Here is a 57,671-nt window from a genome sequence, read left to right as displayed (position 1 = left end):
ACGACGTGGCTGCGGCCTTCGCGCGGTTTGCGGCGTTTCGCCGACCGCGGGCGAGGGCCCTGGTACGGGAGTCGAAAGTGGTCGGACAGCTGGTCAATCTGCGGCCGGCCTTGCTCAGCGGTCTGGTCGGGCGGGCGACGGTGCTGGTGCCGGAGGCGTTGATGACTCGGCACCTCGCGACCGTGGCTGCGCGTTCGGCGTTCGTATTGCCCAGCGACCGGGATGGGGCGTCGGTATGACCGTCAGCCTCGGGCCATTGGTGGTCGACGCGGTCGAGCCGGCGGCCGTGGAGAAGTTCTGGGCCGCCGCGCTGGGCTCGTCTGCTCAGCGCGCACTGCTGTCGTTTCGCCCGCAGACGCGAGACAAGGTGGTGAAGAACCGCGTGCATCTGGACGTCTATGTCCGCGCGATCGAACCGCTGCTGGACCTCGGCGCAACGGTCTTGGCGGAATACCTTCCCGAGCGGGCCACGCTTGCCGATGTCGAGGGCAATGAGTTCTGCGCGTTTCTCGACCCGCAGTCGAGCAGCGAGCCGCCGGCCCACGCTTTTGCGGTGTGTACCGACAGCGACCGGCCCGAGGAGCTCGCGGCCTGGTGGGCTGACCGCGTCGGTGCCGAGGTCCGCGACGGACCCGACGGCACACCGCGCTGGCTGTACGGGTCAGCCGGCTGGGAGAGCCTGATCTGGAAGTTCGTCCGGGTGCACGACGAACGCGTGGTGCCGAACCGCTGGCAATGGACAGTGCAGGGCGATCTGGGCGTGCTCGTCGACCCCCAGGGCAACGAATTCGGTGTCAGGCCCCCACTGCGCCCAGCGGGTTGAGCAGGGCGGTGCACATCTGCCGCGGGTTGATGAAGCCGAGCAGCCCGCTGGTGGGCATCGCGGCGCAGCCGGTCGTCACCGTGGGTGCCGTCGGCGTGCTCGGCGCACCCCAGACGGCGGGGCTGGCGCCCTGGGTGCCGCACTTGGGCCACGCCTTGAGGCCCTGCGTGCGCAGGACGTTCTCAGCGACGCGGATCTGCTCGGCACGCGACGCGGTGGCGGGGTTTCCCACGCCGCCATTTGAGGACCAGGTGGCCTGCTTGAACTGCAGGCCGCCGTAGGCGCCGTTGCCGGAGTTGGTAGCCCAATTGCCGCCCGATTCGCACTGGGCGATGGCGTCCCAATTCACGCTGTCGGCGTTGGCCGTGCCCGTCGAGAGCGCCATTGGGATGACGCCGAGAGCTCCGGCGATGGCGGCGGCCAACAGGCCTTTGGTGAATGCCTTACGAATGTTCATCACTGCGGTCCTTCCCCGACCGTCTGAAACAAGGCCCGCGGTGGAGCAGTTGCGCGTTCTCCGCTGCGGCTATCTGATGTTTCGGGTGATCAACATCACGCGTTACGCAAGTGTCAAAAGTTTTAACCGTTACTTATCTGGTGTAAGGGGCTTCTGAGAAAGAAGAGGCGGCGCCGGGCAAAAGCCCAGCGCCGCCTCTGTCGTCCTAGTGACTAGCCGCGCCTGCCGCACACAGGCCACGCCTTGATGCCCTGCGTGCGCAGGACGTTCTCGGCCACGCGGATCTGCTCCTCGCGACTGGCGTGCTGCGGGGATCCCTGCCCGCCGTTCGCATGCCAGGTGCCCATCGTGAACTGCAGGCCGCCGTAGTAGCCGTTACCCGTCGCGGTCGACCAGTTGCCGCCCGACTCGCAGGCTGCGACGGCGTCCCAGTTGACCCCGCTGTCCGCATTGGCGGTGCCGGTCACCAGTCCGAGCGATGCTGCCATCGGTGCCACAACGAGCGCACCGGTGATGGTGGCCAGACCAAACGTCTTGCGGATGTTTTTCACTGCTTTCCTTTCGCCAAGCGCGCGCCATCGCCACCCGCGCGGAGACGCGGGCGTGGTTGCCTGTACACAGGCGAGGGGGTTGGGCCGCACCGTCTCGGTCAGGTGCGGCAGCGGGAGGCATGAAGTGCCTCACCGGGCAACAGGCCCGGCGGCTGTCGAAAGCGGAAAACCGCCTTCTCGTAGGTGTCAGCCCCGACTCACACGCAGGTTCTTGGTTTTGAAATTATTTGCTCCGTTGGGAGCTGAAGGGACCGTACAAAGCCGAGGCCGCAAAGTCATATCAGCCCGTGGGCGTGTCGCAGTTAGATCACGAGAAGATCACGGCCGAACCTGAGAAACGTCTGTGCAGGTCAGCTCCGGGTTTGACGCGACAGCGGAATGGGTAGCTCCGGCGTGTCGACGTGATTCAAATCACGATCATTTTGTGAGCTGAGACACCTGATTTGAAGCGGGAATATGCGCCGAAAACGGCGTTGCGCCTGTGGAAATCGCTGGATAGGGCACCGAACAGGTCGTCTTCTGACATCAGTTCGCTGATCGAGTCCACATCGAGCCAGCCGCGGTGTGCTCGAAAAACCCTGTCGGCGTTGCTTTTTCGTCACCCAGCGGACCCGGACGTGTGAGGGTCCGTTCGGGCCGCTCGCCGGTGGCGACAACCTTTAGGAACCCAATAGCATTGCTGTGCAACAGCCTTCGAGTGCGCAAAGCCTCTCATTGACTCTGTCCACGGACATTATGGCGGCGCGGACCTACCCGCGTGGCCGCCCTGCACAATCCGGCCAGTCCCTGGGCGTCATTAGCACCGCAGCACGACTGGACGGTGGCGAGCAGCCAAACATTCCATAACATGCCGAAATTCGGGGCAAAGTCATCCACGCGCTCGCCAATATCCCTGCCGGGCAACCGGTTTCACGTACATCCGGGACATCGGCGGCCGGGCCTGCCGCAGAGCGCGGTCAGCGATAGTCGCCATTTAATATCCGCAGAAATATGGGCGAATTCGTGCCGCGAAATTGAATTGGTTGAATGCGCAAATTAACAGAGCAAGATGATTGAATTTGCTAGGCAATTTGAGGCGGGCGCACGGCGCTGAGGTCGGCTGCCGTGTTGACGTTGGTCAGCGACGGCTGCTCGGGCATCACGATCCGTTGCGTGTCGACCCTGTCGACCAGCGCACGCATGCTGCGCTCCCCCGCGACGATCAGGTCATCGACGCGGTCGGCAAGCGCCGTTCGGTAGATCCCGGCCAGGTAGTGGTCGCGGCCATCCCACGGCAGCACGACGTCGGCGCCGAGTCGCACGGCAGGGCCCGCGAGCTCGTCGATCAACTCGACCTCGAGCAGCGGCATGTCCACCGCACACACGAATGCCAACTCCAGCCCTGCGTCGGCCGCCGCGCGCAGCCCTCGCCCGGTCGCGAGCAGGGGCCCCTCGCCGCGAGCCTCGTCGCGCAGCACCTGGGCCTCCACTTTGGGCAGCGGTTGGCCCGGCGCGGCGATGACGAATACCGGTGCACACCGGGGGCTCACGATCGACATCGTGCGCTCCAGCAGCGTGCTGCCTTGATACGGAAGGTTGGCCTTGTCGCGGCCCATCCGGCGGGATGCCCCGCCGGCCAAGATGACTGCTGCAAGCGGCACGGGGGGCGTCACGTCAACAGAGGTTAGTCGACGGTCCAGGTGTCCTTGCCGCGAAGCAGCGCTTGCAGTGCGGCCGTGTCGTGCGGCTTGGCCTCACGGGCCGTGGCGACCTGGTTGCGTGCGGCATCGTCGTAGGTCGGCTTGCTGACCTGACGGAAGATGCCCATCACCATGTGCTCGAGGTTCTGCTCCGAGAGCCGGGACAGCGCGAAGGCATACGCCGGATCCTCGATGGTGGCGTTGTGGACGACGATCTCGTCGGCCGACACGTCGGCGGTCTTGGCCACCTCGAGCCCGTAGCCGGACTTCACCACGCAGTACGCACCGTCGGCTCCGAACGTGATCGGCTCGCCGTGGTTGAGGTTGATGATGCGTTCCTCGGCGCCTTCTTTACGCAGCGGGTCGAACGAGCCGTCGTTGAAGATCGGGCAGTCCTGCAGGATCTCGACGATTGCGGCGCCGCGGTGCGCGGCCGCGGCACGCAACACCTCCGACAGTCCCTTGCGGTCGGAGTCGAGCGCACGGCCGACGAACGTGGCGTCGGCGCCGAGCGCCAGCGACACCGGATTGAACGGATAGTCCAGCGAGCCCATCGGGGTGGACTTGGTGATCTTGCCGACCTCGGAGGTCGGCGAGTACTGCCCCTTGGTCAGGCCGTAGATCCGGTTGTTGAACAGCAGGATCGTGATGTTGATGTTGCGGCGCAGCGCGTGGATCAGATGGTTGCCGCCGATCGACAGCGCATCGCCGTCACCGGTGACGACCCAGACCGACAGGTCGGGGCGGGCCAGCGCCAAGCCGGTCGCGATGGTCGGGGCGCGGCCGTGGATCGAGTGGAAGCCGTAGGTCTCCAGGTAGTACGGGAAGCGGCTGGAGCAACCGATGCCGCTGACGAACGCGATGTTCTCGCGGCGCAGCCCGAGCTCGGGCAGGAAGTTGCGGATGGTGTTGAGGATGACGTAGTCACCGCAGCCGGGGCACCAGCGCACCTCCTGGTCGCTGGTGAAGTCCTTGGCCTTCTGCGGCTCGTCGGTGGTGGGCACCCCGCTCAGCTTCGAGAGTGGGGTGACGCCTAGGTCCGATCCGATCAGGTCTGTCATGCGTTAGCTCCCACACCGTCTACGTCAATAGTGGCCGCGGCCAACCGCGCGAACTTGGCCTTGTCGATTTCCTTGTCGCCCAACGTTCCATCCAACGCGGCGTCGATGATGCCTTCGACCTCGTCGGCCAGGAACGCCATGCCTTCCACCTTGGTCACCGACTGAACGTCGACCAGGAACTTGCCGCGCAGCAGCAGCGCGAGCTGTCCGAGGTTCATCTCCGGCAGCACGACCTTGGGGTAGCGCCGCAGCACCTCACCGATGTTGGCAGGCAATGGGTTGAGGTTGCGCAGCTGCGCATGGGCGACCTTGATGCCGTTGCGTCGCGCACGCCTGCAGGCCTCGCCGATCGGGCCGTAGCTGCTGCCCCAGCCGAGCATCAGCAGTTCGGCGTCACCGGTCGGATCGTCGACCTCGAGGTCCGGCACCTTGATGCCGTCGATCTTGGCCTGACGCAGCCGCACCATCAGGTCGTGGTTCTTGGGCTCGTATGAGATGTTGCCCGAACCGTTGGCCGCCTCGAGGCCGCCGATGCGGTGCTCGAGACCCGGCGTGCCCGGGACGGCGAACTGCCGCGCCAGCGTTTCGGGATCGCGGGCGTACGGCTGGAACGGCTCGCCGGATTTCGCGAAGGTGTGCTTGATCGGCTGGTAGGTGCTGACGTCCGGAATCGCCCACGGCTCAGAGCCGTTCGCGATCGCGCCGTCGGAAAGGATGACCACCGGCGTGTGATAGGTGACCGCGATGCGGGCAGCCTCGACGGCGACGTCGAAGCAATCCGACGGGGACCGGGGTGCGATCACCGCGACCGGCGACTCGCCGTTGCGCCCGTACAGCACCTGCAGCAGGTCGGCCTGCTCGGTCTTGGTGGGCAGGCCGGTCGACGGTCCGCCGCGCTGTACGTCGACGACGATCAGCGGCAGCTCGGTCATCACAGCCAGACCCATCGCCTCGGACTTCAGCGAGATGCCGGGGCCCGACGTGGTGGTGATGCCCAGCGCCCCGCCGTAGGACGCGCCGATGGCCGCGCCGATGCCTGCAATCTCGTCCTCTGCCTGGAATGTCAGGACGTTGAAATTCTTGTGCTTGGACAGCTCGTGGAGGATGTCGGAGGCCGGCGTGATCGGGTAACTGCCGAGGACTACCTGGATGCCTGCGAGTTGGCCCGCGGTGATGAGGCCGTACGCCAGCGCGGTGTTGCCCGAAATCTGCCGGTACTCACCGGCTTTGAGCTTGGCCGGCGACACCTCGTAGGTGGTGCCGAACGCCTCGGTGGTCTCGCCGTAGTTCCAGCCTGCCTTCAGCGCCAGCACGTTGGCCTCGGCGATGTCGGGCTTGCGGGCGAACTTCTCGCGGATGAACGCCTCGCTGTGCTCCAACTCGCGGCCGTACATCCACGACAGCAACCCCAGCGCGAACATGTTCTTGGCGCGCTGACCGTCCTTCTTGGATGCGCCGATCTGCTCGACGGCGCCCAGCGTCAGCGTGGTCATCGCGACGGGCTGCACCACATAGTCGGAAAGCTCGTCGGTCTCGAGGGGGTTGGACTCGTAGCCGACCTTGGCGAGGTTGCGCTTGGTGAACTCGTCGGAGTTGGCAATGATCAGGCCGCCGCGGGGCAGATCGGACACGTTGGCCTTCAGCGCCGCGGGGTTCATCGCGACGAGCACATCCGGGCGGTCACCCGCGGTCAGGATGTCGTAGTCGGCGATCTGGATCTGGAACGACGAGACGCCCGGCAGAGTGCCCTGGGGCGCACGGATCTCGGCGGGGTAGTTCGGTTGCGTCGCAAGGTCATTGCCGAACAGCGCGGCTTCAGAGGTGAACCGGTCACCGGTGAGCTGCATGCCGTCGCCGGAGTCACCGGCAAAACGAATGACGACCTTTTCGAGCTTCTGCCGAGGGCCTAATGTGCCGGGACTGACCGCATTGTCGTTGGCCCCCACTGCGCCCTGCCTTCCGATGCTGTCCGGCGAAGTCCTCCGAGTCGCGGTCAGGCCGACGCGCCGTCGGTGGACATTCACCAAATTTTTGATGTCACTGCCAGTACCGATTATTGCACTTCTCTTAGGCAGCCCTTTACCCGACGCGCAGGCGACGTGCGAATGACCTGAGATCGAACGCAATGCTCAGCGCATATGTCGGCGACTTACGCGAGACATTATTGTGTTTTCCGTCACGTTTCGGAGAACGCCATTCTCTTAAAATTGGTTACCCATCAGTAGCCACTCGCTAGCACTAGCCCGGCACGTTGTATGGGGTGATCACCTGGATCGGGACCGGCCGCGACGGCTCGACCGGCAAAGCTCCGCGCTCCTGCAGGATCAGCCGCATCGCCAGCCGCGCGTCGGCGCGCAGATCGTTGTGCAGCACGACGGAGATGCGGCCTTCGCGCAGCAGTCGCCGGTTGTCTGCGTCGAGATCGTGGGCGATGAAAACCCTGCAGTCGCGGCCCAATGCTTCGAACGCCGCGACCGTCGCGGTGTTGCCACCGCCGACCGAGTAGACCGCCTCCACCTTGGGGTGCCGCTCCAGCGCCTCGAGCACCAGGCGCTCGTTGGTCGCATCGATACCGTCGCTGTCGCTGACCTCCACGATTGCCCGGCCGGATGCCCGTAAAGCCGAGCGGAATCCCACCTCACGCTCCCCCTCGCCCCGGAACACCGTTCGCGACAGCGTGATGAGCACATCTGAAGGGGCCGAGCCGAGCCACTGGTTCATCAGGTAGGCGGCCGTCACCCCCGCGCCGTGGTTGTCGATGCCGACATAGGCACAGCGAGAACTGGCCGGCACATCGGTCGTGTAGGTCACGACGGGCACACCGCCGTCGACGAGGCGATCGATCGCCTCAGCCACTTCGGGCTCATCCTGCGCTTTGAGCACCACGCCGTGGCTACCCTTCAGCCGACCGAGCGCTTCGGCCATCTGCGCCGTCGACCCCGACTCCCACAGATGAAAACGGGCACGCACCATCGCCGGTGCGAATGCGGGCAGTTCGGCCTCGACCGCGGCGCGAAAGGCATCCGAGAACCGGTGCGGCGTCTGCATCACCACGTCGATCAGGTAGCGACGGCCGTTGAGCCGTAACTGCGCGCGCTGCTTGTCCAAGTCGGCGATCGCCTGCAGGACCTCTGCCTTGGTGTTCTCCCGCACCCCGGGCCGTTCGTTGAGGACGCGGTCGACCGTCGCTTCGCTCAGCCCGCTCTGTTGAGCGATCTCGCGGACCTTGTAGCGGTGCGGCAAGGCGTTCCTTCCTCGGTGCAATCGGTGAGGGGTTTCTGATGGCTTTCTGATGCTGAAGCCAGGGTGTCACACGCCGGCGTGGGAGGCGGCCTTTCGTCGCTGCACGTCCCTCTCGCGGGCCAATTTGTCGGGCACACCCCCTATTTCTCGTCGCCTGTTTTGCTGCCAACGCTCCGGACTGTGGCCGTTGACATAGCAAAGAACATCGCATTCGCAGCAACCGTGGCGAGCGGCGCCCTGGGTAGCCGACGGCCCCGCATCACTGCAGTAGTTGCAACCGAAATATTCGAGTAGGGAACTACTCGCGCCAATCTGCCTGCACCAACCGAAGCTCTGAAATGTCCAGTAAAAGACGGGTAAGGCGTGCGACCTGCCCACCACGAAGGGGGTCTTAATGTCCAGTCGAAGCAAGCGAGGTCCCGGCGACCGCCAGTCGCCAAAGACTGCTCGCACTTTCGCGACGGCGGCGATCGGCGGGGCAGGCATCGTCCTTGCCGCTCCCGCGGCGGCGTTGATTTTCTCGTCCGGCGTAGCGCATGCCGCGCCGGCGGCCGAACCATTTGGCCAGGTATGCGGGGGCACAAGCCTCTTCGGCTGCGATGCAATCGGCGCATCCAGCCTGCTCACTTCGTCGCTTGCACCCAACCTTTCTGATCCGTTTGGCGCGTCGGATGCCTTCCTCGACCTCGCCGGTCAGATCCCGGGCCTCAACATCTTCATAGGCAACGGCGCCGACGGCACCGCCGCACATCCCAACGGCTTCAACGGCGGACTGTTCGCAGGTAGCGGCGGAGACGGCTACAGCCCTACTACGCCCGGAGTAAACGGGGGCAACGGCGGCAACAGCGGACTGTTCCTTGGCAACGGCGGTAACGGCGGCAACGGTGCCAACGGCAACGCCAGCGTCGCGGGCGGCAATGGCGGCAACGGCGGCAAAGGCTCGATGTTCATCGGAAACGGCGGCTCGGGCGGGAACGGCGGCCAGGGTGGCGCCGGCATCAACGGCGTCAACCCGGCGACGTTGAACACGGCTGCCAACGGCACCAACGGCGTCGATGGCGTGTCGGCGGCAACCAACGGCCACTCGGGTGTCGGCCTGCAGAACGGCGGCACGGGCGGCGTCGGCGGCAACGGGCAGAACTTCGGCCTCGGCGGCAACGGCGGCGCAGGCGGCGGTGACGGCGGCAACGGCGGCAACGGCGGCACCGGCGCTGTAGGCACTACAGCTCACCTCGCCGGTGGCGGCGGCAACGGCGGCAGCGCTGTTGCCAACGGCGGCAACGGCGGCAACGGCGGCATGGGCGGAAGCGATCCGACTAACCTGCCCGACAGCGCAGGCGGGAAGGGCGGAAACGGCGGCAACGGCGCAGTCGGAGTCAGCGGTACGAGCGGCACTGCAGGCGGCAACGGTGGCAGCGGCGGCAGCGGCGGCGCCTTCGGTGTTGGCGGCAGTGGCGGCGCGGGCGGCACCGGCGGCGATGGCGGCGACGCCGCCAACGGCGGCAGTGGCGGCGCCGGCGGCACCGGCGGCTCAACCCTGAAGAATGCCGGCGGCACTGGCGGCAACGGCGGCTCCGGCGCCGCGGGCGGCACGGGCGGCACGGGCGGCAACGGCGGCAACGGCGGGGCAGCAGGCACCGGTGGTGCCGGCAGCGGCACGGCAGGCGCGGCCGGCGACGGTGGCAGCGGCGGCTCGGGCGGATCCGGCGGATCAGGCGGTGGGGCAGGCGCGGGCGGCTTCGGTGAAACCACCGGGGCAGCCGGCAGCGTCGGCACCGGTGGAGTCGGAGGCCATGGCGGCGCCGGAGGCAAGGGCGGCACCGACGGCAGCGGCGCAGCCGGCGCGACCGGCGGCAGCGGCAGCGGCGGCACTGGTAACTCCGGCCAGTCCGGCGGTTCTGGCGGCGGTGGTGGCGCAGGCGGCGCAGGCGGCAGCGCCTAAACCGCTACGCGGGTTCAACCTCGGGGGCGTCGGTACCTACCGGCGCCCCCGAGCGCGCGCGCAGCAGGCGCCGAAGCTGTGATGGCTTTTTGATGGATTTTTGGCGTTGAATGCGGTCGCCGTCACAGCAAGACTATTCGGCATGACCGCAGCTGCTCGCGCTACGCACTGCGCGTGGATCGATGAGGTCGACTTGCGCCTCGACGACTTCCGCGCACAGGTGTTGCGCATTACCGATCGCGCCGAGTACCCGATGGCGACCGATGTGCGAAGCAATGTGCCCGTCTACTCGGCGAGCACCGTCGCCAACACAGACCGCCGCGCACTGCAAGCGGAACTGATTCGGGCGCTTGCTGACGGGCCAGGCGTGGTGGTCTTCGAGGGTGCGTTCCACGCGGAAGTGGTCGATCGGGCCAGCGACGCGTTCTTCGCGATCATCGAAGCGCAGCGCGCGGTGGGCACCGCGGCCGGTGACCACTTCGGCAAGCCCGGCGCCAACGACAGGATCTGGAACGCTGCGCAGAAGCTCGCGCTGCACGACCCGCATGTGTTCGCCGACTACTACGCCAACGACGCACTCGCTGTGGTCTGCCAGGCGTGGCTGGGTCCGCGGTATCAGGTCACCTCGCAGGTGAACGTCGTCAATCCCGGTGGGCAACAACAGGTTCCGCACCGGGACTATCACCTCGGCTTCGTACCCGACGAGCACCTGACTGCCTACCCCGCCCATTTACATCGCACCTCGCCGGTGCTGACCTTGCAGGGCGCAGTCGCGCACTGCGATATGCCGGTCGAGAGCGGTCCGACGATGTTACTGCCGTTCTCACAGCAGTTCGAGGGCGGCTATCTGGCCTTCAACCGACCCGAATTCGTCGAGTTCTTCGCCGAGCATCACGTCCAGCTGCCACTGGCCAAAGGCGACGCGGTGTTTTTCAATCCCGCGCTGTATCACGGTGCAGGATCGAATGTTTCGAGCCACCTTCGCCGGATGGCGAATCTGTTGCAGATCTCCTCACCGTTCGGTCGCGCGATGGAAGCGCTGGACCGCACCGCGATGGTGCGTGCGGTGTACCCCGCGCTGCTCGCGATGAAGGCTGCGGGCCGCCCGCAGCGCGAGCTGCTCAATGCGGTGGTGGCCACCGCCGAGGGCTACGCGTTTCCCACCAATCTGGACAGCGACCAGCCGATCGGCAGCCTGGCGCCACCCAGTCAGGTCGACACAGTGCTTTCGGCGTTGGCCGACGACCTCACCGCAGAACAACTCGATGTCGCGCTGCGCGACCAGGATGATCGGAGAATGCCATGACCACCCTCGGAATAATCGGACTGGGCCGCATCGGCGCCTTCCACACCGAGACGTTGTCCGGCCTAGAGGGCGTCGACGGCCTCGTCGTCGCCGACGAGCGCGCCGATGTGGTCGCCGCCGTCGCCGCCAAACATGGTGCCAAACCGGCGGATTCGGTTGAGGAGCTGCTGTCCTCAGGCATCGACGGTGTCGTGGTGTCTGCGGCCACGCCCGCGCATGCGGAGCTGACGCTGGCCGCCGTGCACCGCGGTCTGCCGACCTTCTGCGAGAAGCCGATCGCCGCCACCGCAGCCGAGAGTGCTCGCGTCGCCGACGTGATCGCCCGGTCCGGTGTGCCGGTTCAGGTCGGCTACCAGAGGCGGTTCGACGCGGCGTTCGCCGCCGCCAAGCGCGCAGTCGACGACGGCTCACTGGGTCTGCTGCACACCGTGCGCAGCACGACGATGGATCCCGCTCCCCCACCGATGGAATACATCGCGGGTTCGGGTGGCATCTTCCGCGACTGCGCGGTACACGATTTCGATGTGTTGCGCTGGATCACCGGCCAGCAGGCTGTCGAGGTATACGCGACGGGCAGCGTGCAGGGCGACCCCCGGTTCACCGAATACGGCGACGTCGACACGGCCGCCGTCGTGGTGAGGTTCGATCAGGGCACGCTCGGCCTCATATCTGCGGCCCGCTACAACGGCCGCGGCTACGACTGCCGACTCGAGGTGCACGGTTTCCACGACACCGTGGTCGCCGGCTGGGACCAGGGCGCACCGGTGCGAAACGCCGACCCGGCCAACGAGTTTCCGACCGGGCCTGCGCACCATTTCTTCATGGATCGCTTCACCGACGCGTTCCGCGCCGAGTTGAGCGCGTTCGTCGACGTGGTCAACGGCACCGCCGCGCCTGCCTGCACGGTGGCCGACGCGGTCGAGGTGGCCTGGCTGGCCGAGGCCGCGACCGAATCACTGCGCCGGGGCACCCCGGTACGAATCGAAGAAGTGAGGTCATAGTGAAAATCGCTGGCGCACCGATTTCGTGGGGTGTGTGCGAGGTGCCGGGATGGGGCTATCAGCTCAGCCCACACCGCGTCCTCACAGAGATGCGCGACGTGGGTTTGGCCGCAACCGAACTCGGACCAGAGGGCTTCTTGCCCTCGGATCCGGGCGAGCTGACTGCGCTGCTCGACTCGTTCGGGCTCAGCTGTGTGGGCACGTTCGCACCGGTCCTGCTGCATGACGCCGAGCACGATCCACTGGCCGACATCGCAGGCCCGCTCGAGGCACTCTTGGCCTGCGGGGCCGATGTGCTGGTGCTGGCAGCCGCCACCGGCACGGACGGCTATGACTCCCGCCCGGCACTGGATGACGACCAATGGGCAACCCTGCTGGGCAATCTGGACCGGCTCGCGGCCGCGGCAGCCGACAAGGGTGTGCTCGCAGTGCTGCACCCCCACGTCGGCACGATGGTGGAGACGCGCGCCGACGTCGACCGCGTGCTCGCCGGTTCCCAGATCAAGCTGTGCCTCGATACCGGGCACCTGCTGATCGGCGGAACCGACCCGCTGCAGCTGGCCCGCGAGGTGCCTGACCGCATCGCGCACACTCACCTCAAGGATGTCGACGCCGCGCTGGCCGCCCGCGTCCAGTCCGGTGAGCTGACCTACACCGACGCGGTTCGCGAAGGGATGTACACCCCGCTCGGCAGCGGCGACGTCGACATCGCAGGCATCGTCACGGCGTTGCGCAGCAACGGCTTTGACGGCTGGTTCGTGATGGAACAGGACACCATTCTCGACGGAGAGCCAGCCGACGAGGGACCGCTGCGCGACGTCCGGACCAGTGTCGAGTACATCAGCGAGGTGGGGCGGTCGGTTCCGGTATGAGGCCGAAGACGAGCGGGAGTCGAGCATGAGTCTGCGCATCGGGGTGCTCGGGGCGTCGCGGATCGCCGAGCTCGCGATCGTCGGACCCGCGCATGAGTTGGGCCACCGGCTGGTGGCCGTCGCGGCGCGTGACCCGCGACGAGCCGAGCTGTTCGCCGAAAAGCACGGTGTGGAACGGGTTTTGGCGACCTACGCCGATGTCGTCAACGACCCTGAGGTCGACGCCGTTTACAACCCGCTGGCCAATGCGTTGCATGCGCCGTGGAATCTGGCGGCCGTCGCGGCGGGTAAACCGGTGCTGACCGAAAAGCCGTTCGCCCGTGACCGGGCAGAAGCGCAGCGGGTCGCCGCGGCCGCCGACGCCGCAGGCATCACTGTGATGGAGGGGTTTCATTACCTCTTTCATCCCGCCACCCGCCGCGCATTGGAACTGGCGGGTGACGGCACGCTCGGTGAGCTGGTGCACGTCGAAGCGCGGATGGCCATGCCGGCGCCAAGCGACGACGACCCGCGCTGGTCGCTGGAGTTGGCCGGTGGCGCGCTGATGGACCTGGGCTGCTACGGCCTTCACGTGATGCGGCGGCTTGGGCATCCGTCAATCGTCCGCGCCCACGCCGAACAACGCAGCCCCGGCGTCGATGCCTGGTGCGACGTCGATCTGGCGTTCCCGGGCGGCGCCACCGGCCTGAGCGCGAACTCGATGGTCGCCGACGACTACGCGTTCACCCTCCGCATCGTCGGTGCTCACGGAGATGTGTTGGTGCACAACTTCATCAAGCCACACGACGACGACCGCCTGACGATCAACACTCCGGACGGCACCACCGTCGAACGGCTTGGCACCCGGCCGTCGTACACGTATCAGCTCGAAGCGTTTGCCGCCCACGTGCAGAACGGCGCACCACTGCCACTGGATACAGCGGACGCGGTAGAGAACATGGCGTACATCGACGCCGCCTACCGCGCCGCCGGGATGTCGCCGCGCTAGACGATAGTGGTCTTGCCGTTGAGTCGGTTGGGCAGCTGCTCGCGCAGTTTCGTGCAGCTGCGTTCGGCCACGGCGGCAATGGTTTTGGACGGGTTTCGCCCGATGGCCCTCGGGATCACCGAACCGTCCATCACGAACAGATTGCGGTGATCAAACACCTCGCCCATGTGATTGGTCACCCCTGCTCCCGCGGCGGCCGCCATGTTGCACCCGCCCAGCGGGTGTGGTGTCACCAGCATTCGCAGGCGTTTCCAGGTGATCAACGGGATCGGCGTGCCCTCGGTCGCGAGCGTCATCGCGACATGGATGTCGTTGAACGTGTCCAGCGCGCTAGCCGAGCCTTGCGGATTCCAATTCAGCTGTGTTCTGGCGCGCCAGAACTTGAACCTGCTCCGCATCGAGAATTCACCGTCAGCGGCGTCGATCGACTGGCCGAACCATGGGATCATGTGGTCGAAATCGGTGAGGTCACTGGCCTTCTGGTACAGCCGGCGCCGCAGTGCGCCCTTCTTCTCCCAGCGTCTCAGTAGATGCGCACCGAGATTCGGCAGGCCGCCGTCCTCGACGTAGATGCGGCCATCGAATCCGACCATGTCGTCGCCTGGCAGATCGACGCCATCGAGGAAGTCGATCACTCCGCCGATGGTGGGGCCCTTCGTGGGTTGCAGCGCGGAGCGTCCCTTGTAGCGGGCCAAGGTGAGGAAGTCGCCATTGGGACTCCAGCCCCTGCCCAGCGCACGGGGAAGATTCTTCAGCGTTCCGAATCCGTCGCGCGAGCGCAACAGGATCTCGGTCGAACCCAGCGATCCGGCCGCCAGAATGACGATCTTTCCGACGATCTCGCGCTTGCGGCGGCAACCGCCCCGGATGTCGAGATAGTGCACGCGCCACGCTCCGTTGGGCCCTTTCTCGATGTGCGTGACCATCGAGTGCGTCTTGATCTTGGCGCCGTTGCCCCTCGCGTTCTTGAGATAGTTCTTGTCGAGCGTGTTCTTGGCGTCGTTTTCGCAGCCGATCACACAGTTGCCGCAATGCACGCAGGTTCCGGTTGCGTATGCCCGCGCCGGCTCCCACGGATGGCCCTTCGTGGGGGGTGCCGCGTTGTCGAACGTCACCGCTAGCGGTAGCGGCCGATACCGGGCCTGTGCCCCCAACTTGCCGGCCGCTTTACTCAGCAGGTCCATCCTTGGGTTGAATTGACCCTCCGGAACAGGTTGCGGATTCAGCATTTTGCCGACGGCGGCGTAGTACGGCTCCAGTTCTTCGGCGGTGATCTCCGACGGCCACCCGCTGCGGAACACTCGGTCCGGAGCGTTCACACAGACATTGGCGTAAATCAGGGAGCCACCGCCGACGCCTGCGCCGGTCGCCACCACCATCTGGTGGAAGAAACGGATGTCCAACCAGCCGTTGAGCCACTGCGGAATCCTGCTGGAATACAAGTAGTCCCACGGTCGTTGCGGCGTCATCTGTTCCGACCAGTCGCGACCACGTTCGAGCACCACCACTGAGCGGCCTTCGTCGGCAAGGTGGCAGGCGGCAACCGCGCCCCCGAATCCACTTCCGACGATCACGACGTCGGCAGGCTCGTCGGTCACCACCGACGGCCTTTGAGGTACGTGTTGACAAGTGACGACACGAAGAATCGGTAGAACGAGAACAGATGACGCAGTTTGTCGTACCACCTGACCTTGCCGGTGATCCTCATCGACAGGAGTTGACGCACGAAGTCCCGCAGGGTCAGCCGCAGAATGCCTGCGCCCACCGCTTGGCCGCGTTCGCCTGCGAGCGGGAACAACTGGACATGAAGCGTCGTGGTGGCGGGCCACAGGCGCCAGGGCGGCGACGGCTCCATGTACTTGCGGCCGCGCATGCAAAACGTTTGGTCGCCCACGGAGATGATCGAGTCGTAGACCATCTCGCGAACACCCTTTTCGTTCCTGATGGCACGCTGGAAGAGCCGGAAGTCACCGACTCCCGTACCCTCGATGTCGCCGCCGAGCACCGGGATCGAGCCCGCCGCCGACCAGCGGCCGCGATGACTCGGATCCCTAAGGAACGCAGGGAGATTCGGCACGTCGACAGTGACCTCGAGTCGCATTGCGATCGCCGCGTCGTCCTGGTAGCCCTTGCTGGGCTCCGTGCAGCCCATGGTGATCATGCCGCTCATCACTTCACCGAAGCGCAATCCCGGCCGGCCGAACAGCACCGTCTTGCGGACGTCGGCGGAACTCGGCGCGTCGTAGCCGCCATCCGGGTCGGTTTCGATCGGCTGATCCGCGTGCATCACCATGGCTTGCGCAATTCATCGAGGATGAACGGGAACACGTCCCGGTTGGAGTACTGGCCCAGGAACACGTCGAGATGCCCGTAGCCGGCGAGCTTCTGGAATGTGTGTTTGCCCGGCTGATGGCGCTCGTAGTACTCGAACGTGCGCGCCATGCCGGCGGGCAAGAAGGTCTGGTTCCTGTCGCCTGTCATGAAGACGAAGCGCGCGTCGGTCTTCGGCGCTTCGGCGGTGAACAGCGGTGGCAGCTCGGAGTATTTCCCTGTCGATACCATCTCGCCCGCGGCCGAGGCGTCGGCGATATGTCCGTAGTACGTCATCGGCACCTGACCGAATTCGCCCTTGATCCATTCGTGGGTCTCGTCGTTGAGGTTCTCGTGGCGCCACAGGGTCGGGTGGCCGTAGCCATACATGAAGCTGGTGTGATTGCACACCCCGTTGTCGCATTCGTCATGGGTGGCCTTGACGTACCAGTCGAGGATCTTGGGCAACAGCCGCGGCGCGTGCAATCCCCATTGCGGGTTGATGCCTGTGACCTTCTCAGCGTTCAAAAAGGCAACGGCCAGTGGCAGTTTGAGTCGGGCCTGCCACGGCATGACGGGGTGCAGGGCCGACGAATTCGAAATCACCATGGACACGTCCGGGAGCAGTCCGGCAGTGATCGCCATCATGAACGCGCAGGAACCCTGGCAGTGAATGAGAGCTTTGACGCTGCTCCTGCCGGTGTGCTTCAGCACCTCCGCGACCGCGCTCGGCATGTCGAGCACGGCCGCGTCGTCGAGTGTGTACCTGACGGCGGGCAGGTCGATGCTGGAGCGCCAGTTGAGCATCCATAGGTCAAACCCATTCTTGGTCAACTGCTTCAGCAGATTGTCCGTCGGCGGATTCCAGAGGTTGGCACGCGTGCCCGTGCCGGCGACCATCAGCAGCGGTTCCCCGTCGCCGGGCAGGTGCTTGAAGTTGAGCATGAGACCGTCCCGCGCGCGGAACTCGATGGTCTCGAAGCGGTCGTGCGGGATCGGCTCGAGCGAGTCGGGCTCCAGGGTCGTCGAGTTGACCTGCCCATTTGCACTGACCATCTGCCCCCCTGCACGAACCCGGTTGCCGAGCTACAGCGTGCTCGGCGAACGCGGCGGTGTCTTGCGTAGTCCGGTACTCGTTTTTGCCGCCGCGACGACTTCGGCCAGCAGGGTGCGGTCGGCGACGTTGAGTTTCATGCAGGCGCGATAGATATGTCCCTCGACCGTGCGCACCGAAACGGACAACCGCTCGGCGATGGCCTTGTTGGTCATGCCCTCCGACACCATGATCGCGATCTCGAGTTCTCGCCCGGTCAGCGGCAACGGATTCAGCACCTGATCGAGCGCGGGCGTCGATGCACCGCCTGCGAGTTCGGCGGCGCGGGCCATGGCCTCCACCTCACCCTTGCGCTCGTGGCGGGCAGCGAACACCTTGGCCGCCTGCGCTGCGGCGTCGGCCGCTGCGCACTTCATTCCGAGCTCGGCGAGTTCGCTTGCGACAGTTGTCAATCCGTCGGCGTCACCGGCGGCCAGCGCCCGCCCGTGGGCCAACGCGGCCCTGCCTGCGACGCAGTCGAGGCCTGCGGCCACCCGCGCGATGGCATCGGCGGCCGTGGTGTCGCCGAGCCGAACGGCCTCGTGCAATGCCTGCAGGGCGACCGCCAGCTGTCCTGACCGCTCCGCGATCCGGGCCGCATCGCGCGCCGCGCTGATCGCACCGGTCATGTTGCGGCCGGCGGCCAGCGTCCACGCCCGTCCAAGCGCCAACTCGGGCGCATACAGTTCCGACCGCAGACTGTGCCGAGATTCTGCGCGCGCCAAGATCTCTGCCGATCCCGCCGCGTCGCCCTGCTGACCGAGCGCCTGCGCCAAATACATCAGCGCGAGCGGGCCCCACGAGTAGCCGGTCTCCGACAGCGCGGCAGCGGATTGACGCAGCAGCGACGTCGCGAGGTCGAACTCCCCCGACGCGATCAAGGTCCGCGCGAGGAGGACTTCGCCGATCGCACGACCCGGCTGCTGCAGTTCGGAGAACTCCATGAAGTGGCGCGCCAGTCGCTGTGCATGCACCACGCTCTTGGTCATCAGCAGCGTGGTGATCTCGCCGAGCCCAATCGTGAACCGCAGCAGGCCGGGATGCGGTGTTGCCAGGCCCCGTTCGGCCAACGGGCCGACGTCGTCGAACCTGCCCATGCGCGCGCTCGACAACGCCGCGGTGGCCGCCGCCCATGCGACCGCGAGGTCCTGGCTGGCTGAGGAATCGAGCACCTCGCCTGCGATCTCGACCGCTCGCCGCGGATCGCCGGAGTTCATCGCGAACGTCGCGACCAACGCGTCGAGGGTGGCCACGGCCGCGGGCTCCGATATGCGGTCACGCATCGCGTACAGGAAATCGACAGCCGCCTCGGGCTGGTCGAGCATCCAGAACTGGTTGGCCGCCTTCGGCAGCGTCCACGCGGTGAGGTCCCACTCCGAAAGGCTGTCGGGCTCGACGGGGTTCAGCACGTCGTCGGCATCGGGACCCCTGCCAAGCCAGGACAGGGCGTGTGCGAGCGGCAGCCTCGCGGAGAGGCCGCCCGACCGGTCGAGGGCGCTTTGCGCCAGGCGCTCCCCGAGCAACAGGTCGCCCAGCCGCATGGCTTCCCACGACGAGGTGACCACATCGTCGACGGGGGGCGGCGTATCGCTTTCGATCGCCAACGCAGCCAACCGCAATCTGGCGCTGACGTGCTCGATCGGCGTCGACGACAACTGCGCGACCAGTTGGGTACGCAGCCGACGGGTGGCGATCTGACCAAGCGATGCCCGCACCTGCTCGGCATAGAGCGGATGCGCCGAGTGCACGACCAGGTCGTCGCCACGCTTGACGACCTCGATGACGCGCAGGTCCTCGGCCTCCTCCAGGGCGTCGCGGCCCGCGAGTTCGGTCAAATCCCGCAGGCTCAGCGGCTCCTCGACCGCCAGATACTCCAGTACCGACGTCACCGAGGAGGGCAGCGCCTCGAGACGACGGCCAATCAATGCCGACAGTTCGGCCGACAGCCCGATATGGCCGCGCAATTGCCAAACGCCGTCGACTTCGCGCAATGCTCCCGAGTCAATCGCGCTTTCTGTCAGATGACGCAAATAGAGCGGATTTCCCTGGCTGGCGGAAAACACCTCGTCCGCGCTGGACGTCTCCATCGGTCCGCCGAGGACAGCTTCCAGCAAACTTTTTGTCTGTGGGCAGTCGAACGGCTCGATGTCCATCCGGTCGAGCAGCCGGTCTTTCCACAGCGACGTGATGGCATCGGGCGCGGACTCACCGGTCCTGACGGTGATCACGAACCGCGCCGACCCGGTCAGCGCCAGCTGATGCACCAGTGTCGCGGACAGATTGTCCAGGTGATGGGCGTCGTCGATGGCAAGGAGCAGACCCTGGCCGCCATGCTGCAGCAGCGAAGCGCGGGCCGACCGCAGCAGCGTCGGAGAATCGCCGACACCGGCGACGTCCACCAGATGGCTGAACGCGCCGAACGGGATCTGGCTGGCCGATGCGGTGCCTGCGAGCCACTGGACGGATACACCGCCGTGTCGTTGAGCAAATCGCTCGACGGCGTGCCGGGCAAGCACCGTTTTGCCAACTCCGGCCGAACCCGCAAGCACCGCACCGAGGCGGTTCTTGCTTTTCAGGGTCGACTCCAAAAGGCCCAGCGACTGCCCGCGCGGAATCGTGCGCCATTCCATGGCCATTGGCGAATCCTATGACGGGCGATCGGTTTTCTCCCTGTATACGAGCAAACTGTCGCGGAGCACGGCTGCCCGCCGTGATCTGCAGTAGCTCAAAACAGGTAGTGGACTACGCGTGTTTTGCGGGTCCGGGGATCCCTAGCCTGCAGGTGCGGAGCAAACTCCGCGAACTTCCGGGGGAGGACAGGAGATGGACGGTTGGGCGCAGCAGGATTCCTCGCTCGTGCGGGTGCAGCGGCGCTCGCCCTCGGGATAGCGATCGCGATGCCCGCGCCCCCTGCGCTGAACTCCGCGCCGGAACAGATCCCAGCTTCGGCAGGCTGGACCGGGGTCATCTCGGCCATCCTCGTGGCGTTGGGGCGCCGACCTTCGATGGGCGGCGGGTCGATGCCGGGTCTGACGCGCACCAGGCGGATGCGCTCGATTTTCCGGCGTCGGGAACGCTGCTCGTCGACGGCGGTCGCGCCGGTCCGCACACCCGACGTCGACGGGGCACGAAGCGCCGCGGTGCAGACGGTGGCCGGTATCGGCCCGGTGTGCGATATCGCGCTGTCGCCGGGCGGGCGCTACGCCTACGTTGCGTCGCATCGGGACACCTCGGGGGTCGACGCATGCTCGGTCGACGTCGTCGACACCGCAACCAACACGGTGATCAAGACGATCGTTCTTTCGGAGGTCAGCCCGACAAGCCTTGCGACCAGCCCAGATTCGTCGAGGTTGTACGTCGCCGACCGCAACGCCGCTGCCATCCGCGTCGTGGACATCGCCGAGGGCAGCGCTACCCGCAACCGAGTGGTCGACTCGCTTCGGCTCGAGGGCACGCTACCCGTCGGCTTCGGTACGCCAACCTCAATTGCCCTCAGCCCCAACGGGTCACGACTGTATGCACAGATGACCGACCCGGCGGTACTCATCGTGGACCCCGACACTCGCGTGTTGGTCGGCACCGTCGCCGGTGGCGATTCGATTGCGATGTTTGCCGCAGGTGAGCGCATCTACATCTGCGCCGACGATCGGCTCGGACAAACCAACGTCACAGCAGGAGTGGTGATCCTGGACGCCGACACCGGCGTCGAGCTCGGATCGTTCGGTCTCAACGACGCGCCCGCCTTCATCAGTCAACCCATCCTCGCGGGCGGCAACGGCCAGTTGTATCTCGACATCGACGATCTCGACGGCCGACTCGAAGTGGTGGACACGTCGTCGCTGAATGTGGTGGCGCGGATAAAGATTGACGCCTCGGTGGAGCGGGGGCTACGCAGCATCCCGGCCGCCGCGGTGTTGAGTCCCGACGGTGGTTGTCTGTATGTGGCCAATCAGGGTGTGCGCTCGTCGTCGGAGGAGGCGACCGAGGTCGGCTGGATTTCAGTGGTCGACACCCACCTCAACGAGGTCGTCGACGACATCGCTTTACCCGAGACCGACGAACGCCAAGGCGCCAATCCGCAATTCATCGTGATCAGCCCGGCGGGCGATCGGTTGGTTGTCGTCAACGAGTATGGGATCGCGTCGATCATCGACGTCGCATCGAGGGCCGTCGTCAACACTGTGACACTTGGACGACCGACGGACCAACCGCGGGTGGTCACCGTCAATCCCGCACGCAACGCCGTCTACGTCGGGGGCGATGCGGGCCTATCCGTGATTCCGCTGTAGCGGCCGCGGGTCGCTTTCGTCGGACGCGCGGCGCTCATGCCACCGCAGCCGCAGCAGCAAGAGGTGACGGTGCGCCCGGAACCCCGCAGACAGCGGGTCACGCCACGCCGGCGTGTGCGCTTTCGCTTCAGGTTCTGTGTGCACGTTGCCATTGTGCCGTCTTTGTGCAGCGGGTGCCGCGCTGCCATGCTGCCGCGCAGGTGAACGGCTTTATAACGTTTGTCACGACGCGTTGAGGAGCAGGGTCGGTCCTCTTTACCACGCAGTTCGTGGGACAGCGCCTCCAATTCGTCGCCGCCGGCCATCTCCTGGGTCAGGTGTTCGAGCGTGATGTCGTCGTACGTGCAATCCAGCTTCTGACGACCGCGGTTGAGCAGCACGAAGTGGTCGCCGACCATATGCGCGTGATGCGGATTGTGCGTAATGAACACCACACCGAAGCCTGCCTCCTTCGCGGCGGTGATGTACTTCAGCACCACCCCGGACTGCTTCACGCCGAGCGCGGCCGTCGGCTCGTCCAGGATCAACACTCGCGCACCGAAGAACACCGCACGGGCGATGGCGACGCATTGGCGCTGACCGCCCGACAGCGAACCGATCGGCACATCAACGTCGGGAAGATCGATGCCCATCTTGTGAAGCTCGCTCAACGTCGTCGCACGCATCGCGTTGGAATCGAGCGACCACGGGAAGCCTTTCTTCCGGATCTCCTGACCGAGGAAGAAGTTGCGCCACACCGGCATCAGCGGCACGACTGCGAGGTTCTGGTAGACCGTCGCGATGCCCTTGGCCAGTGAGTCCTTCGGCGAGTTGAAGGTCATCGGTTCGCCGTCGACCAGCAGCTCACCTTCGGTCTGCGGGTGGTAACCGGCGATGATCTTGATCAGCGTCGACTTGCCTGCGCCGTTGTCGCCGAGGATTCCGGTCACCTCACCGGCGTGTACACGCAGCGAAATGTCTTTCAGCGCCGTGATATTGCCGTATGACTTGCTGATGTTCTTCATCTCGACCAGCGGCACCTTGCCGCCCGACGGTGCGTCATGCACTGGACGATCCACTGTCGCGGTCATCGGTCACCTCTTCGCGGCGTAGTTACGGAAGGCGTTGTTGGCGATCACCGCGAACAGCAGCATCCCGCCAAGGAAGAACTTGAACCAGTCGGGGTTCCAGCCCGCGTAGACGATGCCCTGGTTCACCATGCCGAAAATGAACGCGCCGATCGCGGCGCCGATCGCGGTGCCGTAGCCGCCCGTGAGCAGGCAGCCGCCGATGACCGCGGCAATGATGTACAGGAACTCGTTGCCAACGCCCTGGCCCGACTGCACGGTGTTGAACGCGAACAACAGATGCATGCCGACGAACCAGGCCGAGAAGCCGACGAACATGAACAGGCCGATCTTGACTGCGGTGACCGGCACACCGACCGCGCGCGCACTTTCCTGGTCGCCACCGACAGCGAAGATCCAGTTGCCGACCTTCGTCTTGAACAGCACATAGGTTGCGACGGCGGTGAACAGCAGCCACCACACCACCGTGATGCGGACACTGACGCTGCCGATCGAGAACGACGACGAGAACACCGCCTTCGCCGAATCCCAGCCTTCCATGTCCGACACGCTCGGGGTGGCGACTTGGCCCGAAATCAGCTTGGTGACTGCGAGATTGATGCCAGTGATCATCAGGAACGTACTCAGCGTGATCAAGAAGCTGGGGATCTTGGTCTTCATCACCAGGTAGCCGTTGAGGAACCCGACACCGAGGGCGAGGATCAACCCCAGCACAGCGCCAAGCCACAGGTTGAGGTGCAGGTTGTAGGCCAGCATCGAGGCGGCCAGTGAACTGAATGTCACTGCGACACCGGATGACAGGTCGAATTCACCACCGATCATCAGCAGCGCGACCGCGCATGCCATGATCCCGATCGTCGAGCTGGCGTACAGCACGGTGGCCAGCGCCTCCGGGCTTCGGAACGGCGGCGCCACGATCGTGAAGAAGACGAAGATCGCGATCGCGCCGATCAGAGCGCCCATCTCGGGACGAATCAGCAAGCGCTGTACACGGTTTCGCTCCTTGACGCGTTCGTCGTGTACGACTTTGCGTTGGCTGAGGTCGACCTCGGCCTGGGTACTCATCAGCGCGTTCCATTCTTCGCGTACTGGGAAATGGCATCGATGTTGGATTTCTCGATGAACGCCGGCCCGGTCAGTGTCGGCTGACCACCGCCGATCACGTTGCCGTTGTTGAGGTACAGCCACAACGAGTCGACCGCAAGATAACCCTGAAGGAACGGCTGCTGGTCGACGGCCCACTGCACATCCCCGCTCTTGATCGCGTCGACGAGCGCGGCATTGGTGTCGAACGTGCCGATCTTGGCCTTACTGCCGGCGTTCTTCGCGGACTGCACGGCGGTGAGCGCGAACGGGGCGCCGAGCGTGACGATGTAGTCGATGCTCGGATCCTGTTGCAGCTTGGCGGTGATCGTCGACTCGACGGACGGCATGTCCTTGCCGTTGACGTTCAGGTTCTCGGTGGCCGCGAAGGTGTTCTTCAGGCCGGCGCAGCGCGCCTCCAGGTCGACGTGACCCTGTTCCTGGATCACGCAGATCGCCTTCTTGGCGCCTTCCTTGGTGAGCCGGTCGCCTGCGCTCTGACCGGCGATATAGCCGTCCTGGCCGAAGTACTCTTTGACACCCATCGCCTGCCAGTCCTTGAGGCCGGCATTGAACGCGACAACGGGAATGCCCTTCGCTTCGGCAGCCTGCACGGCAGCGCGCATCGCGTCGGGTTTGGCCAGAGTGACCGCGATGCCCTTCACGCCGCTGTCCACCGCGGTCTGCACCAGGTTGGCCTGGTTCGGCGCCTCGGGATCGTTGGAGTAGCGCAGCTCGATGTTGTCCTTCTTCGCAGCGGCTTCCGCACCCTTGCGGATCAGGTCCCAGAACGAGTCGCCAGGCACCTCATGAGTGATCATCGCGATGGTGGCTCGCGGCGTGTCCGCGGTGCCGCCGCCCATTCCCCCGCCGTTTTCCTGCGGCTTTCCGCCAGTGTTCGAACAGGATGCAATCCCCACCACGAGCACGCTCGCTCCGGCGATCGCCGCGAGCCGGCTGAACCTCATTGTTTCTCCTTGCTCTTGAGTGCGGCGCGGTACGCCCGCTTGGCTCGATGTAATACGGCTCACAGCTGAAAGTCAATACTTTGTCCTGACATTAGGACCGCACATCAAATGCTAGGGTCGTCCCTGCTGGTCAGAGCGAGGGAGATGACAAAGCCATGAGTGACTTCGAGCTTGCGGTCTGTTCGGAAATGGTCTTCACAGAGTTGCCGATCGTCGAACGGATCCGGCGCATTCACGGGCTGGGCTTTGCCGTGGAGATCTGGAGCTGGCACGACAAAGACCTCGAAGCGCTCGCGGCGACCGGAGCCCGATTCACCTCGATGACGGGGTATCTCCATGGGGATCTCATCGACCCGGCGACCGCGGACGAGGTCGTACGCACGGCCGAGCTATCGATCAAAGCCGCTGAGACACTTGGTGTTACGCGGCTCAACCTGCACACCGCCGAGCTGGTCGACGGCAAGGCGGCCCGCCCGCGGTTCCGCGCCGACGGCGAAATGTGGGCCACCGCGCTGCGCACACTCGCGCGCATCGGTGAACTCGGCGCCGCGGCGGACGTCACGTTCTGCGTGGAGAACCTCAACACGATCGTCGATCATCCCGGTGTCCCGTTGGCCCGCGCCAAGGACACGCTGGCGTTGGTGGAAGGCGTCGGTCATCCGAACGTGAAGATGATGCTCGACCTGTACCACGCGCAGATCGGCGAGGGGAATCTGATCGAACTGCTGCGCCGTTGCGGCGACGCGATCGGCGAGATTCAGGTCGCCGACGTCCCCGGCCGCTGCGAGCCCGGCACCGGCGAAATAAACTACCCGGCGATCGCGAAAGCGTTGCGCGACATGGGTTTCAGCGGCACGGTCGGCATGGAGGCGTGGGCTTCCGGTGACAGCGTCGCGGCGCTGGAAGCATTCCGGGCCGCGTTCAGCTCCTAGCGGTCCACCAGCGTGGTGTCGAAGTAGTACCGCGAAGCGCGGTAGCAGTGCGTGCCGAATTCGACCGCCGTGCCGGAGTCGTCGAACGCGGTGCGCGCCATGGTCAACAGCGGCGCGTTGGGTTTCTCGTCCAGCAGCCGGGCTTCGGCTCGGCTGGCGCCGCGTGCGCCGATGCGCTGGCGCGCCAACCGGATGTGCACACCGCGCGCCCGCAGCGACTGGTACAGCCCGTTGCTCTCCAGCTCCTCGGCGTCCGGCGCGATCTCGGCGGGCAGATGATTGATCATCACCGCAAGCGGCTCGCCGTTGGCACAGCGCAGGCGATGAATCGAGACCACCTCACGGTCGGCGGCAAGGTTGAGCTCGCTGGCGACCTCTTCCTCGGGGGGACCCACCCGGTAGTCGAGCAGTTGGGTGGTCGGCTCCTGCCCGGCGCGGGCGAGGTCGTCGAACAGACTGGTCAGCTCCACTCTGCGATGCACGGGATTCTGGACCACCTGCGTGCCCACTCCCCGCTTGCGCACCAGCAGGCCCTTGTCGACCAATTCCTGGATCGCACGCCGGGTCGTCGGTCGGGACAGGGTCAGCCGCTTTGCCAGCGCCAGTTCGTTTTCGAAGCGATCACCCGGCGCCAGTTCGCCGTCGCGGATCGCAGCCTCGATGGCTTGAGCGAGCTGATAGTAGAGGGGAACAGGGCTGGACCTGTCGAGCTCCACCGTCAGGGGCACGTCGTCTCCGATCTCCCATTCGACCAGATGAACAGTAGCTGCATCCTAACATCGCGTGATCAAAAGATAGAATGTCAGGACAAAGTATTGACAGCGCCGCGTGACCCGGGGCACAGTCGTTACCGAGCAATCACCCCTTTCTTGGAAGGCTGACTTTGAGCACCGCACAGCCATTTGACGTCCTCGCCATCGGGCGCAGCGGCGTCGACATCTACCCCCTGCAGACCGGTGTTGGCCTCGAGGACGTCACGACGTTCGGCAAGTTTCTGGGCGGCAGCGCCGCCAATGTGACGGTGGCCGCGGCACGACTGGGCAACCGCGCCGCGCTGATCTCCGGCGTCGGCGACGATCCGTTCGGCACCTTCGTTCGCAACGAGTTGGCCCGGTTGGGCGTCGACAACCGCTATGTGGCAACCCACGGCGAGTACCCGACGCCCGTCACGTTCTGCGAGATCTTTCCGCCCGACAATTTTCCGCTGTACTTCTACCGCAAGCCGAGCGCGCCGGACCTGCAAATTCGCGCCGACGAGATCGACGCCGACGCGATTCGCGACGCCCGGTTGTACTGGTCGACGGTCACCGGTCTGTCCGAGGAACCAAGCCGCAGTGCGCATTTCGCGGCGTGGGAAGTGCGTGCGCGGCGACCGTTCACCGTCCTGGACCTTGACTACCGGCCGATGTTCTGGGAGTCGCCCGCCGCGGCGACCGAACAGGTGCAGCGTGCACTGCAGCATGTGACGGTCGCGGTCGGCAACAGCGAGGAATGCGAGATCGCGGTCGGAGAGCGCAACCCGCACAAGGCCGCTGACGCGCTGCTCGAGCTCGGCGTCGAGCTGGCGATCGTCAAGCAGGGCCCGCGCGGTGTGCTCGGCAAGACCCGGCATTCGCATGTGATGGTGGCGCCCAACGAAGTCGACGTCGTCAACGGCCTCGGCGCCGGTGATGCGTTCGGCGGCAGCCTGTGTCACGGTCTGCTGCACGGCTGGCCGCTGGAGAAGACGCTGCGCTACGCGAACGCCGCAGGGGCGATTGTCGCGTCGCGGCTGGAGTGCTCGACGGCTATGCCGACGGCTGCGGAGGTGGCCGAACTCGCCGAACAGGCGGCGGTGGAGGCCGTCAATGTCTAGCGCGCTTTGCAGCAGCTACGCGGAGGTCACCGAGGTGCGCGCGGGTGATCCCGGCGCGATCGACCGGGCATGGCAGAACCGCGTCACCCGGCCGACGGTGCGCGGCAACGGTCGACTGATGATCGTCGCCGCCGACCACCCCGCCCGCGGTGCGCTCGCGGTGGGCTCCCGACCGACTGCGATGAACAGCCGCACCGATCTACTCGACCGGTTGCGGGCGGCGCTCGCCGATCCCGGTGTCGACGGTGTCCTCGCCACCGCCGATATCCTCGACGATCTGGTGCTGCTCGGCGCGCTCGAGGACAAGGTCGTGTTCTCGTCGATGAACCGCGGCGGCCTGGCCGGCGCAGCATTTGAACTCGATGACCGGATGACGGCGACCACGGCCGCCGCGACCGCCGCGATGCGGATGAACGGTGGAAAGATGCTGTGCCGCATCGATCTCGGCGATGCCGGCACCGTGGCCACTTTGGAGTCGTGCGCGCGGGCGGTCGACGAGCTTGCGTTGCACGGTTTGATCGCCATGGTCGAGCCGTTCATGTCATCACGCGTCGACGGCAAGGTTCGCAACGACCTGTCCCCCGACGCGGTGATCAAGTCGATCCACATCGGGCAGGGGCTCGGATCGACGTCGGCGTTCACCTGGATGAAGCTGCCGGTGGTCGAGGAGATGGACCGGGTGATGGAGGCGACGACGCTGCCGACCCTGCTGCTCGGCGGTGATCCCGCCGACCCCGACGAGGCGTTCGCCAGTTGGGAGAAGGCACTCGCGCTGCCGTCGGTGCGCGGCCTGATCGTCGGTCGCACCCTGCTCTACCCGGCCGACGACGATGTCAGTTCAGCGGTCGCGACCGCCGTCTCGATGGTGAGGTGACATGCATAGCAAGTACTACATCCCGGCACGCAGCGCGACGTCCCCGTACACCGTCGACGTGACCCCCGAGTCGGCAGGCTGGACCGAGTCGAGCCTGCGCGTCGTCGAAATCGATTCCGACCTGACGCTCGAGACCGCCGACACCGAGGTGATGATCCTGCCGCTGTCCGGACAGGGCTCCGTGGCTGCCGACGGTGAGACGTTCGTATTGTCTTTGCGGACATCGGTTTTCGATGGTCCCGCCGACATGGTGTACCTCGGCATCGGTCAGACATTCACGCTGTCCGGTGAGGGCCGGTTTGCGATCTGCGGTGCGCGCGCTACCCGCCGACTGCCCAACCGCCGGGTGGTCGCCGCCGATGTGCCTGTCGAGCTTCGCGGCACCGGCAACTGCAGCCGCCAGGTGCACAACTTCGGCACCGCAGGCGTTTTCGAGGCCGATTCGTTGATCGCGTGCGAGGTGATCACCCCCGGCGGCAACTGGTCGAGTTATCCGGCGCACAAGCACGACGAGAACACGCCCGTCGAGTCGGCTCTGGAGGAGATCTACTACTTCGAGATCGATTCGGGGCCAGATGATTCCCGCGGCTTCGGCTATCACCGTGTGTACGGCACACCCGACCGCCCCATCGAGGTGCTCGAAGAGGTCCGCAGCGGCGACGTCGTCCTCGTCCCGCACGGCTACCACGGTCCCTCCGTCGCCGCGCCCGGCTACCACATGTACTACCTGAACGTGATGGCAGGCCCCGGCGAGGAACGGGCCTGGAAGATCGTCGACGACCCCGAACACGCCTGGCTGCGCGGCACCTGGGAAGACCAGGCCGTCGACCCCCGGCTGCCCCTGCGATCACGAGGAGTGTGACGTGGTCTCCAAAGCATCCGCATTCAAAACGCCACACAACGAGCCGACCGTCCGACTCACGGTCGCGCAGGCCACCATTCGGTTCCTCGCCAACCAGTACGTCGAGCGTGACGGCGAACGCAGCAAGTTCTTCGCAGGCTGCTTCGGCATCTTCGGCCACGGCAACGTAGCGGGCATCGGCCAGGCGCTGCTGCAGGCCGACCTGGACACAAACGGTCCTTCGCTGCGATATGTGTTGGGCCGCAACGAACAAGCCATGGTGCACACCGCGGCGGCCTACGCACGACAGAAGGACCGGATGCAGGCGTGGGCGGTGACGGCCAGCATCGGGCCCGGTTCGACCAACATGTTGACGGGCGCGGCGCTCGCCACCATCAACCGGCTGCCGGTGCTGCTGTTGCCGTCTGACACGTTCGCAACGCGCGTGAGCGCACCTGTGCTGCAGGACCTCGAACAGCCGCATGACAACGAGCTGACGGTCAACGACGCGTTCAAGCCGCTGTCAAGCTTCTTCGACCGGGTATGGCGCCCGGAGCAGTTGCCGTCGGCTCTGCTGGGTGCGATGCGCGTGCTCACCGACCCCGTCGAAACAGGCGCAGCCACCGTCGCCTTACCGCAGGATGTTCAGGCCGAGGCGTTCGACTGGCCGGAATCGCTGTTCGCCGAACGGACTTGGCACGTTGCGCGCCCCGTCCCTGAGCGGTCGGTCATCGCGCGGGCGGCCGAGGTCATTCGATCCGCGCAGCGGCCGTTGATCGTCGCGGGCGGTGGCGTGATCTACTCCGGCGCCAGCGACGCGCTTGCGGCGTTCGTCGAGAAGACCGGGATCCCGGTGTCGGAGACGCAGGCAGGCAAGGGAGCGCTGCCGTATGACCATCCCCAAGAGGTCGGCGCGATCGGCTCGACCGGGACCACCGCCGCCAATGCGCTGGCCGCTGCGGCCGACGTGGTGATCGGGATCGGCACCCGCTACAGCGATTTCACCAGCGCCTCCCGCACCGCTTTCAACGATCCCGATGTGCGGTTCGTCAACATCAACGTGGCGTCCTTCGACGCGGTCAAACAGGGCGGCCTGTCGGTGGTCGCCGACGCGCGCGAAGCTCTGGAGGCTTTGTCGAGGGCGCTGGGCGACTACTCGGTGACCGACGAATATCGGGCGCAGGCAGCAGAACTCGCACAGGAATGGGACCAGACCGTGTCGGCCGCCTATCGGGTGGAGGACGACGGCAGCGCGCTGAACCAGAGCCAGGTCATCGGGCTGACCAACACGTTGTCCGATCCTCGCGATGTGGTGGTGTGCGCGGCCGGCTCGATGCCGGGTGACCTACACAAGCTCTGGCGTACCCGCGAACGCAAGGGCTACCACGTCGAATACGGCTACTCCTGCATGGGTTACGAGATCGCAGGCGGTATCGGCATCCGGATGGCCGCCCCCGACCGCGACGTGTTCGTCATGGTCGGTGACGGCTCGTATCTGATGATGGCGACCGAACTCGTCACCGCGGTGCAAGAGGGTCTCAAGGTCATCGTGGTGCTGGTGCAGAACCACGGCTTCGCGTCGATCGGTTCGCTGTCGGAGTCGTTGGGCTCGCAGCGGTTCGGCACCGCCTACCGCTATCGCAGCAGCGACGGCCGCCTCGACGGGGACAAGCTGCCCGTTGATCTAGCCGCCAACGCCGCCAGCCTCGGGGCCGAGGTGATCCGCGTGACGACGGCCGCCGAGTTCACCGATGCGGTCAAGGTGGCCAAGGCCAGTGAGCACACCACCGTCATTCATGTCGAGACCGATCCGCTGGTGTATGCGCCTGACAGCCAATCGTGGTGGGACGTTCCGGTGAGCCAGGTTTCGGCATTGGAGTCCACGAATACGGCGTATGAGACCTACGCCGAATGGAAGAAGGTTCAGCGACCGTTGATCAGGCCATCGGAATGAGCACCATTCTCGTCGGCTCAGCACCCGACTCGTGGGGCGTGTGGTTCCCCGACGATCCCAAGCAGACGCCGTATGCCCGCTTCCTCGACGAGGTGGCTGCGGCCGGTTATCAGTGGATCGAGTTAGGGCCGTACGGTTATCTGCCCACCGACTCGCAGCGGCTGTCCGACGAACTCGCGGCGCGCAACCTGAAGCTCTCGGCGGGAACGGTTTTCGAGCATCTGCACCAGGACAATTCCTGGGATGCCGTGTGGAAGCAGATCGAGGACGTCGCAAAGCTGACCGCCGCTGTCGGCGGCAAGCATGTCGTGGTCATCCCCGAGATGTGGCGTGACCCGGCCACCGGCGAGGTTCTCGAGGACCGAAACCTCACCGCTGAGCAGTGGCGCAAGAAGACCGGCGGCATGAACGAACTCGGCAAGGCGATGTTCGAACGCTACGGCGTGCGAGCGCAATACCACCCGCACGCCGACAGCCACGTCGACACCGAGGAGAATGTCTACCGCTTCCTGGACGGCACGGATTCCGATTTCGTCAACCTCTGCCTGGACACCGGCCACATCAGCTACTGCGGCGGCGACAATCTGGCGATCATCAACCGGGCGCCCGAGCGCATCGGCTACCTGCATCTCAAGCAGGTCGATCCGGAGGTGCGGGCCAAGGTCGAGGCGGAGGATCTGCCGTTCGGTGAGGCCGTCAGGCTCGGCGCGATGACCGAACCGCCACGCGGAATCCCGGAGATGCCGCCGTTGCTCGACGCCATCGAGAAACTCGGCATCGACGTCTTCGCGATCGTCGAGCAGGACATGTACCCGTGCGAACCCGATCAGCCGCTGCCGATCGCTACACGCACCCGCAGTTACCTCGGGTCGTGTGGCGTCCCGTCGGTGAAGTTCTAGGAGTTCGAAAGACCATGTCAGATTTGCGTATTGCCGTGCTCGGCGTCGGCATGATGGGTGCCGACCACGTCACCCGCATCACTAGCAAGATCAGCGGCGCTCGGGTCGCCGTCATCAACGACTACCTGCCGGAGAAGGCCGCGGAAGTCGCGGCTTCCGTTCCCGACTCGAGGGTGGCCACCGATCCGTTCGACGCGATCAACGCCGACGACGTAGACGCCGTGGTGCTCGCGACACCGGGGCCCACGCACGAGAAGCAACTGCTGGCCTGCCTCGAACAGGGCAAGCCGGTGCTGTGCGAGAAACCGTTGACCACGGACTCGGCCTCGTCGCTGGAGGTGGTGCGGCGGGAGGCTGCATTGGGCAAGCCGCTGATTCAAGTGGGCTTCATGCGTCGTTTCGATCCCGAGTACCAGCACCTGAAGATGCTGATCGACGGCGGCGAACTCGGCCAGCCGTTGGTGATGCACTGTGTGCACCGAAACCCCACGGTGCCAACGAGTTTCGACTCCGCGATGATCGTGCGGGACTCACTGGTGCATGAGGTCGACGTGACGCGGTTCCTGCTCGGCGAGGAGATCGCGTCGGTGCAGATCATCAGGCCGATGCCGAATCGCGGTGCACCGCGCGGACTGCAGGACCCGCAGATCGCGATCTTCCGCACGGCCAGCGGCAGGCACGTCGACGTCGAGGTGTTCGTCACCACGGGGGTCGCCTACGAAGTACGCACCGAGGTCGTCGGCGAACTCGGCAGCGCCCTCATCGGTTTGGACGTCGGACTGGTGCGCAAGTCGGCCCCGGGACTCTGGGGCGGACGCATCACGCCGGGCTTCAGGGAGAGGTTCGGGACCGCCTATGACATCGAGGTGCAGCGGTGGGTCGATGCTGTGCGGTCCGGTGTCAACGTCGACGGACCGACGGCGTGGGACGGCTACGCAGCGGCCGCGGTCTGCGAGGCGGGTGTCCGCTCGCTGGAGACGGGCGAAGCCGTCGACGTCGAGCTTGCGGAACGAGTGAGCGTTTGATGAAGGTCGCGCTGGATCCCACCCCGTTCCACCACGATTTCGAGCTGCTCGAATTGCCGCGCGTGGTGGCGGAATTGGGTTACGAGCATCTGCAGCTGACCCCGCACCGGGATTTCATCCCGTTCTTCAACCATCCGCGCGCCGACGACGAACTGGTCACCCGGTTCCGCAAGGCATGCGCTGATGCGGGCGTCGGCATCGCGTCGGTGCTGCCGGTGCTGCGCTGGTCGGGACCCGACGAGGATGCCCGTGAAGCCGCGGTGCGCAACTGGAAGCGCGTCATCCAGATCACCGTCGACCTCGGCGTCAACGTGATCAACACCGAGTTCTCCGGGCGGCCTGAACGGGCCGAGGAGTCCGAGCGGGCGTTCTTCCGTTCGATGGAGGAGCTGCTGCCGATCTTCGAGCGTGAGGGCATCGACGTCCGAATCGACCCGCACCCAGACGATTTCGTCGAGGATGGGCTCGAGGCGTTGCGCATCATCCGTGGGCTGAACTCGCCGAACGTCGGTTTCGTTTTCGTCGCCTGCCACGCCTTCCACATGGGCGGCAACATGACGGAGATCATCCGTACGGCGGGCGATAGGCTGCGTCTGGTGCATGTCGCGGACACGATGGACCATCGTCGCAGCCACGGCCTTCGCTACATCACCAACCCGCCGGGCAACCCGGCACGAGTGCACCAGCACCTCAAGATCGGCGACGGCGACGTCGACTGGGACGAGTTCTTCGGCGGCCTGGCCGAGATCGAGTTCTACGACCGCTCCGACACCGTCATGGTGTCATCGGTTTTCGCCGAGAACGAAAACGCCAACGAGGTGTCGCGCTACCAACTCGCCACCATGTCCGAATACGTATCCAAATACCGCAAATAGGAACAGCACATGACACAGACAATCCCCCACTGGATCAACAACAAGCCCTATGCGGGCGACGCAGACAACAGCCAGCCCGTGACGAATCCGGCGACCGGCGCGGTGACCGGGCACGTGGCGCTGGCCACCGTCGAGGATGCGCGCGCCGTGATCGATGCGGCCGCCGCGGCGTTCCCCGCGTGGCGCGACACCTCGCTGGCCAAGCGCACTCAAGTGCTGTTCAAGTTCAGGGAGCTGCTCAACGAGCGCAAGGGTGAGCTGGCCGAGATCATCACCAGCGAGCACGGCAAGGTCGTCTCCGATGCACTCGGTGAGGTGTCGCGCGGCCAGGAGGTCGTCGAATTCGCCTGCGGGATACCGCATCTGCTCAAGGGCGGGTTCACCGAGAACGCCTCGACCAAGGTCGACGTCTACTCCATCCGCCAACCGCTGGGTCCGGTCGGCATCATCAGCCCGTTCAACTTCCCGGCCATGGTGCCGATGTGGTTCTTCCCCATCGCCATCGCTGCAGGCAACACCGTCGTGCTCAAGCCGTCGGAAAAGGATCCGTCGGCGTCGCTGTGGCTGGCCAACCTGTGGGCCGAAGCTGGGCTCCCCCCAGGGGTTTTCAACGTTCTACAAGGTGATAAGACCGCCGTCGACGAACTGCTGACCAACCCCAAGATCAAATCCGTTTCGTTCGTCGGCTCGACCCCGATCGCGCAGTACGTCTACCAAACCGGCACCGCGCACGGAAAGCGCGTCCAGGCCTTGGGCGGGGCAAAGAACCACGCGGTGATCCTGCCCGACGCCGATCTGGATCTGGCCGCAGACGCGATGGTCAACGCCGGCTTCGGCTCAGCTGGGGAACGCTGCATGGCCATCAGCGCGTGTGTGGCTGTCGGCCCGATCGCCGACGATCTGGTCGCCAAGATCGCCGAGCGTGCCCGCGTTATCAAGACCGGCGACGGCACCGGAGACGCCGACATGGGCCCACTGGTCACCAGCGCGCACCGCGACAAGGTCGCCTCCTACATCGACGCCGGCGAGGCCGACGGCGCCAAGATCGTCGTCGACGGCCGCACGGTGAAGGCCGACGGCGGGCCCGAGGGATTCTGGCTGGGCCCCACCCTGATCGACCACGTCACCCCCGAGATGAGCGTCTACACCGACGAGATCTTCGGGCCCGTGCTCTCGGTGCTGCGCGTCGAGACCTATGACGAAGCCCTCGATCTGGTGAACTCGAACCCATACGGCAACGGCACCGCGATCTTCACCAACGACGGCGGCGCGGCCCGACGCTTCCAAAACGAGGTCGAGGTCGGCATGGTCGGCATCAATGTGCCGATCCCGGTGCCGATGGCCTATTACAGCTTCGGCGGCTGGAAGGCTTCGCTGTTCGGCGACACCCACGCCCACGGCATGGACGGAGTCCAGTTCTTCACCCGCGGCAAAGCCATCACCAGCCGCTGGCTCGACCCCAGCCACGGCGGCATCGAACTGGGCTTCCCGCAGAACAAGTAGCCCCAACTACCGCGTGGGCCCACACGTGAGTAGGGGACGTGCGTGTCTGCTCCGCGACACGCCGCTCGCAGCGAGCATTTTGTGCACGCTCACAGCCCGCGAGCGTGCGTGTCTGCACCGCAACACACCGCGAAACCCGTACGTTTTGCGCACCTTCGGCCGCGATGAGCGTGCGCGAAATGCACACAAATGGCGGCGTGTCTGCGTACAGACACGCACGCTCGGCGTATGAGGATCGCCGAGTGTGGGGTATGCGGGTTTACCAGTGCCCGCGCTGACGGGCACCACCCCACACTCGGCGACGTCTGCTCAGAGGATGTACAGCATCTCCTGATAGGTCGGCAGCGGCCAAAGATCGTCGGCCACAACGCCTTCCAGCGCGTCGGCCGCGGCACGGACCGCATCCATCGCAGGCAGCAACGCGTCGCGCGCATGCAGCGCTTCGTCGTAGGCGCTCTCAGCGTGATGGTCGGCGAGCGCCTTCTTCAGATCGGCCAACGCACTGGTCAATGCGGTGAGCGGTTCGGACACCGCCTCCAACAGCGCCAGGCTCGGCGTGACACCGGCCTTCTTCAATGCGGCCACGTTCTGCGCCAGTTCCGTCTGATAGCGCAGCGCAGCGGGAAGCACGACCGTCGAGCCGATCTCGAAGGTCAGCTTGGCTTCCACCCCGATGGTCAGCGCGTACTGCTCCAGCCGAACCTCATAGCGGCTGTGCAGTTCTCGCTCGTTGAACACACCGTACTTGTCGAACAGCTCGACGGACTCGGGTGCGATCAACGACGGCAGCGCGTCCGGCGTTGTCTTGAAGTTCGGCAGGCCGCGCTCGGCCGCCTCGATCTGCCAGTTCTCCGAGTAGCCGTCGCCGTTGAAGACGACCGCCCCGTGTTCGGTGATGATGTCGGTGAGCAGTTTTTGCACCGACTTGTCGAAGTCCTCGCCGTCTTCGACCGCCTTCTCCAAGATCGTTGCGATGTAGTCGAACGAGTCGGCCATGATCGTGTTGAGGATGATCATCGGCACCGCGACGGTCTGACCAGATCCCGGGGCGCGGAACTCGAACCTGTTGCCGGTGAACGCAAATGGGCTCGTGCGGTTGCGGTCGCCCGGATCGGTCGGCAGCGGCGGCAGGGTGTCGACGCCGATGATCATCGTGCCCTTGCCCTTGGACGACGTGGCCGCGCCCTTGGCGATCTGCTCGAACACGTCGGCCAACTGGTCGCCGAGGAAGATCGAAATGATCGCGGGCGGGGCCTCGTTGGCACCGAGCCGGTGGTCGTTCGTCGCCGATGCCACCGAGATGCGAAGCAGCGGTGCGTATTTGTGCACGGCCCGGATGACCGCCGCACAGAACACCAGGAACTGAGCATTCTCATGCGGTGTGTCCCCCGGCACCAGCAGGCTGCCGAGTTCCGCGTTACCTACCGAAAAGTTGACGTGCTTGCCCGAACCGTTGACACCCGCAAACGGCTTCTCGTGGAACAGACATTCCATGCCGTGCTTCTTGGCGATGGTCTTGAACGTCGTCATCAGCAGTTGCTGGTGGTCGGAGGCCAGGTTGGCGCGCTCGAACATCGGTGCCACCTCGAACTGGCCGGGTGCCACCTCGTTGTGCCGAGTCTTGGCCGGAATGCCGAGCTTGAACAGCTCCCGCTCGGTGTCCATCATGAAGCCCAGGACCCGTTCGGGTACCGCACCGAAGTAGTGGTCGTCGAATTCCTGGCCCTTGGGCGGCTTGGCCCCGAACAGGGTGCGACCGGCGTTGATGAGGTCCGGTCGCGCGAGGAAGAAGTGGCGGTCGACGAGGAAGTACTCCTGCTCAGGACCGCAGAACGACACCACCTTCTCGAGTTGCTCATGGCCGAACAGCTTCAGGATGCGCTCGGCGTGCGTACCCATGGCTTGCTGGCTGCGCAGCAGCGGCGTCTTGTAATCCAGGGCCTCGCCGGTCATCGACACGAACACCGTCGGAATGCAGAGCGTGTTGCCGTTCGGGTTCTCCAAGATGTAGGCCGGGCTGGTGACGTCCCAGCCGGTGTAGCCGCGCGCCTCGAACGTGCTGCGCAGGCCACCCGATGGGAAACTCGACGCGTCGGGCTCACCCTGGATCAGGGTTTTGCCGGCGAACTCGGCCAACGTCTGGCCGTCGGACACCGGTTCAAGGAAGCTGTCGTGCTTCTCGGCCGTCAGCCCGGTCATCGGGTAGAAGACGTGGGCGTAGTGCGTCGCGCCGCGCTCCAGCGCCCAGTCCTTCATCGCCGCGGCCACCGCGTCGGCGACCGCCGGGTCGAGTTTCGCGCCCTTCTCGATGGTCGCAACCACGGATTTGTAGACCGACTTAGGCAGCCGCACCTGCATCTCGGCCTTGGTGAAGACATTCGACCCGAAGATCGATCCGGGCGCCTCGCCCGGGTCGAAGCTGATCGCAGGAGGGACATGCGCCTCGACGTCGTTGATCGCCTGCAGGCGCACCGCATTTCCGCTCAATTCAGTTCCTATCACCCCAGATGCCCGGCATCTGATTTGCTCGACGTTGACCGGCCAACCCTAGGGACCGTCGATGGCAAACTTGTTACGTCGGCGTCAACGCGGCGTGTCCCCCGTCGGCGGGCGCACGCGGGAGAATGGGGCAATGCGACGACTGACTGCTGGCATGGTCGGTGGCGGCCCGGGCGCGATGATCGGCGCCGCGCACCGCCACGCCATGTGGCTGGACAACCAATACGACCTTGCCGCAGGCATTTTCGGGCGCGACACAGCCGCTTCGGCTGAGTTTGCCACCACCCTGGGCGTGGAGCGCGTCTACGACGACTACCAGGACATGGCCCGCACGGAGTCCGGGCGACTGGACGTCGTCGCGGTCGTCACGCCCAATGACAGCCACTTCGACATCGCCAAGGCCTTCCTCGAGGCGGGTATCGCCGTCGTCTGCGAGAAGCCGCTCACCAACGACTCGGCGTCTGCGGCCGAGCTGGTGGCAATCGCGAAAGCCAACAACGCGATTCTCGCTGTGCCCCATATCTATTCGGCCTATCCGATGGTTCGGCATGCCGCGCGGATGGTGCGCAACGGCGACCTCGGCCGCATTCGCTTCGTCGCCGCAGAACACGCGTCGGGCTGGGCGTCGGCAGATGTCCAACAGTGGCGGATGGATCCGAAAATGGGCGGCGTCGCCACCGCTGTGGCCGACGTCGGCACCCACGCGTTTCACTTGCTGCGCTACATCACCGGACTCGAGGCCACGCGCGTCTCGGCCGAACTCAGCACATTGGTGCCGAACAGGCCGGTGTTCGACAACGCGACGATGCGGTTGACGCTGTCCAACGGCGCGCCCGCAACCGTGTGGGCGACGATGGCGGCCACCGGTCACGAACATGGCCTGCGGATCCGGGTTTTCGGCGACGACGCGAGCCTGGAGTGGCGTCACGAAGATCCGCAGCACTTGATCGTCCGTGATCTGGCGGGCGGCGCGACGATCCTGGCGCACGGCATGAGCACGCTGTCGCCTGACGCCACCCGCCTGACCCGCGTCGGGCTGGGCCACCCCGAGGGCTTTCTGGAGGCATTCGCCAACTTCTATCTCGACCTCGCGGACCTGTTGCGGGGGCGCGATGCACCCGACTTGTCCATCCCCACCGGGGTCGACGGTCTGATCGGCGTCCAACTGGTCGAAGCCGCGATCGCCTCTCACCAACACGACGGCACCTGGGTGGATTTTCCGGAAAGCGGGTAGCCCGGGCTAAAGGCCGACCGGCGCCACAGCGCTTTTCGAACGTCCTAGGCTGGTTTCATGCGGTTGGGTAAACGACGCGACATCACCCATGACTTCGACGCGGACTACGACGAGCATGCGGTGGTTGTGACCGGGCCGGAGCATGAGGCGGCCGGCGTCAAGGCCGTCATGGTGTCGCTGCAGCGCGGACTGAAATCGATGGGCGCGGCGCGCACCGCTGCGGCGCTGGCCCGGCTGAACCAACGGCACGGCTTCGACTGCCCCGGATGCGCATGGCCGGAGGAACACGGTGGCCGCAAATTCGCGGAGTTCTGTGAAAACGGCGCCAAGGCCGTCGCCGAAGAGGCCACCAAGCGCGTCGTCGCCCCGGAGTTCTTCGCCAGACACTCGATCGCCGATCTCGACTCCCGGCCCGAATACTGGTTGTCCCAGCAGGGCCGCCTCACACATCCGATGGTGCTGCGCCCCGGTGACGACCACTACCGCCCGATCGAATGGGACGAGGCGTACCGGTTGATCGCCGACGAGCTTCGTGCGCTGGCCCATCCGGACGAGGCCGTGTTCTACACGTCGGGCCGCACCAGTAATGAAGCGGCGTTCCTGTACCAGTTGTTGGTCCGCAGTTTCGGCACGAACAATCTGCCCGATTGCAGCAACATGTGCCACGAGTCGTCCGGGCACGCGCTCATCGAGGCCATCGGGATCGGCAAGGGCTCGGTCACCGTCGACGACGTCACCAAGGCCGACCTGATCGTGATCTGCGGACAGAACCCCGGCACCAACCATCCGCGGATGCTGTCGACCTTGGAGAAGGCCAAGGCCAACGGCGCGAAGGTCATCGCCGTCAACCCGCTGCCCGAAGCAGGGCTGATCAGGTTCAAGGACCCGCAGAAGGTGCACGGTGTGGTCGGCAACGGAATCCCGATCGCCGACGAGTTCGTGCAGATCCGCATCGGCGGAGACATGGCCTTGTTCGCGGGAATCGGCCGGTTGATGCTGGAAGCCGAGGACAAGGCGCCCGGCAGCGTGCTCGACCGCGACTTCATCGACAAGTACTGCGCGAACTTCGACGAGTACGAGATGCAGACCCGCGCCGTCGACATCGAAACGGTGTTGGAGGCCACCGGCATCGATCGGGCTCAGCTGGACCGCGTCGCCGAGATGATGATGACTTCCGAACGCACCGTCGCGTGTTGGGCAATGGGGCTGACGCAGCACCGGCACGCGGTGCCGATGATCTCGGAAGTCACGAACGTCTTGTTGATGCGCGGCATGATCGGCAAGCCCGGTGCCGGACTGTGTCCGGTCCGCGGACACTCCAACGTTCAGGGCGATCGCACGATGGGCATCTGGGAGAAGATGCCCGAGGAGTTCCTTGCCGCCCTTGACGACCGGTTCGGCATCGTCAGTCCGCGTGAGCACGGCCTTGACACAGTCGGCGCGATCCGCGCGATGCGCGACGGGCACGCGAAAGTGTTCATGGGCATGGGTGGCAACTTCGCGATGGCCACACCGGACACCGCGGTCACCGAGGCGGCGCTGCGCAATTGCGCACTGACCGTGCAGGTGTCGACGAAGCTGAACCGCAGCCACGTCGTGCATGGCCGCACGGCGTTGATTCTGCCTTCGCTGGGCCGGACCGACCGAGATATCCAAAACGGCACCAAACAGCAAGTGTCGGTTGAGGATTCGATGTCGATGGTGCATCTGTCGCGCGGCAGCCTGCACCCGCCAAGCGATCAGGTGCGCAGCGAAGTGGCCATCGTCTGCCAACTGGCTCGCGAACTGCTCGGGCCGCAGCACCCAGTGCCGTGGGAACAGTTCGCAGGCGATTACGATGCCATCCGCGACGCCATCGCGGTCGTCGTGCCGGGCTGCGAGGACTACAACCGCAAGGTTCGCCAGCCCGACGGCTTCCAGCTGCCGCATGGCCCGCGTGATTCGCGCGAGTTTCCAACCAGCACAGGCAAAGCCAACTTCGCGGCCAACCCGCTGCAGTGGGTGCCCGTGCCCGAAGGGCGGCTGGTGTTGCAGACCATGCGCAGCCACGATCAGTACAACACCACAATTTACGGTCTCGACGACCGTTACCGCGGCGTCAAGGGTGGTCGTCGCGTGGTATTCGTCAATCCCGCCGACATAACGAGATTCGGGCTCGCCGAGGGTGAACGTGTCGACCTGGTCTCGGAGTTCACCGACGGTGAGAACAATCTGCAGGAGCGGCGCGCCAAGGACTTCAAGGTGGTGTCCTACTCGACGCCGGTCGGCAACGCCGCGGCGTATTACCCGGAGACCAATGCCCTGGTGGCGCTGGATCATGTTGCGGAGAAGTCGAATACCCCGGTGTCCAAGGCGGTCGTGATTCGGCTAGAGCGCTCGGCCGGCGTGAAGTCGGACGATCGGGTGGTCACCTAGTGGGGCGGGTGACGGCCAGGCGCCGGGTTCAACACGTGACCGCCGAAAGCGCGGTGGCGCGGCCCGACACGCTGGTGGTCGAGGAGCCTCTGGAGATCCGTGTCAACGGCAAACCGATCACCGTCACGATGCGCACACCGGGGTCGGATATCGAACTGGCGCAAGGCTTTCTGCTCACCGAAGGGGTGATCGCCAACCGCGACGACGTGTTGACCGTGCGGTACTGCAAGGGCGCCACCGATGAAGGGGTCAACACCTACAACGTGCTCGATGTGACGCTGGCGCCCGGCGTCGACATGCCGGATGTCGACGTCACCCGCAACTTCTACACCACGTCGTCCTGCGGAGTGTGCGGCAAGGCGTCGCTGGACGCCGTGCGGCTCATCAGCAGGCACTGCCCCGGCGACGACCCTTCGACGGTGGCCACCGAAACGCTCTCGGCCATGCCGGACAAGCTGCGCGATGCGCAGAAGGTGTTCGCCAGCACCGGCGGTCTGCACGGTGCAGCCCTGTTCGACACCGACGGCACCATGCTGGCCGTGCGCGAAGACATCGGCAGGCACAACGCCGTCGACAAGGTCATCGGCTGGGCGCTGGAGGCCGGCCGCATCCCGCTGACCGCAACCGTGCTGCTGGTCAGCGGGCGCGCATCGTTCGAACTCACCCAAAAGGCCGTGATGGCAGGCATTCCCGTACTGGCCGCGGTGTCTGCGCCGTCATCGCTGGCGGTGGACCTGGCCAGCCAGTCCGGGCTGACGCTGGTGGCGTTCCTGCGGGGCGAATCGATGAACGTCTACACCCGGCCAGATCGGATCACGCCGTCCTCGCCTCGAACGGATCGGCCGTGACAATCGTGCGGCTGATGGCGTCGGTGACGGCGTGTGCCGCCTCCTGCAGCAACATGTGACCGGCCATGGGAAGGTGCTCGTGTTCGGCGCCAGCGATGGCGTCGGCCATGTCGTGTGAGTGTGACGGTGGGGTCAGGACGTCGGCTCCCCCACTGAGGATGATCGTCTGGGCGCGAACCGATCCCAGCGTGGCGGTTTGGTCGTAGGCCCGCAGGCTGGGCAGGAACCCGACCGCAGCGTCGAGTGAGGTCGTGGCGGCCAGGGCATTGGCGAACAGCGCGGCAAGTGTCGAGCGCGCATGGCTGCCGACCTGGAGCGCCAACGTCGCGCACACGGGCTTGGTCAGCAGCCGGATGGCGCGCTGCGGCGCGAAGGCGGCGAGCCCGCACAACACGTCCGCTGCGGGACTGGCCAGCAGCCGGGCGATGCCGCGCTCGGCGAGTCGGCCCGCGGCCGTCGCGACAAGGATCAGTCCGTGCGGCTCGACGGGGCGATCGGCGGGAGGCCTGCCGAGATAGGCGAGTGCGACCATCCCGCCCATCGAGTGGCCCGCCAGGGTGACTCGGCCACGCACGCCGAGGGCCGTCAAGACGTCGGCTAGGTCGTCGGCAAGCTGCGCGACGGTGTAGGTGCGCTTCGGCGCGGAATCCGACCCGCCGTGGCCGCGGTGGTCATAGCTGATGATTCGGATGCGCTCGCCCCACTGCCGGGTCAGGTGGCGGATCTGGCCAGCCCACGATCCCTTCTCCAGGCACAGGCCGTGCAGCAACACCACGGTCGACTCGGCATCACGTGGGCCTTGGTCTCGCACTGCCAACCGCACTCCGTCGCGGACGGTGACGGTCAGTTCGGTGTGCACGCGGCTACGCAACGAAACGCTGGGTGCGCCGGGTGCGAAGGTTGCGGTAGCCATGACGAAATGGTCAGGGATGCGGTAGGTACTCCGTAATCGTCGCGACGCCAGATTCCGCAGGCCAACGGAGAGGGTTTTCTATCCGTCAGGTAAGCCGGCGCGTCCTGCCTGCAATCTCCACCCGATCTCCACACAACCTCCAAGCCCGGGTGTCCGTCGTTGGCAAGCATCGAAGCCATGCCGGAAATCCTCATCGCAGCGCTGTCGCCGGTCGGCCACATCGCCCCGCTACTGAACGTCGCGCAGGGTCTGGTCGACCGCGGCGACCGCGTCACCGTCCTCAGTTCCGCCGAGCACGCCGGCAAGATTCGCGCTGTCGGCGCGACACCACACCCGATACCGGCCGAGGCTGACTTCGACCTGACCCGCCTCGACATCGACCTGCCCGGCCGCACCGGCACCACCGGCATCAAGCGGGTCAACTTCGACATCGTCCGACTGTTTGTGCAGCCGATGCCGCATCAGACCAAGGTGCTGTCCGAGTTGATGGCCCGCACTCGGTTCGACGCGATCATCGTCGACGCCGGCTTCTTCGGGATCCTGCCGTTTCTGCTCGGCGACCGCGCGGCCCGGCCGCCGGTGCTGGCGTACGCGACGACGCCGCTGATGATCACGAGCCGCGACACCGCACCGAGCGGCATGGGCCTGCCGCCGTCGTCGAGCGCTCTGGGCCGGCTGCGCAACCGCGCGTTGACCGTGCTGTCGCAGAAGCTTCTGCTACGGCAATCGCAGCAGGCCGCCAACTACCTGCTGGACCACCTGAACAGCCGGCCGCTGCCGACGTTCATTCTCGACTCCGGCCTGCTCGCCGACCGCTACATCGCGCCGACGGTTCCGGAGTTCGACTATCCGCGCAGCGATCTGCCCGCCCACGTGCGCTACGTCGGGGCCGTGTACCCGCCGCCGTCCAACGGATTCCGGCTGCCGGCGTGGTGGGCCGAACTCGACGGTGACCGGCCCGTCGTGCATGTCACCCAGGGCACGATCGACAACGCCGACCTGGGCCGGCTCCTCGAGCCGACGATCGAGGCGCTCGGCGGCGAGGACGTCATCGTCGTGGCGACCACAGGTGGCCGCGACATATCGCAGGTAAAGGTGAGGCTACCGTCGAATACCTTTGTCGCCGAATACATTCCGCATGACCTGCTGTTGCCGAAGGTCGACGTGATGGTCACCAACGGCGGCTACGGCGCGGTGCAACGCGCACTGTCGATGGGAGTGCCGCTCGTCGTCGCGGGCAACACCGAGGACAAGCCGGAGGTCGCTGCGCGAGTGGCGTGGACCGGGGCGGGCATCAATCTGCGCACCGGTACGCCGACGCCGGGGACGGTGCGCGCGGCCGTCCGTGCCGTGCTCAACGAGGGCCGCTATCTGAGCGCGGCCCGCAGGCTCGAGGTGGCGTTCGCACGGCGCGACGGTGTCGCCGAGATTGCCGCACTCGTGGACGAGGTGATCGGCGAACACCGGACGGCGGTGCACCGATGAGCGACCGACGCTTGTTGTGATTACGAGAAAGTCGCGTAGTCGCCTACTCGTGTGCATCGCCGCCGCGCGGAGAAGTCTTGAGCCATGATCACCGAGCTGCAGTTCGTCGCGGTCGCGGCCTTCTTGATGTGGGGCCTGGCGGCCTCACTGTGCGGGCTGCTCAAACAAGACGTCGACGACACACAGCTGGTGCAGCGCGACGGTGACTCGGGCGCGCAGCGCTGAGGCCTAGGCGGACTTGTCCCGGCGCTCCGCGCGCGACGGCTTGCGCGGCACGATCGTCGGCAACACGTTGTCCTGCACGGTCTCCTTGGTGACGACCACCTTGGCGACGTCGTCGCGGCTCGGGATGTCGTACATCACCGGCAGCAGGACCTCTTCCATGATGGCGCGCAGCCCGCGCGCACCGGTGCCGCGATGGATGGCCTGATCGGCGATCGCGTCGAGGGCGTCCTCGGTGAACTCCAACTCGACGCCGTCCATCTCGAACAGCCGGACGTACTGCTTGACCAATGCGTTCTTCGGCTCGGAGAGGATCTTCACCAACGACTCTTTGTCCAGGTTCGTCACCGACGCCACCACAGGCAGGCGGCCGATGAACTCCGGGATCAGCCCGAACTTGATCAGGTCCTCGGGCATGACCTCGGCGAAGTGGTCCTGGGTGTCGATCTCGGCCTTGGAATGCACCTCGGCGCCGAAGCCGAGGCCGCGCTTGCCGACGCGGTCGGAGACGATCTTCTCCAGCCCGGCGAACGCACCCGCGACGATGAACAGCACGTTGGTGGTGTCGATCTGGATGAACTCCTGATGCGGATGCTTGCGGCCGCCCTGCGGAGGCACCGAGGCCTGCGTCCCCTCCAGGATCTTCAGCAAGGCCTGCTGAACGCCCTCACCGGAGACGTCACGAGTGATCGACGGGTTCTCGCTCTTGCGGGCGATCTTGTCGACCTCGTCGATGTAGATGATGCCGGTCTCGGCGCGCTTGACGTCGTAGTCGGCGGCCTGAATCAGCTTGAGCAGAATGTTCTCGACATCCTCGCCTACGTACCCGGCTTCGGTCAGCGCGGTGGCATCCGCGATCGCGAACGGAACGTTGAGCATCTTGGCGAGCGTCTGCGCGAGGTAGGTCTTGCCGCAGCCGGTGGGGCCGAGCATCAGAATGTTTGACTTTGCAAGCTCGACCGGCTCGGCGCGGGAATCGCGCATCTTTTCCTGTGCCTGCACGCGCTTGTAATGGTTGTAGACGGCGACGGCCAGCGTCCGTTTCGCGGTGTCCTGCCCGATGACATAGCCCTCGAGGAAATCACGGATTTCCGCGGGCTTGGGCAGCTCGTCAAGCTTGACGTCGTCGGCGTCAGCCAGTTCCTCTTCGATGATTTCGTTGCAAAGGTCTATACATTCATCGCAGATATAGACGCCTGGGCCCGCAATGAGTTTCTTGACCTGCTTTTGACTCTTCCCGCAGAACGAGCACTTCAGCAGGTCACCGCCGTCTCCAATGCGTGCCATGGTGGTGGGGTCCTACTTTCCTCGCAGTCGTAATGAAACGTGTTTACGAGTCACTGTCGGGTGTTGGTCCCGACGCTACCCGTATGTTCCGGCGCGGTGCGACCGATAAAGCCGAATCGCGTCGTTGGTATTTATCTGTGTTGCAGAACATATCGCCTGACTCGCCGTCTAACCCCTCGGAACCCGCCACTGTGTCCCTGGCGTGTCGCCGCCGTTATGAGACCGAGAGGCCGCCCCCGTAGTGGCCGTAGAGTTTGCGATGTGGTGTTCGCTGCGCCCCACGATACCGTGCTGATCGCAGATGGCGGGCTGGCAACCGAATTGGAGGCCCGCGGCCACGACCTGTCCGACGACCTGTGGTCGGCCCGGATGCTCGTGGACGCCCCCGCGGAGATTGTGGCCGTGCACTGCGCGTTCTTCCGCGCGGGAGCCTCGATCGCGACGACCGCGAGCTACCAGGCGTCGTTCGACGGGTTCGCGCAACGCGGAATTTCGCGAACCGAGGCCGAGCGCCTGATGCGGCGCAGCGTCCGGCTTGCCCGGGATGCGCGCGACGAGGTCGGCGGCGACGGTTGGGTGGCTGCGTCGGTCGGGCCCTACGGCGCGGCGCTGGCCCACGGCGAAGAGTACGTCGGGCGCTATGGGCTCACGGTTTCGCAACTGGCGAACTGGCATCGGCAGCGGCTGGAGATCCTCGCCGACGCCGGCGCCGACGTGCTGGCGCTGGAGACGGTGCCCGATCTCGACGAGGCCGAGGCCTTGGTTGCGTTGGTTCACGAACTGGAGGTCGCTGCGTGGCTGTCGTACACGATCGCGGGGACGACGACGCGCGCCGGGCAGCCACTTGCCGAGGCCTTCGCGGTGGCCGCCGACATGCCGGAAATCGTTGCGGTTGGGGTGAATTGCTGCCACCCCGACGACGTAGAGGGCGCGGTGCAGGTCGCTCGCGAGGTGACCGGCAAGCCCGTCGTCGTCTACCCCAACAGCGGCGAACAGTGGGACGGCGAGCGGCGCACGTGGACCGGGCATGGCCGGTGGTCGGCTGACCTCGCGCCGCGCTGGGCGGCCGCAGGGGCACGCATCATCGGCGGGTGCTGCCGGGTGCGCCCCGACGACATCGCGGCAGTCGCGTCGACTCTGCGCTGAGGGCGAGGCGCTCTCGCGCTTCTGCACCGTAGACGCAGAGTCAACGGCGAAAGCTAGGCCGTCTGGGCCGAGAGCTTGCGGTACTCGAGGACCGTGTCGATCACGCCGTACTCCTTGGCCTCCTCGGCCGTCAGGATCTTGTCGCGATCGGTGTCCCGCCGGATCTGGTCGGCGTCCTTGCCCGTGTGGTGCGCCAGCGTCGTTTCCATCAGCGTGCGCATCCGCTCGATCTCCTTGGCCTGGATCTCCAGGTCAGAGAACTGGCCCTGGATGACGCCGGACAGCGCGGGCTGGTGAATGAGCACGCGGGCGTTGGGCAGCGCCATGCGCTTACCCGGCGTGCCGGCGGCGAGCAGCACCGCGGCCGCCGAGGCAGCCTGCCCGAGGCAGACGGTCTGGATGTCGGCACGCACGTACTGCATGGTGTCGTAGATGGCCATCAGGCTGGTGAACGAACCACCGGGCGAGTTGATGTACATCGTGATGTCGCGGTCGGGATCCAGGGACTCGAGCACCAGCAGCTGGGCCATGATGTCGTTGGCCGACGCGTCGTCCACCTGCACGCCGAGGAAGATGATGCGTTCCTCGAACAGCTTGTTGTACGGGTTGGACTCCTTGACGCCGAAGCTCGAGTGCTCGATGAACGACGGCAGGATGTAGCGGCCCTGCGGTTGCAGGCGGGGGTCCGTGTGATCGGTCATTTGTCTAGTCCTGCGGTCGGGCCGGAGCCGTTGAGGCTGGCGCTGGTGATGATGTGGTCGACGAACCCGTACTCGAGGGCTTCCTGCGCGGTGAACCAGCGGTCGCGATCGGAGTCGGCCTCGATGCGCTCGATGGACTGGCCGGTGAATTCCGCGTTGAGGCGGAACATCTCCTTCTTGATGACCGCGAACTGCTCGGCCTGGATCGCGATGTCGGCCGCGCCACCGGTGATGCCGCCGAGCGGCTGGTGCATCAGGATGCGGGCGTGCGGCAGCGCATAGCGCTTGCCCTTGGTGCCCGCCGCGAGCAGGAACTCGCCCATCGACGCGGCCATGCCCATCGCGTAGGTGGCGACGTCACAAGGTGCGAGCACCATCGTGTCGTAGATCGCCATGCCGGCGCTGATCGATCCGCCTGGTGAGTTGATGTAGAGGTGGATGTCCTTGGTGGGGTCCTCTGCGGACAGCAACAGGATCTGCGCGCACAGCCGATTGGCGATGTCGTCGTCGACCTGAGAGCCAAGGAAGATGATGCGCTCGGACAGCAGCCGTTCATACACCGAGTCGACAAGGTTGAGGCCCTGCCCGGCGCCACGCATGTCAGTCACGACTGGATACCTGCTTTCTCTTCAAGTCTTGGTGCACTCGACACTAACCAACCCGAGCGGCCGTGCACTCCCCAGACAGCGCCCGTTCGCTCACAGCGTCACTTGGCGTCGGCGGAAACCTCGTCCGAATCGGTCTCCTCGGCGGCCTCATCGGCAGGCTGCTCGGCCTGTTCGCCCGACGGGCCGAAGAACTCCGTGGTGTCGATCACGTTGCCGTCGGTGTCGGTGACGGTGGCGCCGTGCACGACCGCAGCGACGGTCAGGCCGCGGCGCACGTCGGCGAACATCGCGGGCAGCTGGTTGTTCTGCTGCAGGAACTGCAGGAGCTGCTGCGGCTCCATGCCGTACTGCCGCGACATCAGCACGAGGCGCTCGGTCAGGTCGTTCTGACCGACCTGGATGTCGAGCTTGTCGGCGATGGCGTCCATCAACAGCTGGGTCTTGACGGCCTTTTCCGCGTTGCTGCGGTTGTCCTTGTCGAACTCCTCGCGGCTGCTGCCCTGCTCCTTGAGGGCTTCCTCGAACTTCGACTCGTCGTGTTCGAGGCCGTGGATCGCGTTGTGCAGGGTGTCGTCGACCTGGGCCTGCACGATGTTCTCCGGCAACGGAACCTCGGTCTGCTCGAGCAGCACCTCGAGCGCCTTGTCGCGGATCTGCTCGGCCTGCTGGACGCGCTTGACCCGCTGCACCTGTTCGATGAGGCTGGCCTTCAGCTCGTCGATGGTGTCGAATTCGCTTGCCAGCTGGGCGAATTCGTCGTCGGGTTCGGGCAGCTCGCGCTCCTTGACCGACTTGACGGTGACGGTCACCTGCGCCTCTTTACCGAGGTGCTCGCCGGCGGCAAGGGTGGTGGTGAAGACGCGGCTCTCCCCCTCCTTGAGGCCGACGATCGCGTCGTCGAGACCCTCGATCAGCTGACCGGAACCGATCTCGTGCGAGAGCCCTTCGGTCTTCGCCTCGGGCACATCCTCGCCGTCGACGGTGGCCGACAGGTCGATCGAGACGAAGTCGCCGGTCTCGGCGGCGCGCTCGACGCCCTTGAGCGTGCCGAAGCGGGCGCGCAGATTCTGCAGTTCGGTGTCGACCTCTTCGTCGGTGACCTCGATGGGGTCGACGGTGATCTTCAGACCCTCGAGTTCCGGAATCTCGATCTCGGGCCGGACGTCGACCTCAGCGGTGAACGTCAGGTCCTGGCCGTACTCCTGGTTGGTGATGTCGATCTCGGGCTGGCCGAGCGGGCGCACGTCGGAGGTGGTCACCGCCTCGGAGTAGCGCGCGGGCACCGCCTCGCCGATGACCTGGTTGAACATCTCCTGCTTGTCGACGCGGGCCTCGAGCAGCTTCACCGGAACCTTGCCGGGCCGGAAGCCCGGCATGCGGACCTGCTTGGCCATCTGCTTGAAGGCGGTGTCGATGTCTGGCTGCAACTCGGTGAAGGGCACCTCCACGTTGATGCGAACCCGGGTCGGGCTCAACTTCTCGACGGTGCTCTTCACGCTCTTGCTCCTCATGTCTGTAGTGGTGAACGTCCGGAGTCGGGGTGACAGGATTTGAACCTGCGGCCTTCCGCTCCCAAAGCGGATGCGCTACCAAGCTGCGCTACACCCCGCGCCCATTGGCCGGTCCGAAACGCAGACCTGACCACGCGAGATACTACGTGCTGGACACGCAAAGGTTTTAATTGGATTTGATTCGGGCGGCGCTAGTACAGTCTGCTGGTGCTGCACACGCGGGCGTAGCTCAATGGTAGAGCCCTAGTCTTCCAAACTAGCTACGCGGGTTCGATTCCCGTCGCCCGCTCCAACGTCGAACGAAAGTTCGACCTAGAAATCCTTGTCGACCCTCGGGGCGACCCAGGAAACGATCACCGTGACCAGCAGGGCGCCCGCCAGGACCCAGAAGTTGGTCAGCACCCCAACGGTGAACGCACCGAGCACGCCGAGGACGACGACGCCGAGTCCGAGATAGATCTTCAGCGACCGGAATTCGCTTTGGCGCAGCATCGTTCCCCAGAGGTTGCGCGGCAGACTGAGCGCCAACCGCCCGAACATGACCAGCACGACGATGCACCCGACACCGGTGACGACGCGCGCCGCCGAACTCGGCTCATTCGGATGGTTTCGCTCGATTTGGACCGACAGCCACAGCGCGGCCCACGCTGCGACCGTCGCCCAGCTCATCCACTGGCGCACCGTCGCCGTGATCGCCTTGCGGACGCTATCGCCGATGTGCGGATCCAGCTCTGCGGCTTGGGTGAACCCGGCCAGCGCCCCGGACAGGTCCCGCCTGTTCGCGCGATTCACCGCGATGTTGTGCAGCGCCCTCGCGTGTCCGGGTTGCAGCCGCAGCGCCTCCTCGTGCGCGGCCGTCGACTCCGCCCGTCGACCCAACAGGCCGAGGATGTTGCCCTTCAGGTCGTGGGTGTCGGCGTCGGCCGGCGCCAGGCGCAGCGCCTCCTCTGCCGCAGGCAGCGCCGACGCTGGATCACCCGCGGTGGCCAGCAGCCGGGCGTACTCGTAATGCATCGCGTGATCAAACGGGGCTGCGTCGACCGCCTTTCGCGCCCACGTCAACGATTCCCGTCGGCGCCCCAGCTCACCCAGGATCGACGCGTAGATGCTCATCGCGTATGCGTCTTCGGGGGCGTGGGCTATCGCCTTGCAGGCGCTCTGCTCGGCGGCCTTGTTGTCGCCGAACAAGTGCTGTGCCCGAGCCAACTCGGTCAACAACCTCGAGTTGTGCGGATAGTGCGCGAGCGCCGAGCGCAACACTTCCTCGGCGCGCCGGTAATTCCTGGCCTCCACATAGGTGTTGGCCAGCGTGATCGCGTCAGCGATGTCCGACGGCGACGTCATCGAAACTTCCTGCGGCGCATGTACTTTGCCAATTCGTCGTAGGCGCCGTCGCGGTTGCCGAACTCGACGACGTTGCGGGCGATTTCGAACCACTCACCGCCGCTCGGCCGGATCTCGGCCATGGCCGCGTGGATGTCGCTCATCGAGATCGGCCGGACCTCACCCGAGCGCACGGAATCGGCCATCGCCAATTGTGTTGCGGTGTCGCAGATATGGGCGAGGTCTGCTCCGGTGAATCCGTCGGTGCGCGAAGCGATCGACTTGAGATCGATCCCTGCCACCGGGCGGTCACGCAGGTGAATTCTCAAGATCTCCATGCGCGCATCGGTGTCCGGCAGGCCGACGAAGAGCATCCGATCGAAGCGACCGGGCCTGCGCAGCGCCGCATCTACGTCCCACGGTGCATTCGTCGCCCCAAGCACGTAGACACCGCTGTTATCGGACGTGGCCGGATCCATCTCGGCGAGAAGCGAATTGACCACCGTGCGGTGCCCAGAGCCACCCTGGAGGTTCGCCCGCCGCATGCCCAACGCGTCGACTTCGTCGAAGAACAGCACGCATGGTGTATTGCGTCGGGCCACCTCGAAGATCTCGTGCACGGCCCGCTCGCTGTCGCCCAACCAGCGGCTGAGCACATCAGCGATGCCGATCGGGTAGAAGTTCGCGTCGAGTTCGCCAGACACGGCCCTTGCGAGAAACGTCTTGCCGCAGCCAGGCGGTCCGTACAGCAACAGTCCGCCTCGAGCCGAAATCTTGTAGGCCCGCATCAGTTCCGGATTACGAATCGGCCCCAGCAGCGATACGTCGAGCCGGTCCTTGACGTCCTTCATGCCTGCGACGTCGGCAAGCTTCACGTCGCTTGGCGACAGCACGTCGCGGTCGCGCTCGTTTTCGATGTCGGGCTCGCCGCTTTGTTCGACGAATGCCGGCTCGATGATGTCAGCGACCTGTTCCTCGGCGGCCGACCAGTCGAACGCTGACTTCTCCCCTGCCGGAGCGGCCATTGCGGCAGTGCATCGCTGCAGCAGCACCAACGCCGCGGCGTGCGCCGGGTCTTTCGTCAGCGCCGCGCTGCAGTGCGTCAGCGCCTCGGCGTAGCGCCCGTCGGCCAGCAACAGCTCAGCGAGGTGCAGCCGCAGTTCTACGGCGTCCGGATTGCGTTCGACCGCGGCGGACAACTCGCGAATCAGCGCGTCTTCTGCCACCGATTACCCCCCATTCCCTGGGGTCTGATGGTACTAAGCGGCAAGCTCGACTAACACTTATTAATTCAAGGATCCAGCTACCACACGCGCACCCAGTCGATGAGCATGTCCGCGGGATAGGTCCCCCCACTCGGGTCGCCTCCGCCGGAGCCGGCGACCGCGAGGTCCAAGACGGGCGACAGGGTGAAGCCGGGATCGTTGAACTGCCAGGACGGCAGGGAGTGCGCAGGCACGGTGAAGTACGGCTGGGCGCCGTCGCTGTAGTCCTTCCAAAACCGCATGCCCGCGTCGTCCCACGTGCATCGCCACGTGTGCCAGGCGCTGTCGACCGAGATGGTCTGGCTCGAATGTTCACCGCCGTTGAGCTTGGCGTGCACCGCGGTGCCGGGAGCCCAGCTGCCGTTGCCGTACCACTCCATGATGTCGACTTCGCCGCCGTTGACGGGGTTGTCGTTGGACAGATACCACGCCGGCCAGCAGCCCGGGGTCAGACAGTTCAGCTTGATCCGGGCTTCCCAGGTGTGGCCGATGCCGCCGTAGAACGTGCTGAACACCTTGCCGCTGTAGAACGTGTTGCCGTCCTTGGCGGCGTGGAAGACGAGGTTCGAGTTGCCGTCGAGGTAGACGTTGCGACGGTCGTTGCGGTACTGCCCGACGTGCTCGGGCAGCTCCCAGTACGTCGGGTCCTGCATCGACTCGCGGGCTTTTGCCACCAGCCACTTGGACGGGTCCGGTGCCGAGCCCGCCGGCCCGTCGAACTCATCTTGGAAGATGTACGTCGGCTGCGTGCCACCAGGCGGCGCCGCCGACGCCGTCGGAACGCGGATCGCGGCGCCCACCGCGCCGAGTCCTGCCATCACCATCAGATCGCGACGATTCAAGTCAGCCACGCCTGCGATGAAACCATGCCCGGCATTCTCGGCTCCGCTCTGGGCGTATTCGCGACCGCCTTTCGGCCGATTTCCTGTCGGTACGCTGGACGCCATGAACGGGGCCTTGCTCGTGCTCATCATCGTGGTCATCGGCGCTATCGCGTTCGCCGTCTACAGCTCGTCGAAGGCTTCGGGCAGGCGCAACGCGGCCTCGCTGGACGACGCGAAGGCCGATGCGCGGCGGCTCATCGAGCGACTGGGCGGACAGGTGCTGAACCTGACGGGCACCGACGACGCGTCCAAGCAGGCGATGGCCGACGCCTCCGAGCGCTACACCGCCGCGTCCTCACAGATCGATCAGGCCACCACCGTGCGACAGGCTGCGCTGGCGAAGGAAAGTGCGATCGAGGGGCTGTACTACGTGCGCGCCGCCCGCACCGCGATGGGCATGGATCCCGGACCGGAATTGGAGTCGCTGAGCGGACAGCGGTCCGCGGGAGCCGTGACAGAGGATCGCCGAGTCAACTACGAGGGCCGCGAAATCGAGGCCTCACCGACACCGTCGCCGCGCACGCCGAACTACTACCCCGGTGGTCGGGTGGCCGGCCGTCCCGTACCGGCGGGCTGGTACTCAGAGCCGTGGTGGAAGACAGCTCTGGTCGCGGGCGCGTGGGGTGTGGGCTCGGTGCTGTTGTTCGACGCGTTGTTCGACGGCATGCACGGAGTTGATTACGGCGCACAGGGTTTCGAGAGCGGCTACGGCGACGGGTACTCCGACGGTTTCGCCGCTGCACAGGACGGCGGCGGATTCGACGGTGGCGGCGCCGACGCTTCGGGCTTCGACGGATACAGCGGCGACGGCGGTGGTTGGGACGGCGGCGGCTGGGACGGCGGTGGCTTCGACGGCGGCGGGTTCGACGGCGGCGGCTTCGGCGACTTCTGACGTCGATGGCCGCATACGTCATCTCCGAGGTTGAAGTCCTCGACGAGAGCAGCTTCGAGCAGTACCGCAATCTCGCAAAGCCGTCGATAGAGAAGCACGGCGGGCGCTACCTGGTGCGCGCGGCGCTTCCCGAAGCGGCAGAAGGAGATTGGCCGCCGCAGCGACGGCTCGTCATCGTCGAGTTCCCCGATATGGAAACCGCGCGGCGGTGGTACTCGTCAGAGGACTACGCGCAGGCGTTGACGTTCCGCGACCGTGCGCTGAGCCGACGCCTCACCTTCGTCGAAGGCATCTAGGGCGGCAACGCTCAGTTGTCAGGGGGTGCCGCCGCTGCCCCCACTGCCGCCCGCGCCGCCGGAGCCTCCGGAAGTGCCCGACGACCCGGTGCCTGGCGAACCGCCCTTGGCCCCAGTGCCCGACGTGCCGCTACCGCTCTTGCCGCCTGCGCCGCCCGCGCCACCGGTGCCGCCGGTACCTCCGCTGCCATCAGGGCCCGCCGCGCCGGTCTTGCCGCCGGCCGCGCCGCCTGTACCGCCCGTACCGCCGGAGCCGCCCATGCCGCCGGAGCCACCGCTGCCGCCGGCCCCGGCCGTTCCGCTGCCGCTGGCGCCCTTCCCGGCCGCGCCGCCGTCACCGCCCGCGCCGCCACTGCCGCCGGTGCCGCCGGTGCCACCGGAGCCGCCGTCACCACCGGTGCCGTCGGGCGAACCATCGGTGCTGCTCGCGCCGCCTGCGCCACCGTTTCCACCGTTGCCGCCGGAGGCGGCGTTGCCGCCGTTCCCGCCGCTGCCGCCGGTGCCGCCACTGCCTCCGGTGCCGCTGAGCAAGCCGCCGCTGCCGCCCGATCCGCCGCTGCCGCCCGCGGTGCCGTTGCCGCCGCTGGTGCCGGTCGCGCCGTTGCCCGCGTCGCCGCCCCAGCCGCCATTGGTCGGGGACACCCCGCTCAGGTCAGAACCACCGGCACCGCCGTTGCCGCCGTTGCCTCCGTTGGCCAGGGCGTCGCCGCCGTCGCCGCCGTAGCCGGCATGCGTCAGGGGCGTCCCGGCCCCGCCGTCGCCACCGTTGCCGCCGTTACCGCCGAGGGGTCCGCCGTCGCCGCCGTCCTTCCCGAGAGAACCGGGCTCCGGTCCGGGCACGCCGTTCGCACCGTTGCCGCCGTTCTGCAGGCCGACGCCGTTCTGCCCGGGCGCCGCGGTGTTCGACGTCGTCGGGTTCACGGCGTTCGTGCCGTTGGCGCCGTTGCCACCATTGCCGCCGCTGCCGCCGTTGCCGATGAACAACCCACTGGCACCGCCGTTGCCGCCGTTACCGCCCGCGTGCGTGGCGTCACCGTCGGCACCGTTGCCGCCATTGCCGCCGTTGCCGATCAGGAATCCGCCGCGGCCGCCCGCGCCGCCGCTTGCGCCGACGCCGGTCGCGTTGAAACCGTTGCCGCCGTTGCCAATCAGCAGACCGCCATTGAAACCGTTGGGGTGTGCCGCGGTGCCGTCGGCGCCGTTGCCGATGAAGATGTTGACGATCGGAATGCCGCCGGCGACATCGAGGAAGGGCTGGGCCGTCGCCAGGCTCGCCGTCAGGCTGTCGCCCAATCCCGCGCTGTCGCCGGCAAGGCACTCGTCACCCGTGGTCGTGCCAACGATGCACCCGAAGAGACCATTCGGCGTCGGCGCCAACGGTGCAGCGTGCGCTTCGCCGGGCATCGCCAACAGTGCCGCGGCGGGAGCGCTCAGGACGAGGCCGGCCCCGCCGACGGCGACCGCCGTCGCGACCAGCCGACGCGACTTCGCCTGCGCGCGGTGACGCCCGTTGCCTCGATACCGACGGTGCTTCGACATGGGAACCCCTTTGACGACGCGATGCCTGGCCGTCCGCAAAGGTAACTCCAGCAACCAAGAGAATGTTGAAGAATGCACCAATTATGTGTCCGCCCGGATGGGCCCGACTTCCAATGGCCAGCCGACGGTTGATCCGCCGATACTTTCCTATAAGCGGCGCTCACTGGCGGAAACCTGAGGTCCATTATGCAAAACGGCACTAGCCGAGGCTTGCTGGATTAGACAACTGATTTGCCGTGCCATTCGGCCGCCGGAGCAAACAGAATTTATTTGCATTGACGATAATTTTTAACGCTGACAAGTCGGGCACCAGAACAGATTGCGGCCCTCGAGTTCGGCGGTGCGGATCGTCGTTCCGCACACCCGGCACGGTTCGCCGGCCCTGCGGTAGACGTAGGTGCGGGGCCGGTTCGGGGCGTACGAGGGCAGGCCGTGGTCGTCCTCGGGGCGCATGACGATGATCTTTCCCCGGCGCAAGCCGACCTTCATCAGGTCGACCAGATCGGTCCACATGGCGTCGAACTCTGCCTCGTCGATGTGCGTACCGATGCGGTACGGGTCGATCCGATGCCGGTACAGCAGTTCGTTGCGGTACACATTGCCGACACCCGCGATCACCGTCTGATCCATCAAGAGTGCGCCAATTGGCCTGCGGGACTTCGTGATTCGCATCCATGCCAGGGAGCCGTCGGCGTCACGCCGCAACGGGTCCGGCCCCAGCTTGGCGACCACGTCGGCGACCTCGGGCTCCTCGATCACCTCGCACACCGTCGGGCCGCGCAGGTCGGTGCCGAATTCGCTACCGATCATCCGCATCCGCACCTGGCCGACGGGAAGGGGCATCGGTATCGGCAGTTCGGTGAATGTGCCGTACAAGCCGAGGTGCACATGCACCACGCGGCCACCCTCATAGTGATGGAACAGGTGCTTGCCCCAGGCGGCGGCCTTCTTCAGCACCCGTCCGTTGACCGACGCAGCGCCGTCGACGAACCGGCCCTGCGGGCTGGACACCATCACAGGCGCCCGGCCGAACCGGCGTTGATGCAACCGGGCTAGCCGGTGCAGGGTGTGGCCTTCCGGCATACCTACGCGGGCGCGCCGGGCACGGCCGG

50 protein-coding genes, 2 tRNA genes and 1 pseudogene (2 of these 53 cut by a window edge) are annotated in these 57,671 nt (G+C 65.9%); 26 read left to right on the top strand and 27 right to left on the bottom strand.

What is annotated here, in order from left to right; all coding sequences use genetic code 11:
* On the top strand, positions 1-239 hold the 3' portion of the coding sequence (locus J3E61_RS27350; protein ID WP_210086715.1) for an FAD-dependent monooxygenase. The gene continues 217 nt to the left of window position 1, outside the view; the window shows 239 of its 456 coding nt (coding positions 218-456); its start codon lies off the left edge, out of view; its stop codon occupies positions 237-239.
* On the top strand, positions 236-823 hold the full coding sequence (locus J3E61_RS27345) for a hypothetical protein (protein ID WP_210086002.1): 588 nt from the start codon (positions 236-238) through the stop codon (positions 821-823). Before J3E61_RS27350 ends, J3E61_RS27345 begins: the two co-directional genes overlap by 4 nt.
* Here the strand turns inward: J3E61_RS27345 and J3E61_RS27340 are convergent.
* From J3E61_RS27340 to J3E61_RS27315, 6 genes are all read right to left on the bottom strand, one after another.
* On the bottom strand, positions 795-1,280 hold the full coding sequence (locus J3E61_RS27340) for a transglycosylase family protein (protein WP_192723422.1): 486 nt from the start codon (positions 1,278-1,280) through the stop codon (positions 795-797). The genes J3E61_RS27345 and J3E61_RS27340 overlap by 29 nt on opposite strands.
* A gap of 212 nt (positions 1,281-1,492) precedes the next feature.
* Positions 1,493-1,831, bottom strand: coding sequence for a transglycosylase family protein (locus J3E61_RS27335; RefSeq protein ID WP_192723423.1), 339 nt, complete (start codon positions 1,829-1,831; stop codon positions 1,493-1,495).
* Positions 1,832-2,892: 1,061 nt separating this feature from the next.
* Positions 2,893-3,483, bottom strand: a complete 591-nt coding sequence (locus J3E61_RS27330; protein WP_192723424.1) for a molybdenum cofactor guanylyltransferase — start codon at positions 3,481-3,483, stop codon at positions 2,893-2,895.
* An 11-nt stretch (positions 3,484-3,494) separates the two neighbouring features.
* Complete coding sequence (locus tag J3E61_RS27325) at positions 3,495-4,571, bottom strand: 2-oxoacid:ferredoxin oxidoreductase subunit beta (RefSeq protein ID WP_192723425.1); 1,077 nt, start codon at positions 4,569-4,571, stop codon at positions 3,495-3,497.
* The gene (locus tag J3E61_RS27320; protein ID WP_192723426.1) at positions 4,568-6,517 is read right to left on the bottom strand and encodes a 2-oxoacid:acceptor oxidoreductase subunit alpha; all 1,950 of its coding nucleotides are present in this window, start codon (positions 6,515-6,517) and stop codon (positions 4,568-4,570) included. The genes J3E61_RS27325 and J3E61_RS27320 overlap by 4 nt, the downstream gene beginning before the upstream one ends.
* A 292-nt stretch (positions 6,518-6,809) precedes the next feature.
* Positions 6,810-7,814: a LacI family DNA-binding transcriptional regulator gene (locus tag J3E61_RS27315; RefSeq protein ID WP_210086001.1), complete on the bottom strand. Its 1,005-nt coding sequence runs from the start codon at positions 7,812-7,814 to the stop codon at positions 6,810-6,812.
* 394 nt (positions 7,815-8,208) lie between these two features.
* Between J3E61_RS27315 and J3E61_RS27310 the strand changes: the two genes are divergently transcribed.
* The 5 genes from J3E61_RS27310 to J3E61_RS27290 all read left to right on the top strand — a co-directional run bounded on the left by J3E61_RS27310 (position 8,209) and on the right by J3E61_RS27290 (position 13,923).
* Complete coding sequence (locus tag J3E61_RS27310; protein ID WP_210086778.1) at positions 8,209-9,756, top strand: hypothetical protein; 1,548 nt, start codon at positions 8,209-8,211, stop codon at positions 9,754-9,756.
* A gap of 142 nt (positions 9,757-9,898) precedes the next feature.
* The gene (locus J3E61_RS27305; protein ID WP_210086000.1) at positions 9,899-11,062 is read left to right on the top strand and encodes a phytanoyl-CoA dioxygenase family protein; all 1,164 of its coding nucleotides are present in this window, start codon (positions 9,899-9,901) and stop codon (positions 11,060-11,062) included.
* A complete protein-coding gene (locus J3E61_RS27300) occupies positions 11,059-12,063 on the top strand; it encodes a Gfo/Idh/MocA family oxidoreductase (RefSeq protein ID WP_210085999.1) in 1,005 nt (334 codons plus the stop codon). Before J3E61_RS27305 ends, J3E61_RS27300 begins: the two co-directional genes overlap by 4 nt.
* Positions 12,063-12,935: a TIM barrel protein gene (locus J3E61_RS27295; protein ID WP_192723430.1), complete on the top strand. Its 873-nt coding sequence runs from the start codon at positions 12,063-12,065 to the stop codon at positions 12,933-12,935. The genes J3E61_RS27300 and J3E61_RS27295 overlap by 1 nt, the downstream gene beginning before the upstream one ends.
* Positions 12,936-12,960: 25 nt before the next feature.
* On the top strand, positions 12,961-13,923 hold the full coding sequence (locus J3E61_RS27290) for a Gfo/Idh/MocA family oxidoreductase (protein ID WP_210085998.1): 963 nt from the start codon (positions 12,961-12,963) through the stop codon (positions 13,921-13,923).
* On the opposite strand, the gene J3E61_RS27285 is transcribed toward J3E61_RS27290, so the two are convergent.
* From J3E61_RS27285 to J3E61_RS27270, 4 genes are read right to left on the bottom strand one after another with little or no spacing between them, the layout of a single operon-like run.
* Positions 13,920-15,521 (bottom strand): GMC family oxidoreductase, encoded by a 1,602-nt coding sequence (locus tag J3E61_RS27285; protein ID WP_210085997.1) that lies wholly within the window; start codon positions 15,519-15,521, stop codon positions 13,920-13,922. The genes J3E61_RS27290 and J3E61_RS27285 overlap by 4 nt on opposite strands.
* Entirely contained in the window at positions 15,518-16,216 is a 699-nt protein-coding gene (locus J3E61_RS27280) for a hypothetical protein (protein ID WP_192723433.1), read from the bottom strand. The genes J3E61_RS27285 and J3E61_RS27280 overlap by 4 nt, the downstream gene beginning before the upstream one ends.
* Positions 16,210-17,289 carry a hypothetical protein gene (locus J3E61_RS27275; RefSeq protein WP_210085996.1) on the bottom strand — a complete coding sequence of 360 codons (1,080 nt, stop codon included), beginning with the start codon at positions 17,287-17,289 and terminating at the stop codon, positions 16,210-16,212. Before J3E61_RS27275 ends, J3E61_RS27280 begins: the two co-directional genes overlap by 7 nt.
* 30 nt (positions 17,290-17,319) lie before the next feature.
* Positions 17,320-19,962, bottom strand: coding sequence for a LuxR family transcriptional regulator (locus tag J3E61_RS27270; RefSeq protein ID WP_192723435.1), 2,643 nt, complete (start codon positions 19,960-19,962; stop codon positions 17,320-17,322).
* A 195-nt stretch (positions 19,963-20,157) separates the two neighbouring features.
* Here J3E61_RS27270 and J3E61_RS27265 point away from each other — a divergent pair, with 195 nt between their 5' ends.
* Positions 20,158-21,615 (top strand): YncE family protein, encoded by a 1,458-nt coding sequence (locus J3E61_RS27265; RefSeq protein ID WP_210085995.1) that lies wholly within the window; start codon positions 20,158-20,160, stop codon positions 21,613-21,615.
* 254 nt (positions 21,616-21,869) lie between these two features.
* Here the strand turns inward: J3E61_RS27265 and J3E61_RS27260 are convergent.
* The 3 genes and pseudogenes from J3E61_RS27260 to J3E61_RS27250 form a co-directional block, all read right to left on the bottom strand.
* Positions 21,870-22,685, bottom strand: a pseudogene (locus J3E61_RS27260) (sugar ABC transporter ATP-binding protein); the annotation flags it as partial.
* A gap of 3 nt (positions 22,686-22,688) precedes the next feature.
* On the bottom strand, positions 22,689-23,747 hold the full coding sequence (locus tag J3E61_RS27255) for an ABC transporter permease (protein ID WP_192723438.1): 1,059 nt from the start codon (positions 23,745-23,747) through the stop codon (positions 22,689-22,691).
* Positions 23,747-24,733, bottom strand: coding sequence for a substrate-binding domain-containing protein (locus tag J3E61_RS27250; protein WP_210085994.1), 987 nt, complete (start codon positions 24,731-24,733; stop codon positions 23,747-23,749). Before J3E61_RS27250 ends, J3E61_RS27255 begins: the two co-directional genes overlap by 1 nt.
* 155 nt (positions 24,734-24,888) lie before the next feature.
* On the opposite strand from J3E61_RS27250, the gene J3E61_RS27245 reads away from it, so the two are divergent.
* Complete coding sequence (locus tag J3E61_RS27245) at positions 24,889-25,665, top strand: TIM barrel protein (RefSeq protein ID WP_210085993.1); 777 nt, start codon at positions 24,889-24,891, stop codon at positions 25,663-25,665.
* On the opposite strand, the gene J3E61_RS27240 is transcribed toward J3E61_RS27245, so the two are convergent.
* Positions 25,662-26,393 (bottom strand): GntR family transcriptional regulator, encoded by a 732-nt coding sequence (locus J3E61_RS27240; RefSeq protein ID WP_210085992.1) that lies wholly within the window; start codon positions 26,391-26,393, stop codon positions 25,662-25,664. The genes J3E61_RS27245 and J3E61_RS27240 overlap by 4 nt on opposite strands.
* Positions 26,394-26,548: 155 nt before the next feature.
* Between J3E61_RS27240 and iolC the strand changes: the two genes are divergently transcribed.
* The 8 genes from iolC to J3E61_RS27200 are packed head-to-tail and all read left to right on the top strand — an operon-like array spanning position 26,549 to position 35,491.
* Positions 26,549-27,520, top strand: a complete 972-nt coding sequence (gene iolC / locus J3E61_RS27235; RefSeq protein WP_210085991.1) for a 5-dehydro-2-deoxygluconokinase — start codon at positions 26,549-26,551, stop codon at positions 27,518-27,520.
* A complete protein-coding gene (locus tag J3E61_RS27230) occupies positions 27,513-28,394 on the top strand; it encodes an aldolase (RefSeq protein WP_210085990.1) in 882 nt (293 codons plus the stop codon). Before iolC ends, J3E61_RS27230 begins: the two co-directional genes overlap by 8 nt.
* 1 nt (position 28,395) lies before the next feature.
* Entirely contained in the window at positions 28,396-29,256 is an 861-nt protein-coding gene (gene iolB / locus J3E61_RS27225) for a 5-deoxy-glucuronate isomerase (RefSeq protein ID WP_210085989.1), read from the top strand.
* 1 nt (position 29,257) lies between these two features.
* Positions 29,258-31,189 (top strand): 3D-(3,5/4)-trihydroxycyclohexane-1,2-dione acylhydrolase (decyclizing), encoded by a 1,932-nt coding sequence (gene iolD, locus J3E61_RS27220; RefSeq protein WP_210085988.1) that lies wholly within the window; start codon positions 29,258-29,260, stop codon positions 31,187-31,189.
* The gene (locus tag J3E61_RS27215) at positions 31,186-32,088 is read left to right on the top strand and encodes a TIM barrel protein (protein WP_210085987.1); all 903 of its coding nucleotides are present in this window, start codon (positions 31,186-31,188) and stop codon (positions 32,086-32,088) included. The genes iolD and J3E61_RS27215 overlap by 4 nt, the downstream gene beginning before the upstream one ends.
* Positions 32,089-32,102: 14 nt before the next feature.
* Entirely contained in the window at positions 32,103-33,113 is a 1,011-nt protein-coding gene (locus J3E61_RS27210) for a Gfo/Idh/MocA family oxidoreductase (protein WP_210085986.1), read from the top strand.
* On the top strand, positions 33,113-33,988 hold the full coding sequence (locus J3E61_RS27205; protein WP_210085985.1) for a sugar phosphate isomerase/epimerase: 876 nt from the start codon (positions 33,113-33,115) through the stop codon (positions 33,986-33,988). Before J3E61_RS27210 ends, J3E61_RS27205 begins: the two co-directional genes overlap by 1 nt.
* Before the next feature lie 9 nt (positions 33,989-33,997).
* Complete coding sequence (locus tag J3E61_RS27200; protein ID WP_192723449.1) at positions 33,998-35,491, top strand: CoA-acylating methylmalonate-semialdehyde dehydrogenase; 1,494 nt, start codon at positions 33,998-34,000, stop codon at positions 35,489-35,491.
* Between the two features lie 309 nt (positions 35,492-35,800).
* Here the strand turns inward: J3E61_RS27200 and J3E61_RS27195 are convergent, their stop codons facing one another.
* Entirely contained in the window at positions 35,801-37,978 is a 2,178-nt protein-coding gene (locus tag J3E61_RS27195; protein WP_210085984.1) for a glutamine synthetase III, read from the bottom strand.
* A 145-nt stretch (positions 37,979-38,123) separates the two neighbouring features.
* Between J3E61_RS27195 and J3E61_RS27190 the strand changes: the two genes are divergently transcribed.
* The 3 genes from J3E61_RS27190 to fdhD are packed head-to-tail and all read left to right on the top strand — an operon-like array spanning position 38,124 to position 42,487.
* Entirely contained in the window at positions 38,124-39,224 is a 1,101-nt protein-coding gene (locus J3E61_RS27190) for a Gfo/Idh/MocA family oxidoreductase (protein ID WP_210085983.1), read from the top strand.
* A gap of 57 nt (positions 39,225-39,281) precedes the next feature.
* Positions 39,282-41,639: an FdhF/YdeP family oxidoreductase gene (locus J3E61_RS27185; protein ID WP_210085982.1), complete on the top strand. Its 2,358-nt coding sequence runs from the start codon at positions 39,282-39,284 to the stop codon at positions 41,637-41,639.
* Complete coding sequence (fdhD, locus tag J3E61_RS27180) at positions 41,639-42,487, top strand: formate dehydrogenase accessory sulfurtransferase FdhD (RefSeq protein ID WP_210085981.1); 849 nt, start codon at positions 41,639-41,641, stop codon at positions 42,485-42,487. The genes J3E61_RS27185 and fdhD overlap by 1 nt, the downstream gene beginning before the upstream one ends.
* Here the strand turns inward: fdhD and J3E61_RS27175 are convergent.
* Positions 42,453-43,400, bottom strand: coding sequence for an alpha/beta fold hydrolase (locus J3E61_RS27175; protein ID WP_210085980.1), 948 nt, complete (start codon positions 43,398-43,400; stop codon positions 42,453-42,455). The two genes, fdhD and J3E61_RS27175, sit on opposite strands and share 35 nt — an antisense overlap.
* Positions 43,401-43,577: 177 nt before the next feature.
* Between J3E61_RS27175 and J3E61_RS27170 the strand changes: the two genes are divergently transcribed.
* On the top strand, positions 43,578-44,885 hold the full coding sequence (locus tag J3E61_RS27170) for a glycosyltransferase (protein ID WP_210085979.1): 1,308 nt from the start codon (positions 43,578-43,580) through the stop codon (positions 44,883-44,885).
* A gap of 84 nt (positions 44,886-44,969) precedes the next feature.
* Positions 44,970-45,110 (top strand): hypothetical protein, encoded by a 141-nt coding sequence (locus J3E61_RS27165; protein ID WP_210085978.1) that lies wholly within the window; start codon positions 44,970-44,972, stop codon positions 45,108-45,110.
* Between the two features lie 3 nt (positions 45,111-45,113).
* Here the strand turns inward: J3E61_RS27165 and clpX are convergent, their stop codons facing one another.
* Positions 45,114-46,394 (bottom strand): ATP-dependent Clp protease ATP-binding subunit ClpX, encoded by a 1,281-nt coding sequence (gene clpX / locus J3E61_RS27160; RefSeq protein ID WP_015308086.1) that lies wholly within the window; start codon positions 46,392-46,394, stop codon positions 45,114-45,116.
* A gap of 261 nt (positions 46,395-46,655) precedes the next feature.
* On the opposite strand from clpX, the gene mmuM reads away from it, so the two are divergent.
* Positions 46,656-47,540 carry a homocysteine S-methyltransferase gene (gene mmuM / locus J3E61_RS27155; RefSeq protein WP_210085977.1) on the top strand — a complete coding sequence of 295 codons (885 nt, stop codon included), beginning with the start codon at positions 46,656-46,658 and terminating at the stop codon, positions 47,538-47,540.
* Between the two features lie 53 nt (positions 47,541-47,593).
* Here mmuM and clpP2 read toward each other — a convergent pair whose 3' ends face one another.
* The 4 genes from clpP2 to J3E61_RS27135 form a co-directional block, all read right to left on the bottom strand.
* A complete protein-coding gene (gene clpP2 / locus J3E61_RS27150; protein ID WP_192723458.1) occupies positions 47,594-48,241 on the bottom strand; it encodes an ATP-dependent CLP protease proteolytic subunit ClpP2 in 648 nt (215 codons plus the stop codon).
* Positions 48,238-48,840 carry an ATP-dependent Clp protease proteolytic subunit gene (locus J3E61_RS27145; RefSeq protein ID WP_192723909.1) on the bottom strand — a complete coding sequence of 201 codons (603 nt, stop codon included), beginning with the start codon at positions 48,838-48,840 and terminating at the stop codon, positions 48,238-48,240. Before J3E61_RS27145 ends, clpP2 begins: the two co-directional genes overlap by 4 nt.
* Before the next feature lie 107 nt (positions 48,841-48,947).
* A complete protein-coding gene (locus tag J3E61_RS27140) occupies positions 48,948-50,345 on the bottom strand; it encodes a trigger factor (protein ID WP_210085976.1) in 1,398 nt (465 codons plus the stop codon).
* 39 nt (positions 50,346-50,384) lie between these two features.
* Positions 50,385-50,458: transfer RNA gene (locus J3E61_RS27135), tRNA-Pro, on the bottom strand.
* Positions 50,459-50,578: 120 nt separating this feature from the next.
* Between J3E61_RS27135 and J3E61_RS27130 the strand changes: the two genes are divergently transcribed.
* A tRNA-Gly gene (locus J3E61_RS27130) sits at positions 50,579-50,652 on the top strand.
* Positions 50,653-50,672: 20 nt separating this feature from the next.
* Here J3E61_RS27130 and J3E61_RS27125 read toward each other — a convergent pair.
* From J3E61_RS27125 to J3E61_RS27115, 3 genes are all read right to left on the bottom strand, one after another.
* Positions 50,673-51,704 (bottom strand): tetratricopeptide repeat protein, encoded by a 1,032-nt coding sequence (locus J3E61_RS27125; RefSeq protein ID WP_210085975.1) that lies wholly within the window; start codon positions 51,702-51,704, stop codon positions 50,673-50,675.
* Positions 51,701-52,909: an ATP-binding protein gene (locus J3E61_RS27120; RefSeq protein ID WP_210085974.1), complete on the bottom strand. Its 1,209-nt coding sequence runs from the start codon at positions 52,907-52,909 to the stop codon at positions 51,701-51,703. Before J3E61_RS27120 ends, J3E61_RS27125 begins: the two co-directional genes overlap by 4 nt.
* 77 nt (positions 52,910-52,986) lie before the next feature.
* Entirely contained in the window at positions 52,987-53,799 is an 813-nt protein-coding gene (locus J3E61_RS27115; RefSeq protein ID WP_210085973.1) for a family 16 glycosylhydrolase, read from the bottom strand.
* A gap of 94 nt (positions 53,800-53,893) precedes the next feature.
* Between J3E61_RS27115 and J3E61_RS27110 the strand changes: the two genes are divergently transcribed.
* Together J3E61_RS27110 and J3E61_RS27105 are read left to right on the top strand one after the other, a co-directional pair.
* On the top strand, positions 53,894-54,724 hold the full coding sequence (locus tag J3E61_RS27110; protein WP_210085972.1) for a DUF1542 domain-containing protein: 831 nt from the start codon (positions 53,894-53,896) through the stop codon (positions 54,722-54,724).
* A gap of 5 nt (positions 54,725-54,729) precedes the next feature.
* Positions 54,730-55,020, top strand: a complete 291-nt coding sequence (locus J3E61_RS27105) for a DUF1330 domain-containing protein (protein WP_192723464.1) — start codon at positions 54,730-54,732, stop codon at positions 55,018-55,020.
* A gap of 18 nt (positions 55,021-55,038) precedes the next feature.
* Here J3E61_RS27105 and J3E61_RS27100 read toward each other — a convergent pair whose 3' ends face one another.
* From J3E61_RS27100 to J3E61_RS27090, 3 genes are all read right to left on the bottom strand, one after another.
* Complete coding sequence (locus tag J3E61_RS27100) at positions 55,039-56,496, bottom strand: hypothetical protein (protein WP_192723910.1); 1,458 nt, start codon at positions 56,494-56,496, stop codon at positions 55,039-55,041.
* Between the two features lie 351 nt (positions 56,497-56,847).
* Entirely contained in the window at positions 56,848-57,642 is a 795-nt protein-coding gene (locus tag J3E61_RS27095) for an Fpg/Nei family DNA glycosylase (protein ID WP_210085971.1), read from the bottom strand.
* A 2-nt stretch (positions 57,643-57,644) separates the two neighbouring features.
* Positions 57,645-57,671: the end of a ribose-5-phosphate isomerase gene (locus J3E61_RS27090; RefSeq protein WP_210086714.1), read on the bottom strand. The gene runs 453 nt beyond the window's last position; 27 of the gene's 480 nt are visible here — the last part of the coding sequence; its start codon lies beyond the right edge, outside the window; the stop codon is at positions 57,645-57,647.

Source organism: Mycobacterium sp. OAE908, from assembly GCF_017872775.1.
GTDB lineage: Bacteria > Actinomycetota > Actinomycetes > Mycobacteriales > Mycobacteriaceae > Mycobacterium.
This window is presented reverse-complemented; position numbering and strand designations above follow the sequence as displayed.

Bases quoted from the DNA above. Each gene is read 5' to 3' on its own strand.
- J3E61_RS27345 (WP_210086002.1), top strand. From the start codon at position 236: ATGACCGTCAGCCTCGGGCCATTGGTGGTCGACGCGGTCGAGCCGGCG.
- J3E61_RS27340 (WP_192723422.1), bottom strand. From the start codon at position 1,280: ATGAACATTCGTAAGGCATTCACCAAAGGCCTGTTGGCCGCCGCCATC.
- J3E61_RS27325 (WP_192723425.1), bottom strand. From the start codon at position 4,571: ATGACAGACCTGATCGGATCGGACCTAGGCGTCACCCCACTCTCGAAG.
- J3E61_RS27310 (WP_210086778.1), top strand. From the start codon at position 8,209: ATGTCCAGTCGAAGCAAGCGAGGTCCCGGCGACCGCCAGTCGCCAAAG.
- J3E61_RS27305 (WP_210086000.1), top strand. From the start codon at position 9,899: ATGACCGCAGCTGCTCGCGCTACGCACTGCGCGTGGATCGATGAGGTC.
- J3E61_RS27300 (WP_210085999.1), top strand. From the start codon at position 11,059: ATGACCACCCTCGGAATAATCGGACTGGGCCGCATCGGCGCCTTCCAC.
- J3E61_RS27290 (WP_210085998.1), top strand. From the start codon at position 12,961: ATGAGTCTGCGCATCGGGGTGCTCGGGGCGTCGCGGATCGCCGAGCTC.
- J3E61_RS27280 (WP_192723433.1), bottom strand. From the start codon at position 16,216: ATGGTGATGCACGCGGATCAGCCGATCGAAACCGACCCGGATGGCGGC.
- J3E61_RS27275 (WP_210085996.1), bottom strand. From the start codon at position 17,289: ATGGTCAGTGCAAATGGGCAGGTCAACTCGACGACCCTGGAGCCCGAC.
- J3E61_RS27270 (WP_192723435.1), bottom strand. From the start codon at position 19,962: ATGGCCATGGAATGGCGCACGATTCCGCGCGGGCAGTCGCTGGGCCTT.
- J3E61_RS27255 (WP_192723438.1), bottom strand. From the start codon at position 23,747: ATGAGTACCCAGGCCGAGGTCGACCTCAGCCAACGCAAAGTCGTACAC.
- J3E61_RS27250 (WP_210085994.1), bottom strand. From the start codon at position 24,733: ATGAGGTTCAGCCGGCTCGCGGCGATCGCCGGAGCGAGCGTGCTCGTG.
- J3E61_RS27245 (WP_210085993.1), top strand. From the start codon at position 24,889: ATGAGTGACTTCGAGCTTGCGGTCTGTTCGGAAATGGTCTTCACAGAG.
- J3E61_RS27230 (WP_210085990.1), top strand. From the start codon at position 27,513: ATGTCTAGCGCGCTTTGCAGCAGCTACGCGGAGGTCACCGAGGTGCGC.
- iolB (WP_210085989.1), top strand. From the start codon at position 28,396: ATGCATAGCAAGTACTACATCCCGGCACGCAGCGCGACGTCCCCGTAC.
- J3E61_RS27215 (WP_210085987.1), top strand. From the start codon at position 31,186: ATGAGCACCATTCTCGTCGGCTCAGCACCCGACTCGTGGGGCGTGTGG.
- J3E61_RS27210 (WP_210085986.1), top strand. From the start codon at position 32,103: ATGTCAGATTTGCGTATTGCCGTGCTCGGCGTCGGCATGATGGGTGCC.
- J3E61_RS27205 (WP_210085985.1), top strand. From the start codon at position 33,113: ATGAAGGTCGCGCTGGATCCCACCCCGTTCCACCACGATTTCGAGCTG.
- J3E61_RS27200 (WP_192723449.1), top strand. From the start codon at position 33,998: ATGACACAGACAATCCCCCACTGGATCAACAACAAGCCCTATGCGGGC.
- J3E61_RS27190 (WP_210085983.1), top strand. From the start codon at position 38,124: ATGCGACGACTGACTGCTGGCATGGTCGGTGGCGGCCCGGGCGCGATG.
- J3E61_RS27185 (WP_210085982.1), top strand. From the start codon at position 39,282: ATGCGGTTGGGTAAACGACGCGACATCACCCATGACTTCGACGCGGAC.
- J3E61_RS27175 (WP_210085980.1), bottom strand. From the start codon at position 43,400: ATGGCTACCGCAACCTTCGCACCCGGCGCACCCAGCGTTTCGTTGCGT.
- J3E61_RS27170 (WP_210085979.1), top strand. From the start codon at position 43,578: ATGCCGGAAATCCTCATCGCAGCGCTGTCGCCGGTCGGCCACATCGCC.
- J3E61_RS27165 (WP_210085978.1), top strand. From the start codon at position 44,970: ATGATCACCGAGCTGCAGTTCGTCGCGGTCGCGGCCTTCTTGATGTGG.
- clpX (WP_015308086.1), bottom strand. From the start codon at position 46,394: ATGGCACGCATTGGAGACGGCGGTGACCTGCTGAAGTGCTCGTTCTGC.
- clpP2 (WP_192723458.1), bottom strand. From the start codon at position 48,241: ATGACCGATCACACGGACCCCCGCCTGCAACCGCAGGGCCGCTACATC.
- J3E61_RS27145 (WP_192723909.1), bottom strand. From the start codon at position 48,840: ATGCGTGGCGCCGGGCAGGGCCTCAACCTTGTCGACTCGGTGTATGAA.
- J3E61_RS27125 (WP_210085975.1), bottom strand. From the start codon at position 51,704: ATGACGTCGCCGTCGGACATCGCTGACGCGATCACGCTGGCCAACACC.
- J3E61_RS27110 (WP_210085972.1), top strand. From the start codon at position 53,894: ATGAACGGGGCCTTGCTCGTGCTCATCATCGTGGTCATCGGCGCTATC.
- J3E61_RS27105 (WP_192723464.1), top strand. From the start codon at position 54,730: ATGGCCGCATACGTCATCTCCGAGGTTGAAGTCCTCGACGAGAGCAGC.
- J3E61_RS27095 (WP_210085971.1), bottom strand. From the start codon at position 57,642: ATGCCGGAAGGCCACACCCTGCACCGGCTAGCCCGGTTGCATCAACGC.